Annotated in this window: 45 protein-coding genes and 1 pseudogene (2 of these 46 only partly in view); 21 read left to right on the top strand and 25 right to left on the bottom strand. The window is 65.6% G+C overall.

Annotated features, from left to right (window positions below; translation table 11 throughout):
* The 3 genes from ACFV2O_RS15530 to ACFV2O_RS15520 form a co-directional block, all read right to left on the bottom strand.
* Positions 1-644, bottom strand: partial view of a selenium-binding protein SBP56-related protein gene (locus tag ACFV2O_RS15530; RefSeq protein ID WP_379252320.1) — the start only. It extends 763 nt beyond the left edge of the window; 644 of the gene's 1,407 nt are visible here — the first part of the coding sequence; the start codon lies at positions 642-644; its stop codon lies off the left edge, out of view.
* 306 nt (positions 645-950) lie between these two features.
* Positions 951-1,214, bottom strand: a complete 264-nt coding sequence (locus ACFV2O_RS15525) for an FAD-dependent oxidoreductase (RefSeq protein WP_379252319.1) — start codon at positions 1,212-1,214, stop codon at positions 951-953.
* Positions 1,215-1,258: 44 nt separating this feature from the next.
* On the bottom strand, positions 1,259-1,444 hold the full coding sequence (locus ACFV2O_RS15520) for a hypothetical protein (RefSeq protein ID WP_379252318.1): 186 nt from the start codon (positions 1,442-1,444) through the stop codon (positions 1,259-1,261).
* 663 nt (positions 1,445-2,107) lie between these two features.
* On the opposite strand from ACFV2O_RS15520, the gene ACFV2O_RS15515 reads away from it, so the two are divergent.
* Positions 2,108-2,314: a hypothetical protein gene (locus ACFV2O_RS15515; protein ID WP_379252317.1), complete on the top strand. Its 207-nt coding sequence runs from the start codon at positions 2,108-2,110 to the stop codon at positions 2,312-2,314.
* A gap of 388 nt (positions 2,315-2,702) precedes the next feature.
* Here the strand turns inward: ACFV2O_RS15515 and ACFV2O_RS15510 are convergent, their stop codons facing one another.
* On the bottom strand, positions 2,703-3,011 hold the full coding sequence (locus ACFV2O_RS15510) for a DUF6802 family protein (RefSeq protein ID WP_379252315.1): 309 nt from the start codon (positions 3,009-3,011) through the stop codon (positions 2,703-2,705).
* A 169-nt stretch (positions 3,012-3,180) separates the two neighbouring features.
* On the opposite strand from ACFV2O_RS15510, the gene ACFV2O_RS15505 reads away from it, so the two are divergent.
* The 4 genes and pseudogenes from ACFV2O_RS15505 (at position 3,181) to ACFV2O_RS15490 (ending at position 8,492) form a co-directional block, all read left to right on the top strand.
* Positions 3,181-3,660 (top strand): transposase, encoded by a 480-nt coding sequence (locus ACFV2O_RS15505; protein ID WP_379252314.1) that lies wholly within the window; start codon positions 3,181-3,183, stop codon positions 3,658-3,660.
* Positions 3,660-3,989: pseudogene (locus ACFV2O_RS15500) on the top strand (toll/interleukin-1 receptor domain-containing protein); the annotation flags it as partial. The gene ACFV2O_RS15505 and the pseudogene ACFV2O_RS15500, both read left to right, overlap by 1 nt.
* A gap of 528 nt (positions 3,990-4,517) precedes the next feature.
* Positions 4,518-6,458, top strand: a complete 1,941-nt coding sequence (locus ACFV2O_RS15495) for a WD40 repeat domain-containing protein (RefSeq protein WP_379252535.1) — start codon at positions 4,518-4,520, stop codon at positions 6,456-6,458.
* Between the two features lie 441 nt (positions 6,459-6,899).
* Positions 6,900-8,492 carry an HD domain-containing phosphohydrolase gene (locus tag ACFV2O_RS15490; RefSeq protein ID WP_379252534.1) on the top strand — a complete coding sequence of 531 codons (1,593 nt, stop codon included), beginning with the start codon at positions 6,900-6,902 and terminating at the stop codon, positions 8,490-8,492.
* A gap of 210 nt (positions 8,493-8,702) precedes the next feature.
* Here the strand turns inward: ACFV2O_RS15490 and ACFV2O_RS15485 are convergent, their stop codons facing one another.
* Together ACFV2O_RS15485 and ACFV2O_RS15480 are read right to left on the bottom strand one after the other, a co-directional pair.
* The gene (locus tag ACFV2O_RS15485; protein WP_379252313.1) at positions 8,703-10,517 is read right to left on the bottom strand and encodes an ATP-binding cassette domain-containing protein; all 1,815 of its coding nucleotides are present in this window, start codon (positions 10,515-10,517) and stop codon (positions 8,703-8,705) included.
* A 255-nt stretch (positions 10,518-10,772) separates the two neighbouring features.
* On the bottom strand, positions 10,773-11,000 hold the full coding sequence (locus ACFV2O_RS15480; protein WP_379252312.1) for a hypothetical protein: 228 nt from the start codon (positions 10,998-11,000) through the stop codon (positions 10,773-10,775).
* 1,038 nt (positions 11,001-12,038) lie between these two features.
* Between ACFV2O_RS15480 and ACFV2O_RS15475 the strand changes: the two genes are divergently transcribed.
* Positions 12,039-12,464, top strand: coding sequence for a hypothetical protein (locus tag ACFV2O_RS15475; RefSeq protein ID WP_379252311.1), 426 nt, complete (start codon positions 12,039-12,041; stop codon positions 12,462-12,464).
* A gap of 221 nt (positions 12,465-12,685) precedes the next feature.
* Here the strand turns inward: ACFV2O_RS15475 and ACFV2O_RS15470 are convergent, their stop codons facing one another.
* Both ACFV2O_RS15470 and ACFV2O_RS15465 read right to left on the bottom strand, forming a co-directional pair.
* Entirely contained in the window at positions 12,686-13,156 is a 471-nt protein-coding gene (locus tag ACFV2O_RS15470) for an RDD family protein (protein WP_356964096.1), read from the bottom strand.
* Between the two features lie 136 nt (positions 13,157-13,292).
* Positions 13,293-13,601, bottom strand: a complete 309-nt coding sequence (locus ACFV2O_RS15465) for a hypothetical protein (RefSeq protein WP_379252544.1) — start codon at positions 13,599-13,601, stop codon at positions 13,293-13,295.
* 148 nt (positions 13,602-13,749) lie between these two features.
* Here ACFV2O_RS15465 and ACFV2O_RS15460 point away from each other — a divergent pair, with 148 nt between their 5' ends.
* The gene (locus ACFV2O_RS15460) at positions 13,750-14,331 is read left to right on the top strand and encodes an RDD family protein (protein ID WP_379252309.1); all 582 of its coding nucleotides are present in this window, start codon (positions 13,750-13,752) and stop codon (positions 14,329-14,331) included.
* 13 nt (positions 14,332-14,344) lie between these two features.
* On the opposite strand, the gene ACFV2O_RS15455 is transcribed toward ACFV2O_RS15460, so the two are convergent.
* The 5 genes from ACFV2O_RS15455 to ACFV2O_RS15435 form a co-directional block, all read right to left on the bottom strand.
* The gene (locus ACFV2O_RS15455) at positions 14,345-14,833 is read right to left on the bottom strand and encodes a hotdog fold domain-containing protein (protein WP_379252308.1); all 489 of its coding nucleotides are present in this window, start codon (positions 14,831-14,833) and stop codon (positions 14,345-14,347) included.
* Between the two features lie 27 nt (positions 14,834-14,860).
* Positions 14,861-15,508: an enoyl-CoA hydratase/isomerase family protein gene (locus ACFV2O_RS15450; protein ID WP_379252307.1), complete on the bottom strand. Its 648-nt coding sequence runs from the start codon at positions 15,506-15,508 to the stop codon at positions 14,861-14,863.
* Between the two features lie 11 nt (positions 15,509-15,519).
* Positions 15,520-16,137 carry a TetR/AcrR family transcriptional regulator gene (locus ACFV2O_RS15445; protein ID WP_379252306.1) on the bottom strand — a complete coding sequence of 206 codons (618 nt, stop codon included), beginning with the start codon at positions 16,135-16,137 and terminating at the stop codon, positions 15,520-15,522.
* 173 nt (positions 16,138-16,310) lie between these two features.
* A complete protein-coding gene (locus ACFV2O_RS15440) occupies positions 16,311-16,820 on the bottom strand; it encodes a putative immunity protein (RefSeq protein WP_355078110.1) in 510 nt (169 codons plus the stop codon).
* On the bottom strand, positions 16,817-17,353 hold the full coding sequence (locus ACFV2O_RS15435) for a putative immunity protein (RefSeq protein ID WP_379252533.1): 537 nt from the start codon (positions 17,351-17,353) through the stop codon (positions 16,817-16,819). The genes ACFV2O_RS15440 and ACFV2O_RS15435 overlap by 4 nt, the downstream gene beginning before the upstream one ends.
* Before the next feature lie 634 nt (positions 17,354-17,987).
* On the opposite strand from ACFV2O_RS15435, the gene ACFV2O_RS15430 reads away from it, so the two are divergent.
* From ACFV2O_RS15430 to ACFV2O_RS15420, 3 genes are all read left to right on the top strand, one after another.
* The gene (locus ACFV2O_RS15430; protein WP_379252305.1) at positions 17,988-18,887 is read left to right on the top strand and encodes an AraC family transcriptional regulator; all 900 of its coding nucleotides are present in this window, start codon (positions 17,988-17,990) and stop codon (positions 18,885-18,887) included.
* Between the two features lie 89 nt (positions 18,888-18,976).
* A complete protein-coding gene (locus ACFV2O_RS15425; RefSeq protein WP_379252303.1) occupies positions 18,977-19,414 on the top strand; it encodes a peptidase inhibitor family I36 protein in 438 nt (145 codons plus the stop codon).
* 242 nt (positions 19,415-19,656) lie between these two features.
* The gene (locus tag ACFV2O_RS15420; RefSeq protein ID WP_379252302.1) at positions 19,657-20,898 is read left to right on the top strand and encodes a hypothetical protein; all 1,242 of its coding nucleotides are present in this window, start codon (positions 19,657-19,659) and stop codon (positions 20,896-20,898) included.
* Between the two features lie 682 nt (positions 20,899-21,580).
* Here ACFV2O_RS15420 and ACFV2O_RS15415 read toward each other — a convergent pair.
* Complete coding sequence (locus ACFV2O_RS15415; protein ID WP_355078115.1) at positions 21,581-22,465, bottom strand: hypothetical protein; 885 nt, start codon at positions 22,463-22,465, stop codon at positions 21,581-21,583.
* 720 nt (positions 22,466-23,185) lie between these two features.
* On the opposite strand from ACFV2O_RS15415, the gene ACFV2O_RS15410 reads away from it, so the two are divergent.
* Positions 23,186-24,451, top strand: a complete 1,266-nt coding sequence (locus tag ACFV2O_RS15410; RefSeq protein ID WP_379252301.1) for an FAD-binding oxidoreductase — start codon at positions 23,186-23,188, stop codon at positions 24,449-24,451.
* Positions 24,452-24,541: 90 nt separating this feature from the next.
* Here ACFV2O_RS15410 and ACFV2O_RS15405 read toward each other — a convergent pair whose 3' ends face one another.
* Positions 24,542-33,037, bottom strand: a complete 8,496-nt coding sequence (locus ACFV2O_RS15405) for an amino acid adenylation domain-containing protein (RefSeq protein WP_379252300.1) — start codon at positions 33,035-33,037, stop codon at positions 24,542-24,544.
* Positions 33,038-33,094: 57 nt separating this feature from the next.
* The gene (locus ACFV2O_RS15400; protein ID WP_379252299.1) at positions 33,095-33,472 is read right to left on the bottom strand and encodes a hypothetical protein; all 378 of its coding nucleotides are present in this window, start codon (positions 33,470-33,472) and stop codon (positions 33,095-33,097) included.
* A gap of 677 nt (positions 33,473-34,149) precedes the next feature.
* On the opposite strand from ACFV2O_RS15400, the gene ACFV2O_RS15395 reads away from it, so the two are divergent.
* The gene (locus ACFV2O_RS15395; RefSeq protein ID WP_379252298.1) at positions 34,150-34,857 is read left to right on the top strand and encodes a hypothetical protein; all 708 of its coding nucleotides are present in this window, start codon (positions 34,150-34,152) and stop codon (positions 34,855-34,857) included.
* Positions 34,858-34,934: 77 nt separating this feature from the next.
* Here the strand turns inward: ACFV2O_RS15395 and ACFV2O_RS15390 are convergent, their stop codons facing one another.
* A complete protein-coding gene (locus ACFV2O_RS15390) occupies positions 34,935-35,246 on the bottom strand; it encodes a hypothetical protein (RefSeq protein WP_379252297.1) in 312 nt (103 codons plus the stop codon).
* Between the two features lie 146 nt (positions 35,247-35,392).
* Here ACFV2O_RS15390 and ACFV2O_RS15385 point away from each other — a divergent pair, with 146 nt between their 5' ends.
* Positions 35,393-36,142 (top strand): TetR/AcrR family transcriptional regulator, encoded by a 750-nt coding sequence (locus ACFV2O_RS15385; RefSeq protein WP_379252296.1) that lies wholly within the window; start codon positions 35,393-35,395, stop codon positions 36,140-36,142.
* Positions 36,143-36,247: 105 nt separating this feature from the next.
* On the opposite strand, the gene ACFV2O_RS15380 is transcribed toward ACFV2O_RS15385, so the two are convergent.
* Positions 36,248-37,390: a protein kinase family protein gene (locus ACFV2O_RS15380; protein WP_379252295.1), complete on the bottom strand. Its 1,143-nt coding sequence runs from the start codon at positions 37,388-37,390 to the stop codon at positions 36,248-36,250.
* 390 nt (positions 37,391-37,780) lie between these two features.
* Between ACFV2O_RS15380 and ACFV2O_RS15375 the strand changes: the two genes are divergently transcribed.
* From ACFV2O_RS15375 to ACFV2O_RS15365, 3 genes are all read left to right on the top strand, one after another.
* Positions 37,781-38,953 (top strand): hypothetical protein, encoded by a 1,173-nt coding sequence (locus ACFV2O_RS15375; protein ID WP_379252294.1) that lies wholly within the window; start codon positions 37,781-37,783, stop codon positions 38,951-38,953.
* Between the two features lie 240 nt (positions 38,954-39,193).
* A complete protein-coding gene (locus ACFV2O_RS15370; protein ID WP_379252293.1) occupies positions 39,194-39,577 on the top strand; it encodes a GFA family protein in 384 nt (127 codons plus the stop codon).
* 289 nt (positions 39,578-39,866) lie between these two features.
* The gene (locus tag ACFV2O_RS15365; RefSeq protein ID WP_379252292.1) at positions 39,867-41,195 is read left to right on the top strand and encodes a cytochrome P450; all 1,329 of its coding nucleotides are present in this window, start codon (positions 39,867-39,869) and stop codon (positions 41,193-41,195) included.
* A 131-nt stretch (positions 41,196-41,326) separates the two neighbouring features.
* Here the strand turns inward: ACFV2O_RS15365 and ACFV2O_RS15360 are convergent, their stop codons facing one another.
* Positions 41,327-41,467 (bottom strand): hypothetical protein, encoded by a 141-nt coding sequence (locus tag ACFV2O_RS15360; RefSeq protein WP_379252291.1) that lies wholly within the window; start codon positions 41,465-41,467, stop codon positions 41,327-41,329.
* A 169-nt stretch (positions 41,468-41,636) separates the two neighbouring features.
* Here ACFV2O_RS15360 and ACFV2O_RS15355 point away from each other — a divergent pair, with 169 nt between their 5' ends.
* The gene (locus tag ACFV2O_RS15355) at positions 41,637-43,646 is read left to right on the top strand and encodes a polyprenyl synthetase family protein (protein WP_379252290.1); all 2,010 of its coding nucleotides are present in this window, start codon (positions 41,637-41,639) and stop codon (positions 43,644-43,646) included.
* Between the two features lie 67 nt (positions 43,647-43,713).
* Here ACFV2O_RS15355 and ACFV2O_RS15350 read toward each other — a convergent pair whose 3' ends face one another.
* Positions 43,714-44,514 carry a hypothetical protein gene (locus tag ACFV2O_RS15350; RefSeq protein WP_379252289.1) on the bottom strand — a complete coding sequence of 267 codons (801 nt, stop codon included), beginning with the start codon at positions 44,512-44,514 and terminating at the stop codon, positions 43,714-43,716.
* A gap of 14 nt (positions 44,515-44,528) precedes the next feature.
* Positions 44,529-45,134, bottom strand: a complete 606-nt coding sequence (locus ACFV2O_RS15345; protein ID WP_379252532.1) for an ABC transporter ATP-binding protein — start codon at positions 45,132-45,134, stop codon at positions 44,529-44,531.
* 505 nt (positions 45,135-45,639) lie between these two features.
* Between ACFV2O_RS15345 and ACFV2O_RS15340 the strand changes: the two genes are divergently transcribed.
* Positions 45,640-46,086 carry a hypothetical protein gene (locus ACFV2O_RS15340; RefSeq protein WP_379252288.1) on the top strand — a complete coding sequence of 149 codons (447 nt, stop codon included), beginning with the start codon at positions 45,640-45,642 and terminating at the stop codon, positions 46,084-46,086.
* Between the two features lie 101 nt (positions 46,087-46,187).
* Positions 46,188-49,121: an FxSxx-COOH system tetratricopeptide repeat protein gene (gene fxsT / locus ACFV2O_RS15335; protein WP_379252287.1), complete on the top strand. Its 2,934-nt coding sequence runs from the start codon at positions 46,188-46,190 to the stop codon at positions 49,119-49,121.
* Positions 49,122-49,186: 65 nt separating this feature from the next.
* On the opposite strand, the gene ACFV2O_RS15330 is transcribed toward fxsT, so the two are convergent.
* Entirely contained in the window at positions 49,187-50,584 is a 1,398-nt protein-coding gene (locus ACFV2O_RS15330; RefSeq protein WP_379252286.1) for an amino acid permease, read from the bottom strand.
* Positions 50,585-51,016: 432 nt separating this feature from the next.
* Here ACFV2O_RS15330 and ACFV2O_RS15325 point away from each other — a divergent pair, with 432 nt between their 5' ends.
* Positions 51,017-53,014, top strand: a complete 1,998-nt coding sequence (locus ACFV2O_RS15325) for an APC family permease (RefSeq protein WP_364425396.1) — start codon at positions 51,017-51,019, stop codon at positions 53,012-53,014.
* A 98-nt stretch (positions 53,015-53,112) separates the two neighbouring features.
* Here ACFV2O_RS15325 and ACFV2O_RS15320 read toward each other — a convergent pair whose 3' ends face one another.
* Positions 53,113-54,027, bottom strand: coding sequence for an SDR family NAD(P)-dependent oxidoreductase (locus ACFV2O_RS15320; RefSeq protein WP_379252285.1), 915 nt, complete (start codon positions 54,025-54,027; stop codon positions 53,113-53,115).
* 315 nt (positions 54,028-54,342) lie between these two features.
* Between ACFV2O_RS15320 and ACFV2O_RS15315 the strand changes: the two genes are divergently transcribed.
* Positions 54,343-54,888, top strand: coding sequence for a hypothetical protein (locus ACFV2O_RS15315; protein WP_379252284.1), 546 nt, complete (start codon positions 54,343-54,345; stop codon positions 54,886-54,888).
* A 396-nt stretch (positions 54,889-55,284) separates the two neighbouring features.
* Here ACFV2O_RS15315 and ACFV2O_RS15310 read toward each other — a convergent pair whose 3' ends face one another.
* Both ACFV2O_RS15310 and ACFV2O_RS15305 read right to left on the bottom strand, forming a co-directional pair.
* Positions 55,285-57,366 (bottom strand): trypsin-like peptidase domain-containing protein, encoded by a 2,082-nt coding sequence (locus ACFV2O_RS15310; RefSeq protein ID WP_379252283.1) that lies wholly within the window; start codon positions 57,364-57,366, stop codon positions 55,285-55,287.
* A 173-nt stretch (positions 57,367-57,539) separates the two neighbouring features.
* On the bottom strand, positions 57,540-57,671 hold the 3' end of the coding sequence (locus ACFV2O_RS15305) for a BTAD domain-containing putative transcriptional regulator (protein WP_379252282.1). It continues 615 nt past the right edge of the window; the window shows 132 of its 747 coding nt (coding positions 616-747); the start codon falls outside the window, past its right edge; it ends in the stop codon at positions 57,540-57,542.

The following is a 57,671-nucleotide window of genomic DNA, read 5'->3' as shown; positions in this document are numbered from 1 at the left end:
CCGTCCTCGATCATGGCCGGGGTGCCCCACTCGCTGCTGATCAGCGTGTTCTGGTTGAGATGCCACCAGGCGTCGTACGCCAGGTATTGCGGCCCACGGTCGGTCTCCCATTGCCGCAGCACATCGAACGTGCCGTGATCGAGCAGCGCGATTCCGCCCGGGCCGTCCGATCCGTCTGCCCCGCCGAGGCAGGTCATGAACACACCGTCCGGCCCGCAGTGCAGCGTGTGTGGACGGGAGTAGCCGGCCTTGGCCGCGAGCTCGGAGCTGTCCACGATCTTCGACAGGGTGGGCTGGCGTGGGTCGGGCTGGGTGTCGAACACGTACAGGCGCGACGAGCGCAGACCCGGCACGATCAGGTACCGCCGAGCCAGCCCCTCCATATGGTGGCCCTCGTGCTTCAGCGCGCTGCTGCAGGCGTTCCAACCGAAATGGTGCAGCTCGTTGCCCAGGTGGGGTACCTCGGTCCAGCCCACCACCCGGCCGTAGGTAGCCGAGCCCGGATCCACATCGATTACCGACAGCGCATCTGGCTTCTGTGCCGCGCGGTCGAACGCAACAACGTATGCGAGCCGCTCCGGTGGCGCGGCTGCCGCCTCCGCTGCGCTCCGATAGAAGGTCGGGTCCAAGTCTGAGTGATTCATTTCCAGCCTCCTTCATGTCGATAGGCGGAGACCCACGCACCTCGCCCGATCTGGCGGTTCCGAGGCGAGCGCGACCCGTGTGGTCGCGTGCCGTATGGCGCGGGCAGGCAATAACAGTCTCGGCCTATCGACGCAGATTCACCAGCTACCGCCGGCGCGGCGGCAGAGTGCGCGGTAGAGCGCAGTTCCGTCGAAGAGCATTAGCCGGAGAATCTGGATGCATCGTCACCGTGCGGCCCACGGATTGCCTTACCCATGTCCGGAGGGGGCTTCGAGGTCAGCCAGAGTCAGCACCTTCGGTTTGTGTCAGGCTGGTTCTGTCTGCCGGGCGATGGCGGGCAGCGCCTCGAGGCTGAAGCGGACGGCCTCGGCGCCGTATTCGAACATCTGGCGCTCGTAGTCGCCGATCGCGCCGAGGAGGTCGCGGCCGCCGGTGCGGCAGCGGCGGAGCAGGTCGGCGTCGCGCAGGGCGGTGTTGGCGCCGTAACCGCCGGTCGGTGAGGTGGCGTGGATGGCATCGCCGAGCAGCGCGACCGGACCGGGCGCCCAGCGTTCGCCGGGGTCGACCACTCGGATGGAGAGCAGGCTGCTGTTGTCCGTATCGGCCTGTTCGATCAGCGCCCGCAGGTCGGGTGCCGGCCCGGCATCCTGGACAGCACGGCCTCCTGTGGGGTCGCGGTGCCGAGTGAGCCGTTCGGCGGCACGATCGTGGCCCAGCGCACGTAGTCGCGCATATCGGGCAGGGTCACCTCGGGTGCCAGCGCCTCGACTGCCTCCTTCGGCGGGGTACGGAAGCGCATCGCGCCGAGCAGGCTCACCCGTCCCCGTCAGCAGGCTCAGCGCAGAGATCGTAATTCCCGAACCGGACCCGGCCACGTGGCGCAGTCAGCTCCTCGACGTGTTCACCCAGATCCGCGACCAGTACCTGGAATACCCCGGCGTTTCGCGCGCCGCACTGGCCATGGTTCCCACCAACCTCGAGGCGCTGCGGGTCCGGGAGGGGATGTTCGCGAGCCTGCTCGCGGGCGGAATCGAACCCCTGATTGCCGCCTGGACGCACTGTCCCTCTACGTCAGCGCCTACGCCCTGGAACAGTCACTGGTCCAGCACCGGCGGAAACACCCGGAACAGGAGTGGGTAGTCAGCCGCGCGGAGCTGGTGCGCCGGTTCACCGCGCTGCCCGCCGACACGTTTCCGCAGACCCGGCGCTATGCCGCTGCCGCCGACCCCCACCAGGCGCCGTTCGGCCGCGCTGAGCCGACCCGTGATCACTCCGTGGAGTCCCTGTCGCGGCAGGTACTCCACGCCAGCCCTGCCATCAATGCCACAACTCCGAAAACAACCGTGCTGTCACGGTCAACACAGTCCTCTTCGCCCGCCCTGTCCTCGACACTGACGGAACCTGCACCTGGCCAACGTATTTCAGGCGCGGCGCAGTAGTGTCACGCTATAAGCTTCCCGTCATGGTGAAGTATCTGATCAGCGGGGCGATGATCGCGGCCTTCTCCTTCGGCGCGGCTGGTACGGCGGCGGCCGATGAAACCGTTGACTACTACCCCACTCACGGAGCCTGTGTCGCGAATGGGGTGGCTAAATTCGGTCGAGAAGAGCTGGGTAAGACCTGGTTCTGCCGTCGAACTGGCAGCCAGTTCGAACTGTTTCGCCGCTGAGGGGGGGGTGGCTATCCCGCCGAATCGACAACCATCCGAGTGGTGTCGTGCAACGAGTGTCGGCGCAGTTCCGACATAGCCCGACCCGGCGCTGCCGCACCCTCCCTCAACGGGATGGCTTGCCACCCGATCTCAAAACTCCTCGTCCGCGAACCCCCGCGTCGCCACGAAACCCGAACTCCAGCACACCGACCGACCTCATCGGCAGTCCCGCCGAGCGCCAACCAAGCCCATCCGCGGCCCGAGCCGCTGCAAGATGTCTTCGTGGTCAAGCCATCGTCGTTCTTTCAGTCACAGCTTTCGCATCCAACTACTGCAGCTGTGCTGACTCATGAGGTTGGTTCCGCGATGGTGATCTCGAACGTCAACTGTCCGAGGGCGGCACCGCTCACATGCCCAGCCGCCCCTGATCCGTCCGAATCCACTCCGAGGTTCCGTCCGGGTGTCGATGGAACTCCCAGGCGGTATAGTCGCCGTCCTTCTCCACCACCTTGACGTGATCGGCGAAGCCGTCGTGATCGACGTCGGTCCACACCTGCATGGCATCGTCGCCGGTGATGGTCACGCTGTCGAGCAGACCGTCTTGGTCGATGTCCTGGGTGGGATGGTGCAGCTCGACGGCGCCGAGGCCGCCTAATTCGGAGTGCGCGTCGATATGCGGTAGATCCAGTCCCGGCAAATCACCCGACGTGACCATGGCCCCTGCTTTCTGGCGCCATGCCTTCGAAGAACTCGGCCAGCATCGGCCCAGAGTATCGAGGTCTTTGCCGCCATTCAACACCTGGTACCACTGGTCGCCGGATTCGAAGCCAACCTAGGCCACCTGCGCACCGCAAAGGAGGCATGGCCAAGGCCCGCGCCAAGGGGTGGCCGAAGACGGAATCGAATGCCTCGATGTGCCAGCGAAACTCGCCCACCGTGTGCGAATGCTTTCCACCGGGCACGGCCGCAAGAACGACGGAGCCGACGCGCTGTCGGTCGGCATCGCCGCGCTCAACAGCACGGGACTCCGATCGGTGCACACCGACGAGACGGCACAGGTGCTGCGCACGCTCACCGAGTACCGGGACGATCTGATCCGTATCCGAACCCAGACCGCCAACCCCCGTCGGCGGCCGCGGCCGGGACGCAAGCCGTTAGAAGGTCAGCCCCAGCAGGCGACAGGTGTTTGCCGAGCGACCCCGACCGCAGCCTCGAAGATCACGGCTGCAGACCACGAACTCGGCTTCGATTCAACAAGTCGGTACCTCTCTACTCATCGAGACTTGACACAGAGAGGAGCCGTTAGCGAGATAGACCCCGTTGGGATTCGAGGCCAGCTGATCGGTTATGGAGGTGACTGGTGATGTTTGCCTGGCGGTTGGGCCGGTTACTTGGGGGCGGATCCTGGTCGAGTTCGTTCCCCGCACGTGGGCCGGAGAAGTTCGATGTGTTCATGTCCTACAGCCACGACGCGGACGAGAAGCTGGCATCTGACTTGCAGCGGGCGTTGTCGCGGTTGGCCAAGCCGTGGAATCAGCCGAGGGCGATACGGGTGTTCCGTGACCGTACCGACCTGTCGGCAGCGCATGACCTGCCAGCCGAAATCGAATCCGCACTGTCGCATTCGCGGTACTTTCTGCTGCTGGCTTCGCCGACCGCTGCCAGTTCGGCATGGGTCGGGAAGGAGGTCGATTTCTGGCGGCGCAACGGAACCCCGGACACGTTTCTGATCGCGATGACGGATGGTGTCATCGCATGGGGAGACGGTGATTTCGACTGGACGGTCACGACCGCGCTGCCGCGCTCGCTGCGCGGATACTTCGACGCTGAACCGCATTGGGTATCACTGGCATTCGCGCACGACGAAGACATTCGGTCATTGCGCGACAGTAGTTTCCGTAGGGCGGTCGCGTCGCTGGCGTCCCGGCCGAGGGGCGTGCCGATGGAGCAGCTCGACAGCGCCGACGTCAGTGCGCATCGGCGGTCCATGCGATGGCGGCGGACGGTGGTGGCTGGACTTGTCGTCCTGCTGGTCCTGTCGATCGTTGCGGGTGTTGGGTTTCTACTGCAGCGCAACGAGGCTCGCAAACAGCGTGACATAGCGATAGCTCGCGGACTGATCGACTCGAGCGAAGATTTGGCCGAGTCCGACCCATACGGAGCCAGATTCGACAGCCTGGCCGCGTGGCGGATAGATCCCCGCCCGGGAGCCCGCCATGCCATGCTGGTCGCCGCACGCAATCCCGGAACGGGGGTGTTGACGAGCCCAAACATGACCGGAGTGATCTCGATGGCGTTCAGCCCTGACGGAAGGACTCTCGCCACAGGGAGCCGCGAGGGCACTATCCGGTTTTGGGATACGAGTACGCAGTCCCCGATCGGCGAACCTCTCACCGGCCACGCTGATCAGGTGCCCTCCCTGGCGTTCAGTCCGGACGGAAGGACCCTTGCCACCGGCAGCGGGGACTACACCGTGCGGCTCTGGGATATCGCGACCCGTCGGCCGATCGGAGAGCCACTGACCGGCCACACCAATACCGTAGCCTCGGTGACGTTCAGCCCGGACGGGAAAACCCTTGCCACCAGCGGTGGCGACCGCACTATCCGGCTATGGGACATGGCCACTCACCGACTCATCGGCGCCCCATTCACCCTCTACACAGAGCACGGAACCATCCAGATGGTCTCGACTGTCGCGTGGAGCCCGGATGGGAAGACCCTCGCTGCGAGCGGTCCTGACGGCACGGTCCGGCTGTGGGACATGGACCAGCATCGGCAGATCGGTGCCCCGCTCACCGGCCACAGCATGACGGTCGTCTCACTGAAGTTCAGCCCGGACGGGAAAACACTCGCCACCGGCAGCCAGGACAACACCGCGCGGCTCTGGGATGCCACCACCCACAAGCAACTCGGCACGGCCTTGGAAGGTCACACCAACGATGTGTGGTCCGTAGCGTTCAGCCCGGACGGGAAAACACTCGCCACCGGCAGTGCCGACCGCACGGCTCGGCTGTGGGATACCACCACCCACCAGCAGATCGGTGCGCCCCTCACCGGCCATACCGACGCGATATGGTCGCTGGCGTTCAGCCCGGACGGCAAGTTCCTCGCCACCGGCAGCTGGGACCACACGATACGAACTTGGCAGGTAACGGGTGACCAGCCGACCAGCACTCTGCTCACCGCCCAGACCGATCGGGTCGAGTCAGTGGCGTTGAGCCTCGACGGCAAAACTCTCGCCACCGGCAGCGGGGACACCGTGCGCCTGTGGGACGTGACGACACACCAACCTATCGGCGACACCCTCACCGGGCACACCAGTGCGATCTGGTCAGTGACGTTCAGCCCGGACGGGAAATCTCTCGCCGCTGGCAGCGGCGACGGCACGGTACGGCTATGGGACGTGGCCACCCATCGGTCCATCGGCGACCCCCTCGTCAGCCAAGACGGCGCAATGTACGAGGTGGCGTTCAGCTCGGACGGAAAGACCCTCGCCACCGGCAGCAGTCACGGCACGGTACGGCTATGGGACGTGGCCACCCATCGGTCCATCGGCGACCCCCTCGTCAGCCAAGACGGCGTGGTCCGCTCTGTGGTCTTCAGCCCGGATGGCAAAACTCTCGCCATCAGCACCAACCCCGGAACGACTCAACTCTGGAACGTGACCCACGACCAGCTCACTCTGGACATCGACACACAACTCGGTGGCGACTCGGTAGCGTTCAGCCCGGACGGCAAGACTCTCGCCGTCAGTATCGGCGGCGGAACCATCCGGTTGTGGGACATCGCCGAGCACCGTGAAACCGGTAATTCGCTCATCGGGCATACCGCTGTGGTGTACTCGATGGCATTCAGCCCGGACGGGAAAACCCTCGCCACCGGCAGCGCCGACCGCACGACCCGGCTGTGGGATATCACCACCCACCAACCGATCGGCGGCCCCCTCACTCGCCACGCAGACCAAGTCCGCTCCGTGGCTTTCAGCCCGGACGGTAGAAACCTAGCCACGGGGGGCGACGATCACACAGTCCGGTTGTGGGATATCGGCTTCACGATCGACCCCGTATCCGCACTCTGTGAATGGGCCAACGGCACCTTCGCACAGGATCGATGGATGCAGTACGTGCCAAAGGGCCCGAAGTACAGGAGACTTTGCCCATAGCCTCCCCGGTCCTGCGGCACGGCACTATCGACGCCTCCCCCACCCTCTCACGCCGACAACTGCTGATACCGCGCAGCGGAATCAGCGTCGGCGACCTGCTGACTCCAGTAGCGGCACCGTCTACCGCCCGGATACGACGCGGTCGCTCCTATGTCTGTCGCCCGAATCCTGCATCCGGCTCCCGGAAGTGGCGATGCGGCCGAATCGTCGAAACGCTGCGCCAGTGGGCGCCCGCTCCCCGATCGTGGACGTGCAGCCGTAAAGGGCCTGGTAGAGGTCTGTCTTGTCGGATCGGGCAGCTGCTTCACGACGTCGGCATGTTCAAGGTACGTCCCTGAATCGGCATCGGATGGCTTGATCTTGCCGTGGGGCCCGCGGGCTGATCAGGCCGGTGTCTTGTCTTCCGCCGAGATGGCCGTTGTTCGGGTGGACAATGAGAAGATGCACCCGCACGGGACGCTGCCCGGCTCGCGGAAGGGTCTGAGTAGAGCTGAACTGCTGGCCGCGATATCGCTTGCGATCGACCTCGGTCTGGGTCAGCCGATGGAACACATGCTTCGGTCGTCCTTGATCGCGACACGGATCGCCGAGCGGATGGGGCTCGACCTCCAACAGCGAGCGACCGTGTACTACGCCAATCTGGTCGGGTGGATCGGTTGTCACGCCGATTCCCACGAACTCTCCGCGCTCTTCGGCGACGACATCGCCTTCCGGGCCGACACCTACACGGTGGACATGACCGGCCTGCCGTTTCTGCGGCTGATGATGAGTCATGTTGGACGCGGATTGCCAGGCTGGGAGCGCGGCCTCCGTGCCACCACCTTTCTGGTCGCGGCTCGCGGCCAGGTCGCCACACTGATCCAGTCGCATTGCAGTTCCGCCCGCATTCTCTCCGATCGGATGGGCTTGGACGGGCAGGTCGGAAAGGCGCTGGCCTATGTCTTCGAACGCTGGGACGGCCGGGGATTGCCCAACGGTTCTCGCGGCGAGGATATCCCCGTCGAGATCCACATCGCTCACGTCGCAGACGTCATCGAGGTACACCTGCGGACGGCTGGGCTCGAGCACGCGAAGGATGTGCTCCGTTCTCGGCGCGGCAGTCAGTTCAGCCCAGCCGTGGCGGCGGTGTTCGATCGTGACGCGGCGGCGATCGTGGACGGGTTACTCCAAATCGACGTATGGACCCACGCGTTGGCCCAAGCACCGGATCGTGACCGAACCCTGACGGCCGAGGAGAGCGACCAGTTACTCGAGGCTATGGCTGATTTCGTCGATCTCAAATCTCCGTTCACACTAGGGCATTCGCGTGGCGTCGCGAATCTGGTAGCCGCGGCAGCCCGACACCTGGGCATGTCGCCGTCGGACATCACGCTTCTCTATCGCGCCGGCCTAGTGCACGGCCTCGGCAAAATGGGAGTGTCCAATCAGATCTGGGAGAAGAAGGGGCCGCTCACTACGGCTGAATGGGAGCGGGTACGGATGTATCCAGATCTGACCGGCCGGATACTGAGCCGAGTTAACGGCTTGGAGTCGGTGGTGCCCGTCGCGATGAAGCACCGGGAACGGATCGACGGGTCCGGCTTCCCCCGGGGGATCGCCGGCGCGGAGTTGACCGCCCAGGACCGGCTGCTTGCCACGGCGGAGGCATATCAGGGACTGCTAGAGGCGCGGCCCGACCGGCCGCCGCTCGATCCTCGCGACGCTGCCGATCATTTACACAAGGAGGCACGTGCCGGACGCTTCGACGCCGAATCGGCTGCGGCCGTGCTTGCGGTGGCCGGTCCGCGGATATCGCGGCGGACGCCCTGGCCGGCCGGGCTGACCGACCGCGAGGTGCAGATTCTGCGACTCGTCGCGCAGGGCCGGTCGAACCGAGAAATCGCCGCCGAACTGTTCATCGCCGAGAAAACGGCACGGAACCACGTCGAACGCGTCTATACCAAGCTGGGTGTCAACAACCGCACGCAGGCCAGTCTCGCCGCGATCGATCGGGGTCTGGCTGGCTTCCCGGTCAATGCGGCTGTGGGAGATTGAAGCAGTCGGGACCGATCACCGATTGGCCGAGCCGACAGCGCGCGTCCGGTTCGTGGCCCAGGCAGCGACTCGGTGCCGTTTCGGCCCTGCACTCGTATCGACGGGCCGGTCTGCACGTCAGACTGTGCACTCGGAAGCGCGGAACTGCCGCACGCCCCGGTCCCGCCGACATCTGTTCAGACATATGGCGGGACCGACTGCGCTGGGCCTTCATCGCCGAGACGCGCCGGGCCGGGATCGCCGGTCCAAGACCCATACCGTGGCCAGCATGAGGCCACCGGCAAACGAGGCGAGCGCGATGAGACTGGCCCCGGTGCCTCCGTGGAAGGTGTCACCGTAGGCGGACATGGCCGGCAGCGTGGCGGTGTACCGGTCGAGGTCCAGGTCGCGACCCAGCGCTTCGAATGCGTGGCGGTTGGATAGGCCGAGACTCATCAGGCGTCCAGGGAAGGCCATCTCGTCAACGGGGACTATCGCGCCACCGAACAGAACCTGAGGGAAGCAGAGCATCGGCAGGGCGAGGGCGGCCTGCGCGGCGTTGGAGACTGCGGCCGAGGCGAGCAATCCGAGAGCCAGCGCCGAGGTCGCCTCGATCACAATCGTCAGAAACAGGAAGGCGGACACGTCCCACCCAACGGCGGGGAGCCGACCGAGCGCCCGCAGCACACCGAGGAGCACCGCGCTCACTCCTGCCAGCACCGGAAGCAGCGCTGTCACCTTGGATGTCACGTAAGCGCCCACGTTGAGTCCGGCCAGGCGCTCCCGCCGGAAGACGGCCATTTCCCCGACGATCTGGAGCAGGCCGTACGTAAGGCCGAAGAAGAAGCCTGCAAATGCGATCCAGAACACGATCTGGGCCGGGCCGAGGTCGGCTTGGCTACGCGGATCGAACGCGCCGCGCTTGAACAGCGTCGCCATCATCGCAGTGACCAGCACCGGTGACCCGAGCAGGACCGCCAGGGTCAGCCGGTTGCGAACGAGAACATCGACATTGCGTTGGGTAAGTAGCCACCATTGCCGGACCGGGCCCGTGCGCTTCACGTCTGAACTGGTGGCAGGGGCGGGCATTAGAGCCGAGCCGGGCTGGGCTTTCGACTGCCCACCGCTGTCCGCGAATCGCTTCGCCCAGATCCTGGGTGTGTGCTCACGAGCCAGCCGGTCGTACACCTCGGCTAGATCCTCCACGCCGAAGTAGCGCCGAGCCTCGGCCGGGCTGCCGGTGAAAGCCAGGTGGCCGTCGCGCGCCAGAAATACCACCCGGTCACACCGGTCGATGCCGGCCGGCTCATGCGTGGTGAGGACGACTGTGACTCCGCGCTGGCTGAGTCGGCGCAGCAGGCGCATCACGTCGGCTGCGGTCGATGGATCGAGTCCGGAGGTGGGTTCGTCGAGGAAGAAAAGGTGCGGCCGGGTCAGTAGCTCCACGGCGATACTGGCCCGCTTGCGCTGGCCGCCGGAGAGCGCACGGACCGGCACCTCGGCCCGATCAGCCAGGTCGAGATCATGCATAGTCTCTTCGACCACCCGGTCCGCCTCGGCCGCCGATGTGCCTGCGGGCAGCCGCAGCCGCGCCGCGTAGCGCAGCGTGCGGCGCAGGGGCATCTCGAGGTGGATGATGTCCTCTTGGGGCACGTAGCCGATACGGGAATCGGCGCTGCCTCGGGCCCCGCGCACGACGCCGTCATGCCGAACCTCCCCGGCAGACGGTGGTCGCAGTCCCGCGAGGATCTCCAGCAATGTGCTCTTTCCTGCGCCACTGCCGCCGGCAATGGCGACCAATTCGCCTGGTTCGATCGACAACGACAGCTCCTGGAGAATTTGCCGCGTCCCGACCTTCCTGCTTACGTTGACCGCATCGACCCGCCCGCCGCCCGGCACGCCGAGTGCGTGATCCGAAGTGCGCTTACCGCCCCGCTCGACGGTCGGTGGTTCGAATGTCGATTCGGTCGTGACCGGTGATCTCCGTGATTCCTGAACTCGCTTTGTCATGCCCTGATCATCGGTCCGCCGCCTACGTGGTCGCATGAGGCGTTTGCCTCAAATACGGCCACCAGGAATCGATCACCCCACCGGGCAGCGGGGCCACGCGCTAACCCGAGCGAAGGGTGTGCGGGGTGACCGGGTCGGGCTGAGCATGGTCAGCTGCCACAGCAGCAGTCTGGACTACCTCACGTGGCTGATACCCGAGCTGACCGCCTGTACACGCTCCCAGCTCATCATCCGTCTCCAGCGTCCGGCCGGGGTGAACGTCTGCTCGGGCGACGCTATCGGCGCGGATATCTAGGCACGCTGTTCGACGTCCAGGACGTACTCGAGGTCGCGGATGCGGTCGGCGGCTTCCGGCGAACAGCGGATGACGACGCGATCGGCGCCGCAGAGCTCGACGGGCTCGGCATCGACGGTCTGCAGCCAGTCGAAGAACACCCCTCGAATGCCCCCATGTGGCGCACTCTCGTCGCGCAGGTATGGGTCGAGGCGAACGAGGTAGGTCCGGTCGCGCGCCGCCATGACGCTCTCCTCCGATCGTCCGACAACAATCGACATGCAGCGTCCGGTTGTCCCTTCAGGTGACTCTCACGTCCGCTGTTCGCAGTTTTCGGTGTTCGAGGGTGATACCCAGTTCATGCGGCCGCACGCGATCGGCAACAGAATGCCCGGGGGCGGCCCAGTGCCAAGAGAACGGATCGGTGGTTCAGTCTGGCTTGACGGCGTCCCAGGGCACCCACTGCCGGACACCTCAGTCAAACCTGCCTGCACCGGTGGAGTGCATGTATTCGATTACTGCACTGTTCGTCGACGGCGCGATCGAGGTCGGCAGCGACGCCGAGTTCGGCTCGACCGGGTAGCGACCTCTGCGGGTGCGTGACAGGCCGTTCTCACCCGGATCAGGCCCCGGGCAGCGTCCTTTGGATGCCGAGCGTGTCGGCGGCGACTTTGGCGGCGGAGGCAAGCGCCAAGCGCAACTCTCCGCCGCAGGTGATCGCTGACGCGATCGGCAAAGCAACGGCGCGTTGTCGAGGATCGCCCACTCGGCCGGGTCTTGCTCGATGTTGTGGCAGCTTGTCTGGTTCACCGATCGCGCGGCAGGACACGTTGTGGAGCTTGCTCGGTGTCGGTTGTTGCCAGAGGTGGGCAGTGCAACCCGCTGGCGGACCGCGGTGAATGTTTACGCTGCAGCCAGCGGTCCGCGAACGAGGCGCCGAAGCGCTCGAAACCTTCCCGGGCCAGCCTATGAGAGCCCTGGCGGTGACCAGGAGAAAGAGGGTCTGAAGTGAATTTCTTGTCGATTCTGTCGCTGCTGCTCAGCGCCGGAAGCAGCGTACTGTCCCTCGGCAGCAGCGGGCTCTGACCGCAAGGATCGGACCTCGCTGAGGTACCCGCAGTGGGCGAAGCGATCCCGACCGGTATCCATGCCAGACGTTACAGTGACTCTACTGACGCGACGACTGTTGTAACACCGGCTGCCGGTGATCCGACAAACCGGACATGTCTCTCAATCGCAAACAGCCGCAACGGTTTTTGGCTCGCGCAGGTGTCACCGCAGCGTTGACCGCCGCCGGGATGGTCGGGTTCGCCGCGCCATCTCCCGCGGTACCGCATGACCCGGGCTTTCCGTTCTCGCCGACGCTGACGCGCCTGGTTCCGACCAGCTGCTCGGCGATCATCGACGCGGTCACCGTGCGACATGAGAAGGCCGGCACATTCGGCGTGCGGCTGAACGTCACCCAGACCGGGGAAAACTGCTCGGACTGGAAGGTCGCTGTGCGCTTCAAAAACCTCGATACCGGGTACGCGGACGGGCAGCAGCACCGCGTCGTGAACGGTGTCGTTCAAGACACGGTGGACGGCGTCATCGTCGGTTTCGGCACCGCTCCGGGCGTCGGCCGGGTGGAGGCTCGAATCGTCGCGCTGGACTCGAACAACAGAGAGATGGAGCAGATCTCGGGTACGGCGACGTTCACACTGAACTGAGCGCAAGTGCCGTCTCCACCGGTACCCGTAGGGTGGCTGGCCGCCGAGATAGCGGCCCTCGACTTGCGCTTGCGCGGCCATAGCGGCGCGGACGCGGATCTCGATGCGGTTGCGTTCGCCTTAGGGACGGCTGCACCGATGTCCGGGTCGTCGGCGGATCCGGCCGATCCGGGCGCCGACGTGATCGCACCGTCCGGGCGAAGGCAACCAGCGCGCTCGCGTCAGCGCTTGACCACCTGCGTGCCACCCGCGAAGTTGTCGTGCCAGCCTTGCTTCGTCGAACTCGCGGTCACTGTGACAGCGATCGCGATGGCCGCGAAGAACCAGAAGATACCGCCGACCCACGGAATCAAGTTGAACAGCATGTACGCGTTGCGTTTCGCCGATTCCACGACATTCGGCTTCGCCGCGCCACCGGCCCCGGTGACATGCAGTCCGAGGACCTTCTTGCCCGGCGTCGACCCGGTCACCACCTCGAAGAATACGAAGTACAGGAACCCGAATCCGGCGCCAGGAAGAATCGAAACCCATCCCGGCAGGTCGGATACCCGCTCGAGCACCCAGAACAGTAATCCACCGATGATGCCGGCAATGATCCAGTCGATGAATCTGGCCGCGGCACGGCCTCCGATCCCGGCCGCAGCGACACCGACCACCTGCCCCGGATTCTGGCCGTACCCACCCGCAGTCATCATTCCTCCTCATATCGATCCCATGTCCGACCGCGCACTCACCCGCCGGACTGGCGCGTCGCCCGAAAACCTGTCACTCAGGACATTGCACAGATCGCAACGACCACTGTAGACCGAGAGTACCGACTCCAGTGCACTATCGCCCGTTCGCCGGACGTGAATTCATCTGCCACGCACCACTTCTGAAATTGGATACTGAGCCCGCCCAAGTCTCCTCGCCTCGGTGGCGGCGTTCAGGTTGCTCTTGTGACCTGCCGCCACGGCGATCCGGCTTCGGGCGATCCACGGCTACTGCTGTTTCGGAGCGGCTGCGCAGTCTCCGCCGCGCCTCGCGACCGAACGCGTCACCACCGGACAAACCCAGCTGGATCAGCCTATAGGCCTCGCCGACGGACAGCACGCGGTCCATGGTCGGATCGATCAGCGCATTGGATTCGATCGTCACTCGCGGCTGCCTTGACCGACCTTTCGGCTCACGCTCCCTTTGTCAGTTGAGTAACGAAGCGCGGGGGCGCGGCGATTGCGACGCAGTACCCAGAGCCGCTCTCGCCGAAGGCAACTCGCCATCGAAGAAAAGTCACAGATGAGGTCAGATGCCCTACGAATCCGCTCCGTTCTTCCGGCGTCTCGCCGCAAGGCTCCTCGACCTTGCTTTCTGCCTGCTACTCACATTCGTCGTCGCCGTACCCGTCGGAATTCTGTTGGTCCCGGTCGCCTTGCTGACGACCGAAGCCCATGAAGCGGTGGTCTACGGATCAGCGGCGTGGTTGTGCTACTTCATCGCCTACGTTGGATTGGAGGTCTTTCTGTTGATCCGCCGCGACGGACAGACTCTCGGCAAAGGGCTTCTCGGACTTCGGGTAGTACCTTGTGGAGAGTGGGCTCGGCCAAGGCTGGAATTGCTGCCGGTAGCCTCGCGCATGCTGATCATCTTCCTGCCGTTCGTATTCATGTCCCTGTCGGGATCGAATCCGGAATCAGCCATGCTCAATGGGATCGCCGTTGTCGGCTTCCTCGCGCTCATTGTGAGCTTCTTCCTCGCGGCGAATCCCGCGGGAAAACGCCTGGCCCTGCACGATCTGGCAACTGGCAGCCGGGTGGTACGCGCGGCCAAGCGAAAGATCGAGTCGTTTCTGGTCACCTGGTTCGCGCAGCGTGGTGCCAGGGGCTTGTGAGCCGGTGTGGGCGTCAGCGTTTCTTGGAAACGTGCATGGTGATCCGGGCGGTGACGAAGGCTTTGCCGTCGGCGTCGAGGATATCGACCGGGACGACGAGTTCGGTGGGTTCGTCGCCGAAGTCGGGAATGGGGTCGAGGGAGGCGACGGCGGTCACTGCGGTGGTTGCCTTGGACTTGTATTCCACGGTCATGCCGACCGGGATCCACCGGTGGGTGGCGGGGATGGTGGCGTCGGTCATCATGCCGCCGGCGAGCTCGGCCATGTTGCACGAGGCGATGGCGTGGTAGGTGCCGAGGTGGTTGTGGACGCTGCGCCGGTTGGGGGCGCTGACCCGGCACAGTCCGGGCCGCAGCTCTTGGAGAAGGGGGTGCACGCTGCGGAAATAGGGGGCTTTGAAGCAAAGCGCCTGGGTGAAGAACCAGTTGCCGAATGGCAAGCGCTGCAGTGTGTTCCAGAGCGCGAGATTGTTGCCGGCCGGCTTGTCCGTGGTGGTTGTCATCGACGGTCTTCCTCGGTTCGAGCGGTGTCAGCGCAGTGCGGTGGTGACCGCGCTGTACATGGTGGTCTTGATGGCGGCGAGGGTGGCGGGGTCCTTGCCGAGAATGGGGGTGAGCCGGGTTATGGAGGTGGTGAGGACCTCGGTATCGGCGGCGGTGGCGTCGACGAGCCCGGCAGCCAGGGCGTCCGGACCGTTGAAACGGTAACCGGTGGTCATCGCTGTCACGGCGGCCTGGGGGCCGAGCTTGGCCTGGATGAGCGCGGCCATGCCTGGGGTGAAGGGGATGTTGATGTCGACCTCGGGAAAGCAGTAGTAGCCGCGGTCTTCACGCATGACGCGGTAGTCGTGGGCGGTGGCCAGCATGGCGCCGGCGCCGAAGGCGTGGCCGTTCACCGCGGCGATGGTGGGCAGCGGGAAGGTGAGGATGCGGGCGAACAGTTCCTGGACGCGGCCGACGTACCATTCGGCGCGGTCGCCGTTGGCCATCAGCCAGTCCAGGTCGAGACCGTTGGAGTAGAACTTGCCGCTGCCGGTGGTGACCAGCCCTTGCGCGTCGCGCTCGATAGTGTCGAGGTGGGTGTTGACGGTGTCGAGCCAGTCCGGGGAGAAACGGTTTTCGTCGTCGCCGAGGTTCAGTACGGCGATCTTGTCCTGGTAGTGCAGGTTCGCGGTCATGGTGTTTCCTTTCACTTCGTTGTGGTGGGGTGCAGGGGTACGGCCAGTACCGCGCGGACCGCCGCGGCGAGGCGTTGGCGCACTGCGGTATCGGGGCTCCGGCTGCCGCGCAGCAGCAGCGCGGTGGGCAGTTCCACCACGCAATCACGGATGACGGCGACGGCCTCACGGTCGGCGCGGTCGAACACGCCACGCGACAGATTTACGAACAGCTCGGTCAGGGTCTGATCGAGTCGGCGTAGTTGCTCGGCGATGTCGTCGGGGATCTCGCTGGAACCGAGGAGTTCCCGGCGGGGCACGGTCAGCAGAAAACGCCCCGAAACCGGCTGCTGCACCAGGAATTCGGCAGGGGCGTCGGCGGCCGCGACGACCGCCTCGACGGCACCCCCGTGCGCCAGTGCACGATCCGCGGCCTCACGCTGCAAAGTCAGAAACCGCTGCGCGGCGCGCAGCCAGACACGTCCCATCAGCCCGGCGCGGGAGCCGAAGGCGTGATAGATCGCGCCATTGGACACCGACGCGGACTCCGAGAGCGCGCGGACGGTGACCGCGGCGGGTCCGGAGTCGACTGCCAACCGTTCTGCGGCATCCATGAGCTGATCCAGGGCGTGTACACGAGGGCGGGGCATGGCTGGAGCATAACAGAGCATTCGCTCCGTAACTACGGACAGTCTGTCGATGTTGAATTTCCCAGCTGAGGTGGAAGCCCGCACGCACCGCGTTCGCGGTCCCTTCGAAGACCGGATCACCCCGACCGGAGACTGCCAGGACAGCGATCGATACGGCGGAGATGCTGTGCGGCTCAGTCGGAGAAGACCGACCAGCAGATGCTGTTGCGCCGGGCCTGGTCTTCGAGGACCAGGGCGCGGATGGGGTCGGTGAGCTGGTCTCGCTGCCAGTCACGCTCGATCCGGCCCGCCTGGGGATTGCCGGGGTGCGCGCTTCGAACGGCTTTGATCGCGTAGGCGGCGGCACCGAGGTCGTGTTCGGCGACGTGTCCAACGCATGCGGCTTGTCCGGCGGCGTAGGCGGCGAACCGGGCCGCGCCGGTCAGCGGGCGGGCGGCGCCCATCGCGTGTCCGCCTGCTGCCCGGGCTTGCATCATCGGCATGTCGCCTCGCGCCCACGCTCTGGCGGCGGCGATGGCGTCTCGTGGGCGTGGATCGTCGGGCTGTTCGTGCTCGAAATGGCCGAGAACGTGCTCGGCGCATGCCGCCGCCCACAGCGCGAGCAACTGATGGTCGGCATCGGTCAGGCGGCCACCCCGACGGATCGTCACCATTCGGGGGTCTCTGACCTTGGGCAGGATCATCGCCGCTCCGCCCCTCGCTCGTGCCGCGGTGACGGGGTGCGCTCATCTCGCAGGCGGTGGTCGAGTTGGTGCACGAGCTGGCTGACCCGGTTCGCGCCGGCGCCGATCCTCGGATAACGACGGAGGACGTCGATCACCAGTGGCGTCGCGAGGTCGACGATGCGCTCGACCGAGTCGCCGTATTCGTCGCTGGGGCGCAGCTCGAATACTCGGATGGTGTGCGCAGACGCGCGCAGGATGTGGTTGACCTGAGCGGCATCCGCCAGCGGATGCAGATACGCCGACGCGGCGGCATCGCCCGCGGCCATCGCGGCGTGAAACGGCACGGGCGCCGCCGCTTCTCGCCCAGCACGGTGGGCGGCAGGTGCCGTCACCCGCTGGGCGCGAGAGCGGTCGTCTCCGTGGACGAACGCGGCTGCGGCGGCGAGCGCGTCGCGGGGTCTGCTGTCATCGGGGTGACATGCCTCGAACAGCGGAAGTACCTGCTCTGCCGAGGTCATGGCAAAAGCCGTCACTGCCCGGATCTCGTCCATGGTCAACGCGAAGTCTGGGGTGCGTTGCTTGCGCCGGAGGGGAGGCTCTGATCGGAGGTTCACACCCTCCGATCGTAACCTTGAACGTCCAATTGAATGTTATGGCCACATAACGAGGGGATTCGACCGTAAACCCTCAAAGTGATGCCACGGCAGCCGCGAATGACCGGACAGCCGAAACGAGCATCCCCACACCTGAGACGGGCCCACCCGTCCAGCGCGCTTCCACGCCATCGGACCACCGACCCCTGGTCGGAGGTGTCTACGGTCAGCTTCACGTTCGGGTTGAGGAGGCGCAGGAGCGCTTCGAAGTCGCCGCCCAGGGAAGGCTCGGACGATTTCTCGATGATCACGACCGAGGCCCGTCGGCTGATCTGCGGCTTTGACGTTGCGACGAGCCCGGCTGGCGATCATCTTGGTGGCATCGGTCGATCTACCCAGGACCTCGCCGATTTCCTGGAATGTGAAACCGACTGCGTGCCCGCAGGTGTCGGCGGACAATACCGTCGATATCCGCTGATCCAGGCCCGTTCGCGCGGTGCCTGCTGCTTGGAGGGCAGTCGGGATGTTCGTAGAGCCGCTGTCGAGGCATCGCTATTTTCGGACCGCCGACCCCGAGGTGGCCCGGGCGGGGATGAGCGGCATTCTGCGTGAGCACCGGCTCGATCCGAGCGCCTCCACCATGGAGGCCAGCTGCAATGTCGTCCGGTACGGCGATGTCGGCCTGGTCTACAAGCATTACGGGGTCCAGGTTCGGATCCGGACCGAGCCCATCGAAACCTTCCGCCTGGTTCAAATACCGCTGGCCGGGTGGGCCCGGGTGCTCAACGGGACCGCGGATATCGCCTCCGACCCTGCGGTGGCCTCGGTTCCGGACCCGGACGCGCCCCTGGACATGAACTGGCACGAGAGCAGCAGGCAACTGCTCGTCCGATTCGACCGTGCCGCGTTGGACGACCATTTGCGGCGGATGCTGGGCCGGCCGCCGGATCGTCCGCTGCGGATGGCCGTCGCCATGCAATTGCGGTCACCGGCCGCCCGGACCTGGTTCGAATCGCTGCGCATGCTGCAGGCCGACGCCGAAGGCCCCGGCCTGTTCCTGGATTCGCGGCTGCGGCCGCAGATCGAGCAGCTGATGATGTCCCAACTCCTGCTGGCCCAGCCGAACAGCTACACCGAGCTCCTGCTCGACGACGCACCCGGAAAGTCGACGCCGCGTCCCATCCGCCTGGCCGAACAACTCATCACCGACCATGCGCACGAAATGCTCACCATCACCGACATCGCTGAGGCAGTGGGACTTTCGGTGCGGAGCCTGCAAGAGGGCTTCCGGCGATACCTCGACACCACACCGACGGCGCGATTGCGTGAAGCCCGGCTGGTGGGCGTGCACATCGCGCTGGCCGCCGCGGACCCCACCATGACCACGGTCGCGGCGGTGGCCGCGGACTGGGGGTTCTGGCATCTGGGCCGTTTTTCAGCCCTGTACCGACGGCGATGGGGTGTGCCGCCGTCGGTGACGCTGCGCGCCTGAAACGCCGCGCCGCGCCGAACCCGCCGCGCAGCCCGGATAGAACTCGCGCGAGGTGGATAGTCGCGGGCGGTCCGGTCCACCCATCATGAGTGCGGCGCATTTCCGCCGCACCGATACTCGATCCCATCGGCTTCGAAGGGTCAATCATGTTCTCACTCACATTGTTTCGCCGGCTCAGCGTCGCGGCGGCGGCTACCCTCGCGGTCGCTGGATACGGCGCAGCCCTCGCGCCGGCACCGGCGTCGGCGGCTTACGACTGCCCGGGCGGACTGTTCTGCGGCTACGACCACCGCAACGGCACCGGCATGTTCGTGCAGGTCGACAGCAACTGCCTGCTGCACGACATCGGCAACGAAGGAAATGGAGATCGTCTGAGCTCGTACTGGAACCGCACCGGGAAGACGGTCGGCGTCTACAACTGGACCGGTCAGGAGTGGCAACTGCTCGTCTCGGTCCCCGACAACAGCAAGGGCAATGTGCCCGCCGACGGTGACAACAAGGCCGATGCCCTGTGGGTCTGCGGCTGAGTTGAAATTTGCAATACTCGGTAAACCCTCTCGGCGCGCAGCCGGGAGGTGTACCGACCGTCCGCGGGCGACGACGCCAGGTCGCGGACAGGCAGATTATTCGCCCGCAGGTGTGGTGGATCGTCTAGACTCCTATACACAGCTACCGGTTCGGGATGTTCTGCCCCGACTCGGCGTGTGAATTCGCGTCACCGCTTTCTCCTCTCTGTTTCGGATGAAACTCATACGGTAAGGAGCGGTACATGACTGCACAATCCACGACGATCAATGAGCCGTCTCTGCAAGACAAAATCACATACCAGCTGTGCGAGTACGCGAATCTGGTCAACAGCATCAGCAAAGAAGACGGCAACCTGGAGGACACCCTCGCTCAGAAGATCCAGCAGTATCTCGACACCAACCGGGACGTCATCGGAGGGTGGGAAATCGTCTGGGGTCCGGGAGTCGCGCTGTTCGACACCGACTTGTACGCGGTCAACGCCCTGTACATGGTGCGAAGCACAGAGGATCGCTCCCGGTACGTGATCGCGATGGCCGGCAGCACCGATGCACTGGTGTTCGACTGGCTCGTCGAGGACTCCTTCATTCTCCAGACGCCGTGGTTCGCGAATGATGGCGCCTGGCACACGATCGGCACCGCTATCGGGGTGAAAACCCTCCTCGATATCAAGCCCTCAGGTCAGCGTCCCGGCGCCGGTCACACGTTGCCCGAGTTCCTGAGTTCGCTCGGCGACAAGGCGATCGACCTGACCGTCACCGGCCACAGCCTCGGCGGCGCCCTGTCACTCACGCTGGCGCTGTTCCTGCGCGACACCCAGTGGCTTTGGGACAATTCCGAAAAAGCCAGGATCAGCGTGCTCTCGACCGCCGGACCGAGTTTCTGCAATCAGGAATTCGTCAACTACACCACCCAACGCCTGCAACGAGTTCGGCGCTACGCCAACGACCTCGACATCGTCCCGCACATGTGGAACCCGCCCGATATCGATGGCGCCAAGGCTCTCTACTCCAAGAACAACCAGCCTGCTCCCGGTGGTATGCAGGTTCTGTTCGAGGTGCTCGAGATACAGGCATCCGTATCAGGCCAATACGCACACTTCGACCCCGCAAGCGGCGTGTTCCACGGCACGTTCAACGATAAGATCAATCAAACGCAAGGCTCGACGCCGGATGATTTGTACTTTGCGCAGGTCGGGTACCAGCACATAGGCGGCTACCATGAGTTCTTCGAAATCGGAGGCGTGCAGTGGCCGCAGGGCGTCGTAGCCCTCCCGCCGGTCGGCACCGACGCCGTGATGCACCGGGTCTCGGCCTTGGCCGGTCTACCGCTCGGCGACGGTGCCGGAAAGGTACTGGCGAACCATCGGCCGGCGACCGTCCCGCTCAACGGACAGCCCGTGGAGCTGCCCACCGACCACGAGAGCCCCGAAGCCAAGAACTTCGTGGACCGCGTCACCGCCGAGTTCAACCCCACCTCCGCATGAACTGATGTCCCGTGCCCCGCCTCGGTGGCACGCGAACTTCGATCCGGTACAGCGCGAAAGGGCTTCAGCGGGACAGGACGTGGCGGTCGATTCCGGCAGGCAGTCTCGGCGACTACAGGTAAGTCGACGAGGTCCGGCGCCGGCAGTCGGCCGCCACGACTAGCCTGTGTCTCCCAATGATTCGAGCCATTCGACGATGAGGGCCAGGACGAATCCGTATGCGATTGGCGACCTGGTCGCGGCATTGGGGAATCACAGTTCGAATGTGTTCGCGGTACAAGAGAGTTCGATCCGACGCTGCGGCATCGCATATGCGGCCGAGGTCGGGAATCCTGCCCGTCCCAGCAAGAGCACTCGCAGCCTGGGATCGCAGACCGGGCCTACTCCCTGGGACTGCCCGCGAGAAATCGGCGTCGAAAGCTGTGAACTCTTTTGAACCCGCAAACTCCTGCAAATTCTCCGCGTCTGAGAACGGATGTTCTCCAGACTGGAGGTGTTGGGCCTGGCGGCTGGCCGGCCGACACCACCCGCCAGGCCCAACGCCGCGACACCACGACACGTCTGAACGGCCGTTTAGGAACATACGAGTAGGTCGGATCTACCATGCCTGCCGTCTCCAGACCTTTTCGTGAGATCGTCGTGCACCTCGGCTGCACGCCCTGGTCGAGCTCTCGCCGACATCTCAGTCCTTCGGCGCGGAGTTGATTGTGTCGCCGTACCAGCTCAGATCCGAATTCTCGGCGACCTCGAAGGCCTCGAAACGATCGTCGGCCACAACCGCGTCGATCAGAGCCCGTGAGCCGGCGACGATCGTGGAGTCGAAGTCGATCTCGCTGGCCACGACCCATGCGTGGTCGGCGGGCCAGAGCAGCTGGGGCGTCACTCCGGGGAAGTCGGTCGTCCATCCCAGACCCGCCGCATGCACCCAGCTGGGGTCGGCGAGTTCGGAGAGGCTGGTGTCGAACAGCATGAAGTCGCGTCCCGGCCACCGCAGGAAAGGCCCGGTCCGGACCGCTCGTCTGACCTGTGGCGCGACAGAGGCTGCCAGCTCGGCGTCGATTCGAGCTCGCTCGCGCTCGAGGTTCTGCGGATCGCCATCGGTGGACGCGACGAACACCGTACCCGAGGATGTGTTCAGCTCGCCGAATCCATTCCACACTCCAGCCGTCACCTCTTCCGGTGCCTCGGTGGCTGCGCGAAGGTGGACTGTGAGCGCGGCCAGCAGGCTCGGGTCGAACCACCCCTCGACGGTCTGGCCGACTCTCCAGCCGTCATCGAACGACATCGCCGCTTCGTCCTCATCGTCGGTGAGGTTGCGCCACTGCACCAGCGGATGCATCACTCTGCCGTTGCGCACGGCGACCTCGGCCCAAGGCCACTTCACCTCCTCCACGATCTCGGGATTACCCCATTCGTCGGTGACCGTGACATCGCGGCGAGTCGCCTCGACCGGGTGCAGGATCCGCGCATAAGCCTCGAAACCGGTACCAGCGACGCCGCCGACCCCGTGTTCGCCGACGCGCGCCAGCAGCCACCCACCACGCTCGAAATCCGTTGTGAACTCCACCCAGCCAGCCTAATGAGCCACGCCTGTCGGGCAGCTCTGTCTCTGGACGCTGAGTAACACGCCAAAGGGACGCGCGTAACCGACACGGCCGTAGTCCGAATCTTAAGATCACTGAGATATCCATTGGGGCACCGTGAGCGGAGGAACGATGGGTGCCGGAACACAGCCACAGTCAGGGGAACAACCGCAGCCTGATCCACCGTCGGAACCGGACACGTCATCGATGGCGCCTGCTGGCCACGGGCCCGAGCCAGAGGCGGGCGCCGGAGGTTGCGACCCGTGGCGGACGGTACGCGCTGATCACAGCACTGATAACGGCGATGATCTCGAGCTTTGCGTCTGCGGGTGCGGCAGTCTATGTGAGCATCAACGAGTCGAATCGAAGTAGCCAGCTGGCCGCATCCGAGGCGGCAAGGGAGAGCCGTTGGCGGGTAAGAGTTCCATGGGGAGCCCGGTATTGGCGTAGCCGATCGAGAGGACTTGGCCTTGAGTGATCTTTCTCGCCGTGACCTGCTCAGGACGTCGACGGCCGTCGGCGTAGGAGCAGTCGTTGTTTCGGGCCTCACAGCCGCAGACACGCCGAATATCGCGGACGCAAGCGTCCCGGAAAAAAGCCCGGGATGCCCGCCCGCGACGCTGACCGGCCACATCGTCCGACCCGGTGACGTGTCGTACACGGAGGCCCGACTCGGCTGGGACCAGCTCTTTTCGCACTATCCGTTGGTCATCGTCTTCGCGCAGGACACCCAGGACGTGGTGAACGCCCTGACGTGGGCGCGGCAGCACAACGTCGCGTTGCGGGTACGCAGCGGCCGCCACGCCCTCGAGGGCTGGTCGAACGTCGACAACGGCATCGTGATCGACGTCAGCCGGCTGAAGTCCGTCCGGATCGACCCTGGCGCTCGTATCGCGACGGTCGGCGCCGGGCTGAACCAGCTGGAAGCGGTGACGACGCTCGCGAAGCAGAATTTCGCGATCACGACCGGAAGCGAGGGCAGCGTAAGCGTGTGCGGTGCGACGCTCGGCGGTGGCCTCGGGCCGCTCAACCGCTGGCTCGGCATGGCCTGCGACAGCCTGATGGCGGCCGAGGTCGTCGTCGCGTCGGGTGACGACTGCGCCGAGGTGATCAACGCGGACTCGCAGCACCACTCGGACCTGCTCTGGGCGCTTCGCGGCGCGGGCAACGGCAACTTCGGGATCGTCACCCAACTCACCTACAAGGTGTATCCGCTCGAGCATCTCGCCTATGTGCAGGCGACGTGGGATGGACTCGGGGACCTGTACGGGGTCTTCGAAGCGTGGCAGCGTACGATACCGTCCGCCGACAGCCGTCTGGGATCCGAGCTCGAGGTCCACAAGTCCCAGATCCTGCTGTCCGCGTGGCTCGTGGAGGGGGCGGCGGCACAGGCCACAGAGATGCTGGCTGCGATCCTGTCGGTCGGTAGCCCCGATGTCACGGTGCAGGTCGGTAACTGGGGCGATATTTTCGCGGGAGCCCAGGTCCCGCTCCCGCAAGAGCCCGCGAACTGGAAGTTCTTCTCGCAGTTCGTCAAAGAGCCGTTCCCGAAGGAGGCGATCGACATCATCGGCGACTTCATGCGGAACGCTCCCACAGAGGACAGCAACTACTTCGTCGATGCCTTCGGTGGGGCGATCAAGACGGAACCCCCTGGCGGCACGGCGTTCGCGCATCGCGACGCGCTTTTCTACGGTGAGATCGGCGCAGCTTGGGGGACTCGTTCCACACAACCAGGCGTCGGCGACCCGCTGACCTCGCAGGCCCAGGCCTGGACCGCCGAGTTCAGCCAGGCGCTGCGGCCCTACGCGAACGGCGCCTACGTCAACGTACCGAACGTCGGAATGCAAGAGTGGGGAACCGCCTACTGGGGCGGACAGCACTTCGAGCGGCTGCGCACGATCAAAGCGAAGTACGACCCCCACAACATTTTCCAGTACGAGCAGAGCATCCCGCCCGCATCACACTGATCGACACTCAGTAATGACAGTTCCGCAGACCCGGACCGACCCGACCCCATCTCCGCGAGCTGCCGTGACATGCCGGCCTGTCCTGAAGGTTCATCTTCGACCGGCCAAATGCTCGTCGAGTACGCGCGCGATGATCGGCAACACGTGTCGTGCGGTCAGTTCGTCGTGGGTGACTCGGATATCGTGATCGACGATCTCGCCGGTCACGTAGGGCCGCCATCCACCGGGGCCCGAGTTGCCGGAAGCGTCGACGGTCGCACTGAAATACACTGCTTCCCCGTTGAATACGGGACGATGATATCCGGTTCTGATCTGTGCCACTATGTTGTACCACCGCGTCAGACGCTCGATTGTGCCCGCGTCGATCGGCGAAACACCGCCCAGTCGGGCACGAATCAGATCGGCGGCATCTTCCGCGGACGCATCGGCGGGCACACCACGAATACCCAACATCGGGCCGAAAGTACTGACGAAGCCGCCAGCGGAAAGCTGCTCGATGCCGTCACCATCGATGTCCGCGGAGTCCGTGTCGAGTAGCGCGAGAAGTCCTACATGCTCACCGGCGTTCCTCAACTTCGTGGCGATCGCGTGCGCGACGAGCCCGCCGAACGACCACCCGAGCAGGTGGTATGGACCCGTCGGCTGCAGAATCCGGATCTCGTGGATGTACCGATCGACCAACTCTTCGATCGATCGCGCCAGTGCTTCGCCGCCGCCCAGGCCCGGCGCCTGTAGCCCATAGATCGGCCTGCCCGGCGACAGCACATCCGCGAATCCCGAGTAGGGCCAGGCGACTCCGGAGGACGGGGACACGCAGAACAGCGCGGGTTCGGTGCCGTCGAGCCGGATCGGCCACACGACGTCGAGCATAGGTCCGGCGTCGACTGGAGGCAGCTCATCGGCCATGCGCCCGGCGGCCGCGGCCAATGCGGCGATGGTGCGGTGCTGGAACACCTGAAACGGCGTGCGGTGGACGCCCCGCCGCTCGGCTCTGGATACCAGCTGGAGAGCGAGGATACTGTCGCCGCCGAGAACGAAGAAGGAATCGTCGGCGCCGACTTTGTCGACACCGAGCAGCTCCGCGCAGATGTCGGCGAGAATTGCTTCGGCAGGTGTCGAGGGTGGTCGGTACTCGGCCTGCCCGTCGACGAATTCAGGTGTGGGCAAGGCGGTCCGATCGAGCTTGCCGACCGCGTTGAGCGGAATCGTATCGAGCACGACGAACACGGAAGGGACCATGTACGCGGGCAGGGCAGCGGTCGCGACCATACGCAGGTGCGCGGCGTCGACCGTGACATTCTCGGCAGGCAGCACATACGACACCAGTACGGTTGCCCCTGTCGGCCCGGCGCTGCCTATCGTCACCGCATACTCGACCTGTTCATCGCGGCACAGCACGGAATCGATCTCGCCGAGTTCGATCCGCAGGCCATGGATCTTGACCTGGAAGTCGTTGCGGCCCAGAAACTCCAGTTCGTATGTATGGTCGGTCCCGATGACCCATCGCACCATGTCTCCGGTGCGGTACATCCGCTCCCCCGGCTGGCCGTAGGGATCGGCGACGAAGTGTGTCGCGGTCGCCTCGAAACGGCCGAAATAGCCGCGGGCGAGCGCGGGACCGGCCAGGTACAGTTCACCGGCGACGCCGACCGGCACCGGACGCAACCAGGTGTCGAGCACCATGGTCGCGGCGCCACGGATCGGCCCGCCGATGGTGATCGGCGCTGCCGCGGCGAGATCGCGGTGACAGGTCGCCCAAGTGCTGAACTCTGTCGGACCGTACAGGTTCACCATCCGACGCTCATTCGACCACCGCTCGATCAGTTCAGCCCTCGCGGGCTCGCCCCCCACAGCAAGCACCCGCAGCTGATCGAGTCCGCCAGGATCCATCGTGGCCAGTACCGACGGCGTGATCGACGCATGGGTGACCCGTTCGGCGCGCAGCAGTCGATCCAACTCTCCGCCCGCACATACGTCAGGCGGCGCGATCACGAGTTCGCCGCCCGCGCCATGTGCTGTCAGCAGTTCGAAGATCGACGCGTCGAAGCTCGGTGACGCCACATGCAGGACGCCGACCGCCGGATCCAAGTCCAGTGACTCGGTCAAGTCGGCCACCAGATTCGCGAGCCCGCGATGGCTGACCAGCACAGCCTTGGGTTCGCCGGTGGAGCCCGAGGTGTAGATCAGGTACGCCGCGTGGTCGATGCGGATGGGACTCCCACGCTCCGCGTCGGTGATCGGTGCTGCGGAGACCTTCTCGACCCGGCGGCGCGTATCGAGGTCGTCGAGCAGCAGCCAGTCGATGGTTCCCGGTAGCGTCTCGCGGGTCACCGTCACGCCGATCTCCGCCTTCGAGTCGGCCAGGATGTGCTCGATCCGCTCGATCGGATAGCAAGGATCGAGCGACACGAACGCCGCGCCGGCCTTGGCGACTGCCCATACCGCCACCACCGATTCCAGCGATCGACCGAGAGCAAGCACGACGCACATTTCCGGCCGCGCGCCTCGGCGCAGTAGGACGCGGGCAAGACGATTCGACCAGGCGTCGAGCTCGCCATAGGACATCGTTGTCTCGCCCGCGCGAACAGCGATGGCACTGCGGTCGATCCGTGCTCCGGCACAGAGAATTTCGGGCAGTGTTCGCGGCGGCATCGACGCCGGTCCACGCACCGACAGCAGCGTGGCGCGCTCCGCGTCGTCGCAGCACTGTAGCTCGGACACCAGCGCCTGTGGGTTGCCTACGAGTTGAGTCAGGAACCGGACCAAGCGATCCAACAGTAGGCGCGCTGTCTCCGGCACGAACTGGTCGGCGTGGTACTTCACGCTGATCCGCAGCATGGCCTGCCCGTCACTGCCGGGCAGCGGAATTACCATGAGATTCAACGGATACGGCGTGGCATCGGTGCCCTCGATGTCGACTACCCGCATGCCCGCGATGTCCGGCAGCACCGACAACGCGCCTCGGTCGAGCGGATACGACTCGAAAACGGTGAGAGTATCGAACAATTCGGCCAAGCCCACCGTCTTGTGAATCGCGGCGAGCCCGACTTGCTGATGATCCATCAGCCGTGCCTGTTCACTCTGCATGCGAGCCAGTAGGTCGGCGACCCGCTCCGCGGGATCGAATCGTACGCGCACCGGCAACGTATTGATGAAAAGACCAACCGATTCTTCGACACCGGCCAGCTCGGGTGGCCTGCCCGACACCGTCGCGCCGAATACCACGTCGGATCGGCCCGTCAGCACGGCCAGCAGCATCGCCCAACCCGCCTGCACTATCGTGTTCGCCGTGGTGCCCGAATCGCGCGCGGCCATTTGCAGACGTGCGACGATGTCCGGGGACAGGTCGGCGGACACCGTCCCGGTCCCTGTCGCCTCCGTGCCGGTCGATGTCGAGACCGCCCGTGTCGGGATGTCGATACCTGCCAAGTACTGTGCCCACGCGGCGGTCGACGCAGCATGATCCTGCTGGCGCAGCCAGGAGAGGAATTCGCGGTAAGAATGCGCGGGCGGCAGCGCGGAGGTGTCGCCCGCAGTGGCATAGAGCGTGAGTAATTCCCGCACCAGCAGCGCAGTCGACCAGCCGTCCAGCACAAGGTGATGGTTGGTCAGCACGAACCGGTACTGCGCGGGAGCGGTGCGCACGAGCGTGCAGCGCACGAGCGGCGGGCGGGTCAATTCGAACCGGCTGCCCGCGTCCAGGGCGATCACCCGGTCGAGTTCTCGCTGTCGTTGCTCGGCTTCCGCGATTCCGGTCAGGTCGATCTCCCGCCAGCAGATGTCGGCGTCGGTGACGACGAGTTGGCGGGGCCCTTCATCGGTCTCCACGAACGCGACCCGCAGGATGTCGTGCCGTGCCACCAGCATCTGCGCGGCGGAGCGTAGTCGCGCGGTGTCGACGGTACCCGTCAACGTGAGTAGCGACTGCACCGTATAGACGTCGGCGCCTTCGGGATCGTACAGCGCATGGAAGAGCAAGCCATGCTGCAATGGTGACAGCGGCCAGACATCGGTGAGAGTCGGATAGGTGTGTTCCCAGGCGTCGATCTGCGCCTGCGTCACCGCGACGAGGTCGAAGTCGCAAGGAGTGTGTCCTCCGGCTCCTTGGCTGCCGCTGTGATCGGCCAGTGCCCGCAGCGCGGCTGCCCAGAGACCGGCGAACTCTTCGACGTCTACGGCCTCGAGCAGCCGAGCTGCGTATGCCCACGTCACTTCCAGCCCGGCGTCGGTCAGGGCGGCATTGATATCGACGACCGCGGCCAGCGGCGCTCGCTCGTCCCGTGTTGCCGCGAAGTGTTGCGGCAACCAGGCCCCGGCCTCGCTGTCGGTCGGCACCCGGCCCAGATAGTTGAAGCTGATCTGCGGGGTCGGCGCGTCCACGAGCGCATTCTTGGTGTCGGCGTTCAGATACCGGAGCATGCCGAAGCCGACACCCTTGTCGGGCACCGCGCGTAACTGTTGCTTCGTGGTCTTGATCGCGGCGCCCGCCGCGGGGCCACCGGTGAAAGCGTCTGCGAGGTCGATGCCCGTCAGATCGATGGCGATCGGATGGACCGTGGTGAACCAGCCCACGGTGCGCGCGACATCGGCGCCGGGCAGGACGGCCTCCGTGCGTCCGTGGCCCTCCGTGCTGAGAAGCAATGACCTTCGATCACGCCAGCGGCATGCCGCCATCGCGAGCGCGGTCAGCAGCACATCGTCGGCACCGCAGTGGAAAAGGTCCGGCACCGTAGTGAGTACCGAGTTCGCGACATCCGGAACGATGATGGTCCGGAAAGTCCTCGCGGTGGCGGCGATGTCGAGGGCCGGGTCCCAAGCGCCCGTGCCGATCGGCGGATCGGGCGTCGCCAAAATGTTCTGCCAGACCGGCAGTTCGGCGCTGCGGCCTGCCGCATGCTCGACTTGTCCGTGCGCCCAACGCCGAAACGAGGTGCCGACCGGAGCCAGGGCGAAGCCCATGGCCGCGGTCGCCAGATCCGGCAGCAGGATGCGCCACGACACCGCGTCGATCACCAGGTGATGCAGCACGATCCAGCACAAGGAAGGAGCATCCGCTCGTTCGATCAGCACGAAGCGTGCGACGACTCCGGCCTCCGGATCGAGCAGGTCCGCGGCAGCTTCCAATTCGTCATCGAACGTCGGATCGCCATCGCGATCGGCGCTCACGATGTCCACCAAGGTGCCTGCCTCGACCGCACCGGCTGGTGCGACAACCCATTCCCAGCCGTGGTCGGTGTTTCGCATCGAGGAGCGCAGTAGGTCGTGATGGTCGAGAAGCACTTGCACGGCCTCGACCAATCGTGTGTGGTCCACGTCGGCCGGTAGACCGACCAAGACCGCCTGGCCGAGCCTGCGCCAGGTCTGTCCTTGGTCCAGCATCGCGTGCACGATCGGTGTGAGTTCGACGGCGCCGACGCCACCGCCGGGCAGCTCGCGTGCCACCGGAGTGCGCGCCTCGGTGGCCACCGCTGCGAGAGCGGCAACGGTTTTGCGCTCGAATACATCTCGTGCGCCGAAGCCGATCCCGGCGGACTTCGCCTTCGAGACCAGTTGAATGGCCGAGATGCTGTCGCCACCGAGTGCGAAGAAGCTCGCGTCGACGCCCACCGAATCCAGCCCGAGAACCTCGGCGAACAGCGCGGCCAGCGCCTGCTCCCGTGGGGTCGAAGGTGGTCTGCCCACAGGCGCGTGCGGGCCGAACTCTGGTTCTGGCAGTGCCGTGCGATCTACCTTGCCCAGCGGTGTCAGCGGAATACTGTCCAGTATTACCACCGCGGCGGGCACCATGTAGGCCGGAAGCGCCTTGTCCGCAGCCGCTTTCAACGCGTCCACAGAGACCTTGGCACCTGGTTCGGGCAGCACGTACGACACCAGCGCGGTGGAACCCGAGTCGGTCTCCTTGCCGAGGGTGACCACGAAGTCGACGCCGGGGTGCTGTCGCAGAACGGCATCGATTTCGCCGAGCTCGATACGGAAGCCGCGCACCTTCACCTGGAAGTCGCTGCGACCCTGATGATCCAGTTCCAGTCTCCCGGAACTCTCGGTCCAGCGAGCCAAGTCTCCGGTGCGGTACATCCGCTCGCCGCACGCGTAAGGGTTCGCTACGAATCGGCAGGCAGTGAGGCCTCTACGCTGATGATAGCCGCGCGCCACACCCGCCCCGGCGAGATAGAGCTCCCCGATCGTCCCGGGAGCCACCGGCCGCAACCAGGAATCGAGCACGACCGCTGAGAACCCGCGACCCGGACTTCCGATCGTGACCGGCCCAGCGGGTCTCAACGCGTCGCTCAAGGTCGCCGTGACCGTGGTCTCGGTGGGCCCGTACCCATTGAGTACAGAACGACCGGACCACCTGGCCACCAACTCGCCTGGGCAGCTCTCACCACCGACAACGACAGTGCGCAGGCTGGGTAGTGTCGCCGGGTCGAGAGATCCCACGACCGCCGGTGTGGCGTCCAGGTGGGACACACCTTCCGCGCGCAGAACCGCCGCCATCTCTTCACCGCCGTACGCCGATGGCGGAACAACGACGAGCGTCGCACCGGCGGCGAAGCTGACCAGGATCTCTTCGACCGAAATATCGAAGCTCGGCGAAACAACGTGTGCCATCACGGAATCCGCGGCGACGCCGAAACTCTGCGCGGAGTTGGCGACCAGATTCGCCAAGCCACGGTGTGTGACCAGCACGCCTTTGGGCAATCCGGTCGACCCTGACGTGTAGATCATGTAGGCGACCTGATCCAAGAGCACCGCAGCGTGCCGCACCGTATCGTCGACCGCGGCCGCACTCTGCTCCGCGATGTCCCGGCCGGTCTCGTCCTCGTCGAGGATCAGCCAGTTCACCCGATTCGGAAGCAGACTTCGCGCGGTCGTTACGGTAAGGCCGATGCCGACGCCGCTGTCGTCGACCATGTGCTCGATCCGGTCCGAAGGGTAGGTCGGGTCGATCGGCACGAATGCGGCGCCTGTCTTGGCCACGGCGAGCATCGCGAGCACGGAATCGATCGAGCGCGGAATCGAGATCGCCACACCGCGTTCCGGCCCGACACCGGCGGCGATCAGGATGCGTGCCAGCCGGTTGGTGTGTTCGTCCACTTGGCGGTATGTCAGCCGAGCTGACCCGCTATGGACAGCGATCGCTTCGGGGGCGATTCCCGCACCCGCGGCGAGAATTTCGGGGAGCGTGCGCGGCGCGACGCCCGTCGGTCCGCGTGCCGGTGCGAGTTCGGCGAGCTCGTTATCAGGTACGACGGGAATCGTGGACAGTGCCGCGTCCGGTCCAGCGGTGAGGAACCTGCGCAGGAACCGCAGAAATCGGCTGTGGTGAGTGATCAATTCGGTATCGCTGTACAGGTTCGCGTTGCCCTGGAAGTCGATGTGGGTGCTCTCGCCTCCAACGCCCGGATACAGATTGACGTAGAGGTCGTCGATCAGCCCGGAGGTCAGCACATGCGCTCGTCCGGTGACCGCACCGAGTTGAACCCTGGTGTCCACCATCATCAAATTCACCGACGGACCGAAGGTCGCTACCTCGTCCATCGGCCAACCGAGGTCGCGGAAGATGTCCTCTTGGCGGTAGCGCTGCCGCCGCAGCGCGCCGGTCAGCTCAGCCTGTGCTGCCCGGATCAGTTCACCGACGGTCGTGGTCGGCCGCAAGCTCAGTCGCACCGGGACGACGTTGGCGATCATGCCGCCGGAGCGCCGCATCGTCGCCGTCGTGCGCGCAGAGACCGGCAGGCTCAAGACCACCTCTGGAGCACCGGTGATCGCAGCCAGATAGGCGCCGAAGGTTGCGACCACCGTAGGCGCCACACCGGATGACGCCGCCTTCGCCACCATCTCCAGCAACGCAGCCGTTTCCTGCGTCAGCGCCGCCGCCACACGTCTGGGATGCGCGTCCACTTCGGCGGTACGGCCCGCCAGACTCACCGGGTCGGCGATCCCGTCCAGGTGCCGAAGCCAATACTCCCGGTCGGCCGCGAAACGGTCGGAGCTGCGGTACGCCTGATCGGCATCGACGATCTTCCTCAGGTCCTCGGCCTGTGCGGCAGGGGGCGGCCTCCCCTCGATCGCCGCGGTGTAGAGCTCGCCGGTGCGTCGCGCCATGGCCGAGACCCCCATGCCGTCCAGCGCGATGTGGTGCATCCGCCAGTAGCAGAACCAGCGGTCGTCGGCGATCCGCAGCATGACGACACAGGCCAACCGGTCATTCATCAGATCGAGGGGCGCCGAGTATTCGTGGCGCATCCAGGCATGAGCCGCGCCCGCGGGATCGCGCTCACCTCGGAAGTCGACAACGCGTGCACGATCGTCGAGCGTGGTGTCGACGCACTGGAACGGATAACCGTCGCTTTCTATCAGGCGCAGATACCCGGTGCCGAACTCGCGCCCGGCTTGGCGCGCTGCCGGGGCGAGCAGGTCGAGGTCGATCGATCCCGCCAGGTCGACGTACTGGGCAATAGAGATCGGGACATCGCCTGCGACGTGCTGGGCGAACCAAATTCCGCGTTGGGCCGCCGAGAGCGGGAAAACTCCGTCGGACAGCCTATTGCCGGTAGCGATCGGTCTAGCGGAAGACTGTTGCATGACAAGACCTTTATTCTGACCGGTGTAGCCACTCGGGCCATTCCTCACGATCAAGCACTACAGATGTCGTATTCCTTTTCTCTCAGTCTGAGCCAGGCTCAGGACGGCGGCCGCGCCGACAGAGGTTCCGTCGACGCATCGGCCGCAGTCCGGGATGTAAGACGGCAGACGTCGACCGCTCGTTTCGGAAAGCCGTATACGCCGCGACTTGCTGGGTACCGCCGGATCGGCGGCAATTGTGAACAGCCCGCCGACATCACGGTGCACTGGCGGACCACTGATGATCGACTCGTTACCCACGATGAAGCTCAACTCGAGCGAGTTGGCATCTGCCCCTGCTAGCCGGACCAGCGCGGTGGCATCGACCGCCGCGACTGGCTTCGCGAGCGGCGGCATGCAGAGGTTGTCGGCGAGCGACGCGGTCGGTGCGTGCATGTCGTATCCCAAGGCCACAGCCAGGAGGTCTGTTGTGCACCCCGACCATGGCCTCCAGCAGGGACTTCAACGATAACTCCGAAGCGAGCGCCGGTGCAGGCTTTCGGTCGGCGGAACTCACCACTTTCTCGACCTGCCTCGACGCCTGCACGGCGGTTCCGCGCCATCACGTGCTCAGCTGCCGATGACCGACGACCAAGTCCACGCGGTCAACCTGGACCGCCGTGACCACCTTGCGGGGCGTCGGCGCGAGCTTCAACCGGCACAGAAATCATCGGCGCGGACCTGCGCCACGCCGACCTGACCGCCGCCGACCCCAGCGACGCAGTCCTGATCGGTGTGGTGTACGACGACGCCGCGCGCTGGCCGGACGGATACACGCCCCCGCTCCGGTGATGAAAATCCCGCCCAGGCCAGCCACCATTCTTCAGGCCCCGGTTCCCCCCGGGACCATGCATGCCGGCGCACCAACGATCAAATCGCATTGGGTCTCTACCGTCGCCGCCTCGGCGGTAGCTGACGCGTCTTACGCGACCGGCGCGACAAGGTGGCAGCTACGGCCTATTGGCAGGGAGATGTCGTTAGCTGGAAAGTTGCCATGTGATTACGTTGGCGGTCGAGCACTGTCCCGTAGTGAACAATCGCAACGTGGGTATGCGCGCGCCTAGGAGCAGGTGATGAACGCCGATACCGGACCGATGCCCGAGTCGGAGGATGCTGCACACCCGCCGCGTGAAGGAGATTTGGGCTCGGCGGCATCGGATCGACAGCCCGACGCCGAGCCGACGCGCCAGGGCGCACTCGAGGTCGCTGGCCGGAGTGGCCGATACACGCTGTTCGCGGCACTTGTTGCGGCTGTCATCTCGAGTGTTGTCGCTGCGGGTTCGGCGGTCTACGTCAACATCGCTCAGTCTGATAGGACCGTCCGTATCGAGACGGATAAAGCTGTGCGCTCCGATCGCCAGAAGGTCTATGTCGACTGTGCTACAACGTTATTCGCGCTTTTCGAACAGCTTGGCAGGATACAGGGAAAATTGATTGCGCACACAAGTCGGGAAGAGGTCAAACCTGAGTTACCCGAATACTCTCGCGTGGGCATTCGTGTTCTGGGTCAGCTGGAATTGGCGATGATGGTAGGGAGCCCTGCGATGGCGGACGTCGCGGGTCGACTCGCCGAGCGTTATATCCGATTCAATCAGGACGAATGGGTCACTTTTGCGCGGAAATATTTGAGTTTTGGCGTGCCGAACGAGTCGGATATTGCGGAGTGGGAGCATGATTCGGCTGCAATGGTCAAATCTATCAACGATTTCGTCGATGACTTGGATCACATAAATGTGGAATTCATCAAGGCCGGGCGCGATGACCTATCCGCAAACCGCTGAACATCAAGTGACGCGCTCACGGAGATGTGCCAACTGGCTTTCGGCCGAACTCGTAGCCAAGCGCGAGGTCCTTGTAGTTAGAGGCTCTGGTAGTCCTCACCGGCGGCCTGTTGCCGTGGTTGACCCATTTGGGCGATGTCACCGAAGATCCGGCTCTTTCCGTCGAAGGACGCAGCCCGCCTCAGGGCACCCCCGGGGTACGGGCGTGCGTCACCCACTGGCTCGGGATGGGGCGGGAAGTGGCTCAAGCCTCGTCGGAGGCCGCGGTCGAGCAGCTGCGGGTCGTGGGCGTTGACCAGCAGAGCGGTTTCGGCGGCGGCCCACAGCTCGCGCAGGCGCGCGTGGTTGACCTCGACCTTCTGCCAGTCGTAGGCGATCACGCATTCCATCGCGGTGATCGCGCGCGGCGTCGATCCGTTGCCGTCGAGCTGCCCGTATCGAACGCCACGGCTGCATGCTCGCGGCGGTGGCCGGGCAGGTTGATCGGCACGATCCAGTAAACCCACAACGTGGGAAATATGCCAGAGTGGAAGCCATGAACCCCGCACCCGCGACGCCACCCACCTCGACCCGCCAGGCCTCGGCCCGTCGCGGGCGTCCACCGAAGGCGCAGGGCCGGCTCTCCCGTGCGGCGATCCGAGAGGCAGCTCTGGCGGTGATCGACGCCGAAGGTGTCGGTGCGGTGAGCATGCGGTCGGTCAGCCGCTCGCTGGGTGTAGACGCCAAGAGCCTCTACCACTACGTGCGGGACAAGGACGACCTGCTCGACGCGGTCGCCGAATACCTGCTCGAGCAACTGCGTCCACCGGAGGAGACCGGCTCGCTGGAAGATGACCTCCGAGCATGGGCGCATGAGTTCCGCAGGATCACCCTCGCCCACCCCCAAGCCGCCACTCTGGTCCTGACCCGCCAGCTCTCATCGACCGCCGGCCTGGCTCCGGTCGAGGCCGCTCTCGCGGTACTGCGCCGCACCGGCTGCAGCCCCGAGGACGCCGTTCACTTGATGCGCGCCTTGCTGGCCACCTTGATCGGAACCTTGCTGCGCGAAGCCTCCGCCGGGCCCACCTACGGCACCGCGGACCCCGGCGAAATCGCCGAACGGCAGAGCACCCTCGAGTCATCCGGACTGCCCCAGGTCCGCCTTGCCGCTGCCCACCTCGCCCGCTTCGACCGCGACCGCGAGTTCGACTTCACGGTGGACCTGATCGTGAGTCTGGTCAGCGCACGCGTCGGTGGCGTCGGCGCGTCGGCAAACAGCCAGAACAACTCCGAATGGTCCGCATAGTTGGGCAAGAGTCCACGCCTTGTCGATGAACGGGGCCGGAACACTCCCTGTCCGTCATGTCGATCGGTGTTCGCCAACTACATGTTCGCTCCGAGGACACGGTGGTCACCTAACGTCAGGGCTCCGAAAGGCCTGGCCGCCCAGCAGGCGGCGGATCTCCTGGTCCGGGTACGGGGTGCTCCGGCTCTCCTGCTGGAACGCGCGCATGAATGCGGACATCGCCGCGGCGATCGGCGCGTGCCGGGTGATGACCGTGGCGGCCTGCCCAGGGATGCCCTCCGGCGGCTCGCCCACGGCGAAGGCGCGCACCATCGCGGCGCGCGCCTCCCGGTCCTCCCGCCGGAGCCCGTACAGGGCGGTGAGCAGCCAGTTCACCAGATAGGTTGCGGTGTAGCCGCGGTCGTAGCTCTGGTGCTGGTCGAAGAACGCGGCCTCCTCGGGCGAGAGGTCGAACGCCGAGGAGAGCGAGAGGCCGTAGTCGCCGAGGTAGAGGCATCGACCGTCGGTCAGGATGTTCCAGAAGTGCGCGTCGAGGTGCAGCAGCCCGCGGCTGTTCATGAACGCGGTGCCGGCGGCCAGTTCCCGCTCGACCATGGCGCAGGCCCGGTCGGTGGCCTCGTCGCCCGCCTCGATCTGGGCGTTGAGCCACTCGTGCAGGTTCTGCGGGATGTATTCCAGGAACAGCGCGATGCTCGCCGAAGCGTTCTGGAGGGCCTCGATCCGGTGGCGTACCTGCGGTCGGCCGTCCCAGTAGGCGACGGCACGGTCGATGTCGGCGAGCTCCTCCGGCAGCGGGGTCGTGTCCGGCAGCACCCGCCAGTGGTACATCAGCGGGAAGCCCTCGTGTTCGGCGGCGAGCACCCAGTTCGTCGTCATGGTGTGCACGGCGAGTTCGCGCCAGGCTCCGAAGCCCGGCCCGCCGATGAGGCCGACGCCGTACTGGCAGAAGAGCGGCATGTCGAACAGGTTCGCCGTTGACCGGACGTGCTCCGGCTGCCGTTCCAGGTCGGTGAGGGGCACTCGCTTCACGAAGACCGGGGTTCCGGCGACCTCCAGCAGCGCCGACTTCCCGCCGATACCGGCGCCGATCGGCGTGGCCGTGTCCACGAGCTCACGCAACGCGGGATCGCTGTGCAGCGCCAGGGCCGTGGAGACGGCGCTGTGGGCGTGCAGACGCGCCGGGCGCGCCATGTCGCGGGTCGTCGCCGCGCCGCGGGATATGGCTGCGCCCGGTGAGGAGGACGTCACTGCGTCAAGGGAGTTCGCTGCGGTCTCCACGTGGGCGCCGACCTCGATTCAGCCATGGCCACGCGGTCGTGCCTGCGGCCTCCGGAGCGGGCAGGAGGCCGGTCCGGAGGAGCACCCGACGGCGGTCCCGGCTTGTCCCCCCGAAACCGCACTCTACGTCACGACCTCCATGTAGGCGTCAAGCAACGGTCCGAGGCTACGGGGCCGCTGCTTTCGACATGTCGCCGATCCGCAGCACGGCCACGGACCATACGGTTGTCCGACTGCACTCGGAGATACGCACAGCGCCCGTCGCGCCGCATACCGCCGCGCTGGTCCGGCATGCAGACTCCCCCTGACCGGGAACGTCGCCCTCGGGCCGAGACGTGCCTCGCGTGCCAGGATGACGCGATGAGCACCGTGTTCAGGCGGCCGGTCAGCGAGGAAACCGTGATTCTGTTCATGGATTACGGGCAGTTCCGCATCGACGGTGGCGTCGAGAGCCCGGTCGAGGAACTCGAACTGCTCGACCGGGCGCTGGCGGCGCATCCGTTCGCCTCCGATGGGCTGGCGGCGGTGGTGTTGAGCCCGCACCAGAACAACTTCCATATGCCGGTAACGGTTCAGGTATGGGACGAGCGGCCGCCCGGCGATCGCGCCGAGTGGCAGCAAGTGTGTGAGACGCGGTTGCGAGTCGGACCGGAGGGCACACTGTGCCTGTCTTCGCCGACCGACGGCGCGGTCGACTGCCCGGTTCCGGAGGGCCAGTACCTGATCGAGATCAGCGGCCGTGGATTCGTCAACTACGGCTGGCCCGGGTCGACCGAACCCGGCGATGTGTGGCGTATCCGGCTCTGGCCGGACGACGGCAGCGAACCGCTCCCGGCTATGCAGTGGAACATGCCCGGATACGGTGTGCCCGAGAATGTCCCGCTACCCGAGGTCACCGCGTCGGTCGACGCGGAGGAATGGGTCGTCGTAGTCGACGACAAAGGCTCTCGCCGCCTGCACATCGACGAACTACCGGCGCAAGCGGCCGCTTTCCAGCGGCAGCGTTGGGGCGGGGAGCCGATACCCCCGCTGGAAGATCACCCGGGCGCGGAAGACCTGGCACGCCATGACCGCGCGATCGCCGAGGCGATCGCCACCATGGGTGATCCCGAGTTGCGGCGCCTGGCGCGCTGGTCGGCGGCCCAAGCCTGCGCGAAAGCAGGCCTCAGCGACCGGCCATGGGTGCGGCCCGCCTTGGCGGCGCTGCGGGACGGCCGACCGCTACCGCCCCCGTTCGATGACGTAGACGCGGCCATGACCCGACTGCACGACGAGGACTTCGGCCCGCCGGATGACGAACACGTCGGCGCAGTAGAAGCAACGATGGTGCTCGGTTCGGCCGGCACGACGGCGAGCTCTTTCGATCTGGGTCCGATCCACCGTCCGTCCTTCGCACTGCCCACCATCATCGACGCGAACCGACCCGACGCCCTCGATGCCGCGATGACGACCCTGTACGCCACGGGATTGGTCTTCGGCCCCGAGGTGGACACGCTGTTCGCCGCGCTCAGAGCGGAATTCGGGATCGGGTGAGCCGAACGCCGAGGACGGATCCGTATGGTGGGATCCGCAGCAGTGACTGCTGTCGGATACACCGCTGGCCTACATTTCCGCGGTAGTCTGCAGTGTTCTGACACCTGGCTCATGGCACAGCCGCAAGTCCCCGCTCGGCCCGCCGTGTTCCATTACGCTGACCGGGCGGACGTCATGGCTGTCACGCGATGCGTGAATTAGCTGTATTCACAACAATTTTCGGTAGAGAGGGGAAAGCCGATGCATGAGGGTGGCTGTCTGTGCGGGCAGATCCGGTTCCGCGCCTATGCCGAGGCCGGATGGCCGCACCTGTGCTCGTGCCCGCACTGCCAGAAGCTGGCCGGCGGGCCGGTCACAGCCTGGGTCGATTTCCCGCTCGAGAAGTTCGAATGGACCGGTGCGGGCGGTGAGCCGACCTGGTTCGCAACCTTCCCGACCACCAAACGCGGCTTCTGCCCCAATTGTGGCTCGCTCGTCGCCGCGATCGACGACGGCGGCACCGCCATGGGGATCACGATGATGGCCCTCGACGACCACAGCGCGCTCACCCCGGTACACCAGTCCTTCAAACCCCACGCGGTGCCGTGGCTGCCGGTGATCGAAACCGTCGACGGTGGTTCGTAGTCCTGGGCGCTCACCGCGCCGAGCAGGTTTTGGCCGGTCGTGGCGGCCGACGATGACGGCGACGGGGCCGGGGATCCAATCGGCGCCCCACCGAGGACCGACGCCCGTGTCCACGTCAGCGGGGCGCCGGGTGGCCTTCGCGCGGTGATGCACTGAACACTCGAGTACAAGATCCTTACCGGCACGTCGACGACTTCGCCTGTGCGAAGCGCTGATAGGCCCTGTATCTATTGCCACTGCGGGGATTTCATGTTTGCGAGTCGCCGAGCGACGGGTTGAGGATGGCTACATGTCGCATGCCACGCTGTCTCTGCGTGAACTCCCTAGGCTACGCACCCGCCACATCGCGCAGATCGGTGGACTGATGCGCCCCGGCACGCACCGTTCCCCTTTGCTGGAATTCGGCGAACGGTTCGTCGTCTCGCCGCCAGGATTTCCGACCATGCTGGTCACTTACGACATGGACGATGTGCGAGGACTGTTCGCCAACCATGACGACTTCTCGGTCGGGCAGGTTCTGAGCCGCTTCTCCAGCCACGACATGATGTTCGGCAAGCAGACGTTGATCTTCCTCGACGGTGACGAACATCGCCGCGAACGTAAGCTGTTCGCACCGCCGTTCCAGAGCAAGGCACTCCGGTCCTACGAGGATCTCATGGTGGAGGTGGTCCAGCGCGAACTGCCGAGTTGGCCTGTCGGTGAACCGTTCGAGTTTCTGAAGGTCGGCTACGACCTGGCCATCGGCGTGCTGCTCGGCGTCGTCTTCGGCGACGTGGCCGCGCCCCGCAAGGACCGGCTGAAACAGGCGGTGAGCCGGTGGTTCGGGGAAATAGAAAGTCGCGGTTTTCTCGCCGTCACCTTGCTCACCCCGCTGGTCGGTGGCTACACGTTGCCCTACCCGCCGCTCATGCGCCGCCAGGCCGAGGTCGACGCCCTCATCATCGAGGAAATCGCCGCGCGCCGGTCCACGCCCGGTGACAGAAACGGCCGGAAGGATGTGCTGTCGCGGTATGTCGGCACAGAACTGGATCAGCACGACGACGCCGCATTGGCCCGCAATATGCGTGGCATCCTGCTCGGCGCCTACGAGACCACCGCGATCACGCTCGGCTGGATCGCCGCCATGCTGGCCGTCCACCCGGCAGCCATGGCCGAACTCGATGCAGCGGTCGACGCAGGCGACTCCGCCCGGCTCGACGCATACCTCGACGCCGTGGTCGCCGAAACAATGCGAATCCGCCCGGTGTCACCGTTCACCGGGCGGCGCGCACTGCGCGACACCGTGGTCAACGGAGTCCACGTCCCCAAGGGGGCCATCGTCATAGTCCCGATTCTCCTCATTCACGAATCACCACGGCATTACCCGGACCCGATGACCTTCCGCCCCGAACGCTTCCTCGACGAGGCGCCGAACGGCCGCACCTGGCTGACCTTCGGCGCCGGCGCGCATCGCTGTCTGGGTGCCCAATTCGCCTTGGCGGAAGCGCGCATCCTCTTCCGCACCATTCTCGAGCATCGTCGCATCGGTGCGGCCACCGGCCCCGTCGAGCCCCCACGTCGCTATCACACCGGCCTCAGCCCCGCCTACAACGCCAGGATAACCCTGCATCCCCGCTGATCAGACCTACACCGCGGCAGACTGATTCGCCGTCGCCGGAGTCTTCGAGCAACTGGAGTCGTGCAGGTGCCAGCGCGGCCGCGCCATCACCAGAGCACGCTCAGCGGAGAGGCCCTGCTTGTGGTCGACGATCACGAACGATCTGCGCGCCGAAAGACAGCGTAGAAGGTGAACGTCGCCTGCCAGCGCGCCGAGTGAACGTCGATCCAGGTACCGGCGGCGGTCTCGCGCAGCATGACCTCCTGGACCAACTCCCGCTGTAAATCGGTCATCTCTCGATGCGTGGCGCACCCTCCGGATCTCCGGTCGAGCTGCACAGCACCTGCGGATCAGGCCTCAATTTCGGCTGATACCAACATGTTCCGCAGCGACATGGTGTCTCATTGCCATTGATCGGCGGTGTTCTGGATGACCGATGCAACCAGTCAGGAGAGTGCCCGCGTGCCACGTGAAATCGATTCGGCTGTCTTCCCCCATCTGGATGCGGACCTGGACCGGGTCCGTGACGTTCTCGGACCCGTTCGGCTGGAAGGTAGGCCTGAACTGGCGGCGCTCACAGAGGAAGGCCCGGACACCTCGCGCCGCTTGGTCCGTCCCACATTGACCCTATTGTCGTACTACCTGCTCACCGATCCCGCGGCCCCGGCCGACGACCGGGCGGTGCGCGCCGCCGCTGCCGTCGAGTTGCTGCATCTGGGCTCGCTCTACCACGACGACGTCATCGATCACGCATACGAGCGTCGAGGCCGTCCCAGTGCCAATGTGGTGTGGGGTTCGCATATGGCCGTGTTGGGTGGGGACTCCGTGATGCTCACAAGTGTGCGCATGCTGGCCGAACTCGGGGGGCGGGAAGTCCTGGCGGGGGCAATCGCCGGTGAGCGGATGTGCGCGGGCATGGTGATCGAGGCCGCCGACCTCTACGTGGCCTCCCGCAGCGAGCAGTCCTACCTGGACGCGATCGACGGCAAGACGGCGGCGGTGCTCTCGCTGGCATGCCGGGTGGGCGCGATGCAGGCCGGCAGGCCCGACGATCAACACGAGGCGTCGGCCCAGTTCGGCCGGTACTTCGGACTGGCCTACCAGCTGTATGACGACATCCTCGATTTGACCTCCACCGCCGAAGAACTGGGTAAGCCCGTCAACGCGGATCTGTCCGCGGGCATTTACACACTGCCCGTGATCCGCGCGGCCGCCCGCGACAGAAGCCTTGCTCGCCTGTTGCAGAGCAGAATGACACTCGAGCAAGCCGCGCGCGCCCGCGAGATCGTCATCTCCTGCGGCGCCGTGGACGAAGCACAAACGGTGGCTGATGAGTTCATGGACCGGGCCGCCGGTCAGCTCGCCAGTCTGCCCGTCGATCCGGGCGTTCGCCACGCGATCACCGCCTACGCCCGGTCCATACTCGACCGGCGAACTCCTGGTCGCGCGGTCCCCCGGCGGTCGACGCAGCCGCCTCGAACCCGCGGCGATGGGCTTCCGCCGCAGCTCGGGCGATGGTTGCGGAACTGGCTGGTGGACACCGGCCTTGCCGTCTCCTCTACCGAGGCGGACTACCACCGGTGGACGGGGGCGATCCAGATCCCGGCGCAAACATTGGCCCCAGCAGCGAATGCGGCCCGTGAACAGACCGCCTACGGCATGGCCGTGCTGGTCCTCGCCTGGGATGACCTTTTCGAGGATCCGCAGCTGAAGGACCCGGAAGCCGTGACCGCGTTGCGACGTGGCATGGTGGCGACGTTGCGCCAGGACCCGGCGAAACCGTGGCGGCCCGGCGCGATTCCGGCGGCTTGGGCGAGCATATGGCCGCGCCTGCGCGATGGCCGGACCATCCGCTGGCAGAAGCGGTTCCTCGACGGCATCGAGGAGTGGTTCGAAGCCGCCGAACGCGAAGCCCATCATCGCATCAGTGGCTACGTCCCTTCCACGGCCGACTATTTGCCGATGCGGATGTCGACCAGTGGGATCGAAACCGCCATCGCCTGCATGGAGGTGTACCACGACCGGGAACTGCCATCGACGCTGCGCGAACACCCCGTGATCCGCCGTCTCGAGGAACTCGCCTTTTGGGTCACCTTCGTGGAGAACGACCTGGTGGGACTGGATCAGGACGAGGCAGACCGAGTTCCCTACAACCTGGTGCGGGCGGTCCGTCACGAAACCGGCTGCACTCGCGACGAAGCCGTGGACCAAGTGCGGCGCCAGGTGGCGGATCAGCGCGCCCAGCTCGAGGCGGTAATCCACTACGTCCCCGCGCTCCTGCGTGTTCTTCCCGGCTTGGCGGGGCAGGGGAAGGACTACGCGGAGATGTATGTGAACATTACGAGCGTGGGGCTCTGGGGGCGTGAGAGCAACCGGTACACGCAAACTTCCGCTGTCGCAGCGCCGGATCTCGAACGCTTGCGCCGTGAGGTCTACCTCCCGGCCGACGAACCGGCTCCTACGCCGACGTAAGCTCCACGGCCGGGCAAAGCAGAGTCGTGTCCCGTACCTCCACCGTGTGGTCGCGCGGGATGCCTCCTCAGTGCTTCACCGACTGTCCGGACCCCTTCGGGCTCCAGATGCGCATCCATATCGTAGGTCGAAGAGAGGAACGGGTGTGCCGATGGAAAGCGATCAGACCGACGAGGGCGCTCGCGATGAACCAGGCTAGTTGTACGGCGAATCCCGTCAATGGCGTGGCGTCGGAGAAACCGGCTGTGGTCGAAGCCTGCATGGCCCCATAGGAGGGCAGCCAGCGCACGAAATCGCTGTCCGCCCCAGCACTGGCGATGGGGTTCTGTACGGCCATGTCGAAGCAGCTGGTCATCGCGATGGCGAACATCCCCTCCACCTCTCGGCGAAGCAGCGCGCCGAAAGCCACACCCAGCGCACCGTATGTCATCGCCGCGCCGAAAAGCGCCGCGGCGAGCAGGAGAGGCTGCCGCGGCGACCAGTAGCAGCAGATGACCGCCGTGGCGTACACGCAAACCACCACCGAGGCCACCACCAGGCAGGCGATCTTCGCCAAACCCGAAGCGACCCGGGGGTACCCCGCCATCGAGAGGCGCCGGTCGAATGCGCCGCTGCTGAAAGTGGCAGCGAACATCATGAACCCTGTGATCAGCGAGACCGCCATCAGGGCGCCGCTGACCTGAGCGAGCTCGTTACCGTTGGCGCGCAGAACCAGACCGGTGTCTCGAAGCCGGAACGGCACCTCGAGGTCCGTGACGGCCACGCGGACCACGGTGATCAATATGGGAAGGAAGAAGGCCACCAACAGCATGGCGAAACGGTTACGCGCGTGCTCGATGAGACCGTAGCGCGTGGCGATCACGAACAACCGCACACGATCACTCATCCGGCATTCTCCTGTCCGCCTCGTAAGACGCCGTCGCGCAACCGCCACACCTGGTCCAGCTTGTCGGTGTCGTGAGCCAGATGCGAGACCACCAAGACCGACCGGTCGGTGTCACGGAATTCCGCGACCAGATCCCAGAAACGCAGATACGTCTCCCAATCGAAACCCTGATACGGCTCATCCAGCAGCAAGACCTGTGGATCATGCATCACCGCCAGCGTCAGGTTGAGCTTTTGCCGTGTACCGCCGCTGAGCGTCCCGACCCGCTCACCGGCGTACTCCGCGAAACACAAGATCTCCATGGTCTCCTCCGCGCGGCGCAGGTCCGGGATCGCATAGGCCTCGGCGAAGAAGTCCAGGTGCTGACGCACTGTGAAAGCGTCGTTCAGGATCACCCGCTGAGGGCAGTAACCGAACCGCCCACGGTGGCGGACCCTCCCCCGGTCCGGTCGCAGCTCTCCGGACAAAACCTTCAGCAGCGTCGACTTACCCGCCCCGTTCTCACCGACGATGCCCACCAGCATCCCCGGAGGCAACACTATGTTGATGCCACGCAGCACCGACCGTCTGCCGTACGCGTGGTGGACGTCCTCCACCTCCATCAACGCCCCCGATCCAGTGGCCCGACAGCGGCTCGAATGCTATCAATCGACCACGAAACCCGGTGCCGGAAAGCCAATTTCGCGACACGAAACCGTCGCGCGGAAGGTGACCTTCTCCGGGCTGTGGTATCCGAGTCCGCATATCCGATCGGCCGCCGGGATGAGTTGCCGCGCAGCCCGACAAACCGGACATTCTCCCAATCGCAAACAGCCGCAACGGTTTTTGGTTCATGCCGGTGTCACCGCAGCGTTGTTTCCGCCGTGATGGTCGGGTTCGCAGCGCCATCTCCCGCGGTGCGCGACTCGAACAACAGCGAGATGGACCAGATCTCGGGTAGCGCGACGTTCACACTGAACTGAGCGCAAGTGCCGTCTCCAGTGATCGCTGGGAACGGCATGCTCGGCGGCCGGTCACGGGCAGCACGCAGAATCAGTCACGGAAAAGGTTGGCTTTGCCGCGATCGTGCACACTTGAGCTACTCGTCGCCACAGAGGGGGAATTCGAATGGACCCGGCCACCATAGTCGCCACCGCGGTCGCGGTCGGCGCCGCCGCCGGTCTCACGGATACTGCCAAGCAATCCGTGACCGACGCGTACGCGGCGTTGAAGGGTCTACTCACCCGCCGCTATCGCGATGTGGATCTAGCACAGGTGGAGGCGGACCCGGACGCCGCCGCCGAACGGGAAGCCCTCGCGGGCGCGCTGGAGGCGTACGGCGCCGCCGATGATCAGGAATTACTCACCACAGCAACAGAACTCATTTCCGCAGCAGCGCGAGCGGACGTGGGAGCCGTCGGCGTCGACCTGGAGATGGTAGAGGCCGCCGCGTTGCGGATCAGCCGCGTCACGGCAACCGGCACCGGTGTGCGGGTGCACGGCGGACGATTCAGCGGTGATATCCACATCGAGGACATCGATGCGGGGGCCGGTGACTCGTCACACCCCGGCTGAGCGCGGCGGCCTCGACCGACGCCCCCGCGCTGACCACCCATATCGTCACTCGGCTCTCCGACGTTCACGCCCGCGACATCTATCTCGCAGCAGGCATTCGCGTGTCGTCTCCGGCTACGAGCGTGGTAGTCGTCGGCCGGATCCCCCGGGAGCCACCACGATTCGTCGTCCGCGACGAGCTGGCACGTCTGCGTCGAGCACTGGAGCGCCCCGCGGCGGCCGTCGTCGTCACCGGACTTCGCGGCGCGGGCAAGACCCACCTGGCGGCCGCTCACGCACGCTCACTGTTCGATTCCGGACAGGGTCTGGTGGGGTGGGTCAATGCCGAAACGCCGGACAGCACACTGTCCGGACTCGCCGATATCGCCCAGCGGCTGGGCGTCGCCGACCCCGACGGCGACTCCGCGGTGTCGGCCCGGCGGTTACGCGATCACCTCTCCGGAGACACCGTCGCGGCGCTATTGGTGTTCGACAACGCCACTGACGCCGACCACCTCCGGGAGCTGTTGCCGACCGGTGGCCGCACGCGCATCGTGATCACCAGCGTCGACCGGTCCTTCGCGGCCTTCGGCGAGGCGGTCGACGTCACCTGTTTCACTCGCCCTGAATCAGTGCGCTACCTCGCCGACTCGACCGGACTCGGCGACGACGGTGCCGATCAGGTCGCCGAGGACCTGGGTGACCTGCCGCTGGCACTGTCCGCCGCCGCGGCGACGATGGTCGGTCGCCGCCTCGGCTACGCGCAGTACCGGCAGCTGCTGCACGACAGCCCATTGCCGACCGTATTGCGGCGCACCGCCGGTCACGACTATCCCCGGTCGGTCGTCCAAGCGATCTCGTTGTGCATCGAAACCACCGAGGGCGTCACCGGCGATTACCAGCTCGCGGCCGACGTCGCCTGGCTTCTGGGTGCGATGGCCATGCTCTCGCCCGGTGGCGTGCACCGATCCCTGCTCGCCACCAGCCCCAGGCGAGTCGACGAGGCACTGGAACGATGTGTGGCCGGTTCCCTGCTGTCCTGGTCGACTTCCGGCGAGGCGCTGATCATGCACCGGCTCGTGGGCCGCGTGCTGCGCGAACGCGGTTCGAATACGCAGTCGATCAGCTTCTTCCGGCGAGCGGCCGCGGCAGTTCGTAATCGGGCTCCTGCCGCGCGGTCCACGGTCGAACTCGTCCGGTCCGCGCTCGCCATCATCATGCGCAATACGTTTCCGCCCTCGCAGGCGTGGGCGCGCCGGAGGGACGGCGCGCATCTCGTCGATCAGATCGACGCGCTGTGGGACACCGAAATGGTGCACGGCAGCACCAGAAAACATGTCGCGGCAATGATCGCCGTTCGCAGATGGGCCGTCGAGCAGCTGACCGAGGCCGCCGACACCGCCAGAGCGCTGACCCTCGCGCAGGATGTCGTCATCTCCAGCGAGCAGATCCTCGGCGGCGAGCATCCCGATACGTTCACTGCCCGATATCTACTGGCCCGGGCCCACGCCGCCTGCGGCAGGCTCGATGAAGCAGCCGCCCGGCTCGAGGCGTACCTGACCGACGCCGGGCAGGTTCTCGGACCCGCCCATCCCGTCACGCTGGCCATGCGCTTTCAACTGGCGGACACGTACCTCCAGGCCGGGTTCCTGGACAAGTCCAGGGCCCTGCACACCGAGAACATCGCGCACAGCCGGCAGGTATTCGGTGCGGACGCGCACCAGACCCTCAACTTTCGCGGCGGGCTCGCTCAGGTCCACGTGTCGGCGGGTCACCTCGCGGACGCGATCGCCATCTTCGAGGATCTCTTGCCCGTCTACCTACGAGTACTCGGTGCCGATCACGTCGATTCGTTCTTCTGCCTGCACAAACTCGCTCGCGCTTACGGGGCGGCAGGACGCACCGACGAAGCCGTCCCGCTCCTGCGGAAGAACCTCGACGACGCCGTGCGGATCTTCGGAGGTGATCATCCCGTCACGCTGGCCTGCCGCAACAACCTCGCCGAGATCTACGACGCCATCGGCCGGGCCGACGACGCCGTCCGTCTCGGCGAAGCAAACCTCGTCGAGCGGCTGCGGGTCCTCGGGCCGGAACACCCGGACACTCTCATAACCCGCCACAACCTCGCCTGTGCCTTGCAGACGGCCGGGCGGCTCGCGGACGCCGTCGCACTTTTCGAAGCGAATATCGCCGATTTTCCCCGGATACTCGGTTCCGACCACCCGATCACCCTGCTCACTCAGGGCGGGCTCGCCATCGCCTACAGCGCGTCCGGACGCTGGGACGAGTCGATCGCCATACAGGAAGCCTCCCTGCGGGATCGCCTCCGGATTCTCGGTCCCGACCATCCCGACACTCTGAAGGCGCGCAACAACCTCGCCGACGCCCTGGGAGTGCGGCAACCAGGACGCGCCATTCCATTGCTGGAGGCCAACGTCTCCGCCAGCGCGCGAGAACTCGGTCTCGACCACCCCGACACCTTGACCTACCGGCACAACCTCGCCGCCGCCTATCACGCGGCAGGCCGCATCGATGACGCCCTCACCAACCACCGAACCACCTTGACCGACCGACTGCGCGTCCTCGGGCCGGACCACCACGCCACCCTCGCCTCTCGCGACAGCCTCGCGGCCGCGTACCGCTCAGCCGGTCATCTCGACACCGCGATCGACTTGTTCAAGACGAATCTCGCCGAGTACCACCGCGCTCTTCCCGGCCATCCACGGCTCCGGAGCACCCGCAACGCGCTTGCCGACACCCTCCGAGCCGCAGGCCGATTCGAGGAAGCCATTCCCTTGTACGAGGCGAACATCGACCAGCAGGAGTTCGGCCCCGACGACTCCCTCACCAGGCGTTCGGTCAACGGACTCGCGCTCGCCTATCACGCGGCAGGCCGATTCGAGGAGGCCGTGCAACTCTTCGAGACAATGTTCGACCAGACGAAGCGAGCCCTCGGCAGCGACCATCCACTGGCTGACGTGGTGCGCGACCATCTTGCCGCGGCCGAGCAGGTAGCCGAGACCCACAGGCGGCACCCTCCGAACCCGCCGGCCTGAGACTCGATTCAGCCCATCCCCTGCGGGGCAGCAAGTCACTAACCAGGAAACGATATGGGAGTGGGTCAGGTGCCGCCCTCGGCGAGCGCTTCGACGTCGCCAACCCCACGCGGCCGTCCGGCCTTGACCCACATCAGATGCAAGCCTGCGGCGAGGAGCAGGGCCACGAGCAGACTGAACACCGGCTCGCCGCGGGCCAGGTTCACCAGCAAGGTGAATCCGACGACGACAACGCCCACGATGTTGAGCATCAGGGAACGGAACCGGCCCTCGCGGTGGGAGAACACTGCCATGGCCACCAGCCCGGCCAGGAAGCTCAGAAACACCGCCACCGCGTAGAACAGGACCAGCCGCTGGTCGTAGCCGCCTGCCGCCACGGTTACAGCCGCGGCGATTCCGGTGAACCACGCCACGCCCCAATACGGTGTGTGGCGGGTGTTCGTGCGGGCGAGCATCCGGGGCAGGATTCCGGTGCTGCGTCCAGCAGCATCGGTGTGCCGAGCCAGAGCTTTCAGCAGGCCCGGACCGGCCTGGAAAGACGAACTCGCCGCGGACAGCAACAACAAGGCCGTCACGAGTTGGAACGCGGCGAACAACGGAGCGGGTGCCGCGATCCGAGCCAGCTCGGCGATCTGCGTGGTGCCCTCGGGCGGGACCCCGACGCGAAGGTGATGGGCTTCCAGGGTCAGTCCCAAAGTTATGGCGCCGACGATGGCGAGTGTCAGCCATAGCGTGACCTTCCCGAAGTACCTGCGGCCCCGATCATCGAGTTGACCGAGCTGGGCGATGGCCGAAGACGGAGCCTCCACACCCGTCGCCAGTGCCATGGCGACAGGGAAGGCCAACACAACCGCCAGCACGGACCGGTGTCCGGCAGTGGTGGTGATGGTGCCGATCGGTTGAGGGTGCGCACCGAGCCCAAACGCCAGGACCGCCATGGAAACGGCGATGAAGGCGATGGTCATCGCACCGAACACCATCCGTCCCGAATGGCCGAACCACGTTGCCGCCCCCACGAGGACAACCAGCGCCAGGGCCAAGACGCTGCGCTCGGGCGCTAGCGCAGGGATGTAGGCGATCATCGCCGAGGCGCCGGCGGAGACGCTGATCGCAATCGTGAGGACGAAATCCACGATCAAGGCCGCGATCGGCACGAACGCCCAACCCTCACCGAAGGCCTCCCCTGTGGCAGCCGATGCCCCACCGCCCTGCGGATACCGCGCGATGAGCTGCTGATAGTTCACGATCACCAACGCGATGACCGCTACCACCAGCGTCATCGCCGGTAGCAACAGACCCAGATCACCATCGAGAGCGCGCAACGCGGCCTCGATCGCATAGGCCACCGACGACACCGGATCGGCCATCACCGCGAAGGCGAATGCGAGTAGCAGGGCCAGGCGCGCGTTGAGCGCCACGGCCACGCGGCCTCGGGCAACGCCGGGCTGGGATGTCTCGGGCACGAGATCACTTCCGTCGATCGACGAATACGTATGCCGACCAGACTTCCCGGCGCTCCTGCATCAAGATTCCGTCAAGTCAGCCTGCGAAGCAAGTCACGCCGACGACCACCGCCGCGAACGTATCGGTCCGATAGTCCTGTGGCGCTGGACCGACAAGGCGCGCAACGGCCGCAACACTGCGCTCGGTGTGCCGCACGACGGTATCGGCTGCCTGCGGCTCGTCCGAACTGCCCATGTTCGCGACCCGTGGATGCCGACCACTCGCAAGGCGCCCGCCAGCGCACGCGCGCTTCAGCAAACCGCGCTGATCGCCGCAAAGGCGCAGATAACACGGACTTGAAGAATACTCGCGGAGGGCTGGGCAATTTTTTACGGAATACATACGGTTTGTGCGATGCGGGATCGAGGTCAGTCGCCTTAGGCTCGCTCATCGTGGTTTCACCGATCGACATCGCCAAGCGAGTTGTGCTCGGACGCCCGTTTCGCAGCGATCGGCTCGGTGAGACGTTGCTGCCGAAGCGACTGGCGCTACCGATTTTCGCCAGCGACCCGCTGTCCTCGGTCGCGTATGCGACGCAGGAGATCCTGCTCATCCTCACCCTCGGTGGGCTCAGCTACCTCTATCTCACACCGTGGGTCGCGGGTGGCGTCGTCGTCCTGCTCGCGGTCGTCACCCTGTCCTACCGCCAAGTGGTGCAGGCCTATCCCTCCGGTGGCGGCTCCTACGAGGTGGTCGCCGAGAACCTGGGGCCGCTTCCCGGGCTGGTCGTGGCGGCGGCACTGCTGGTCGACTACGTGATGACCGTGGCAGTGTCGGTCGCCGCCGGCGTCGACAACGTCATCTCCGCGATCCCCGACCTGAACGCGCATCGCGTACTGATCAATATCGGGTTCATCGCGTTCCTGACCGCGATGAACCTGCGCGGCGTGCGCGAATCGGGCCGCGCGTTCGCCATCCCCACCTATGGATTCGTCGTCGGTGTACTGGTGATGATCGTGGTAGGGCTGGGTCAGGCGCTGCTCGGACATGCACCGGTCGCCGAGAGTGCACACTACGAAATCCGCGCCGAGCACGTCGGTCTCAGCGCCGCGGCGATCGCTTTCCTGGCTCTGCGAGCGTTCTCGTCCGGCTGTACGGCGTTGACGGGTGCCGAGGCGATCTCCAACGGTGTGCCCGCGTTCCGGAAACCGAAAGCGCTCAACGCGGCCCGCACCATGTCCGCCATGGGCCTGATCGCCATCACCATGTTCTCGGGCGTGACCGTCCTCGCCATGATCTCCCACACCCGCGTCACCGAGAACACCTGCGATCTGATCGGGTTCCAGGGCAACTGCGAGACCGACGCCCAGAAGACCGTGATCGCACAAATCGCGGCCGCGGTGTTCGGTGGCCACAGCCTCCCGTTCTACTACCTGATGGTGACGACGGCGCTCATCCTCATTCTGGCCGCGAACACCGCCTACAATGGCTTCCCGCTCCTGAATTCGATTCTGGCCCAGCACCGATACATGCCGCGGCAGTTGCACACGCGCGGTGATCGGCTGGCATTCTCCAACGGCATCATCCTGCTCGCGGTGGTCGCGGGCGGCCTCGTCTACGCCTTCGATGCCGAGACGACCCGCCTGATCCAGCTCTACATCGTCGGTGTCTTCACCTCGTTCACACTCTGTCAGGCAGGCATGGTGCGGCATTGGAATCGCGAACTCGCGACTGCGACGACAACTGCCGACAAGCGCCGCATCCACCAGGGCCGGCTGATCAACGCGTTCGGCGCGGTCTTCACCGGGGTCGTCTTGGTGGTCGTCATGGTCACCAAGTTCGCCCACGGCGCCTATCTCGTGGTTTTCGCCATGCCGGTGCTGGTACTGATCATGTGGCTGATCAACCGCCACTACAACACCGTTCGCACCGAACTGGCTGTCGACGAGGACAGCATCGAGACCCTGCCCAGCCGGGTGCACGCCCTGGTGTTGGTCTCCGGCTGGCACAAGCCGACCCAGCGCGCCGTCCAATTCGCACGGGCCACCCGCCCGGACACGCTCACCGCCATCACCGTCAACGTCGATGACACCGATACCCGCCTGTTGCATCAAGACTGGGACAAACACAACGTCAGCATCCCGCTCAAGGTGATCGAGTCGCCGTATCGGGAGATCACCCGCCCCGTCCTCGACTACATCAAACGACTACGCAAGGACCATCCCCGCGACGTCGTCGCTGTCTATATCCCCGAATACGTGGTCGGTCACTGGTGGGAGAATTTCCTGCACAACCAGAGCTCGCTTCGCCTGAAGGCACGCTTGCTCTTCGAACCGGGGGTGATGGTCACCAGCGTCCCGTGGCAGCTACGCTCCTCACGCTCGCGTGACCTGTCGAAAATCGAACACTCCCCCGGCGAAATCCGCCGAGGCATCACGCACGTCCCATGACGAGGCGGCGCGGTGCAGCAGTGCAGGTACTGCTAGAGGTGCGTGGACAGGGCTGGGGAGGTTCTTCGTCGAACGCCCTTCCGGCCGTGCGGTGGCGATCAGACGGGGAAGGTGACTCCGGTCAGTTCCTCCGAGACCGTCCACAAGCGTTGCTGAATCGCCAAGTCATGGGATCGGGCGCTCGATTCGACGATCTTCGGGTAGCCGCGGGTCTCCAGGAATCCGCCCGGCCCGTAGTACTCACCGCCCAGCACGCCGGGATCGGTGGCCGCGCGCAGGACCGGCAAGGCCCCCATCGCCGGGGTCTGCGTGACGATGGGAGCGACCACGGGCACGAGCGCACGCAGCGCAGCGGGCATGTTGCGCATCAGGTCGGTATTCGCCGCACCGGGGTGAGCCGCGACCGCGATCGTCTTGCCGTTGCCGGACAGACGACGTTGCAGTTCGTAGGTGAACATCAGATTCGCCAGCTTGGACCGGCCGTAGGCCGCCACCCGGTTGTAGGACCGTTCGCCTTGCAGATCGTCGAAGTCGATTCGCGCCCGGATTCGATGTCCGACACTGCTGACCGTGACCACCCGCGAGCCCGGCACCGGCAGCATTCTGTCCAGCAGCAGCCCGGTGAGCGCGAAGTGTCCCAGATGATTGGTCCCGAATTGCAGCTCGAACCCGTCGCTGGTGGTCTGTCTCGGCGGGTACATCACCCCGGCGTTGTTGATCAAGAGGTCGATCGTGGCGTGAGCGGATTTCAGCTGTTCGGCAGCAGTCCGTACAGATGCCAGCGAGGTCAGATCCAGCTGCTGGATGGTGGTGTCCGCGCCGGGAACCGCACCGGCGATACGGTCTGCGGCGTGTTTGCCCTTGTCGACATCCCGAACCGCCAACACCACCGACGCACCGTGCGCCGCGAGCGCTCGGGCCGTCTCGAACCCCAGCCCGCTGTTGGCGCCGGTGACGACCGCTAGTCGTCCCTTCTGGGCTGGTATGTCTTGCTCGGTCCACCTGTTCGCCATTTTTCCTCCCAACGATCGGTCGGTCCGTCGCATTGTCCGACGAGCCCGGCGGGGTGGGACTCACACTCACACCGTCGCGCTCCCGTCGCAGTTGCGCAAGAGGGCGGCGAGACATCGATCGGGAGGTCCTTGCGTGGCCGACGACGGTCATGGCGTCGCAGGTGTGCGGTGGCCTGAAAGATCCGCCGGATGCGATCACCACCGTGTGGCAGCACACCTGCGTGCGCAACACATTCCGGTATACCCGCCAGTCTCGCGGCGGCCCGGGCCTGGCTCCGGTGCCCAGCGGTTTACCTATTGAGGGAGAATACGGACGTGAGCGACGCACCGGAATCCTTGCCAGGGCCCAGCCGGAAGGGGTTCGACGAGCTGGACCGGTCGCGCGGAAAACAGGACGAAGGGATGAAGGCTGTGGAGACTCCCGGAGCGGGAGACGGCACGTCGAAAGTCACCCGACTACCACGTCGCCCGCGGCGCGTGGCAGAAGAGGCCGGCGAACGTTTCCATAAGACTCGGCGCTCGGACGGTGGCTCCGTCTATGATCCTGCACCGACCAAGCCCGTACTGCGATCGGAACTGCAGCGGGAGACAGGGTGGTGGCCGGTCGACCCCGGCGCGGCGCGGCACCCCGCTCCGAAGGATGATCCGGGCAGTGCCGAGCCTGATGCCAGTGTCATCGATCTCGACGCGTTGCGGCGGAAACGAGCTGGTGAAGATGCTCCGGCCGCCGGTATTCGGCGCATGGTCAAACCGCGCCGAGTGGGAAAAAGTGCAAGCGAGAGAGCAGGCACCGAAGGCCAGCCCGACAGTGGTCGCAACGGCGACCCCGACCAGGTCGACGGACCTGCTGGCCCACGCTGAACTCTTCCTTCGCTAGGCTGTCGCCGCACCCAGCGCCCACACATATCCGTCGGCAACCCACATTGCGTGAACCGGTGCGGGAAGCTCATACCGTTGGGGACGACTCTGGCGGCACCGACAGCAATCCGCCACCGGTCCGCCGACATCGAACACGACTACGAGCAGCCGGTAGAAATCGTGCCGGAATAAAGTTCCAGCAACTCCGCAAAGTATCCGCGCAGTCCTCAGGCACAAACTCGGTCATTGCCGACGACTGCGAACTCGCTCGCCACCGTTCCGCACCTGACGGCCAGACTGAGCAAGTGACCGGAACCGGCCCTGGGCAGCGCCGCTCTCACCGGCCGCGTCCGACGCGTCACGACGAGTCCCGGACCATCACGAACCACGGACTCCCCGTCATGGTCCCGTCGTCGGCGCGACACCGTTGTGGATGGCTTGCGCGACAGCTGGATGGGCAAGGTACTCAGCGATGCTGTGGGCCCGTTCCTTGGGATTGTCGACGGGAATCTCCCGCAGTTGTCCCTTCCAGATATGGCGCAGCGGGCATCCGATGGTGATCGGATCCACCACGGACCAGGCATTCAGCCAGTCGCCGACACGCTCCGGCCGGTGCGGTCCTCGGACCAGGAGTTTGTTGTAAACCGCGTCCAGCCCCAGGGGACTGCCGAGAGTGAGCAGCACGGCGACGTCGAGCTGGGGCTGGAGCCGGGTGAGCAGATCCATCACGACCACGGTGCCGAGGCTGTGGCTGACGAGGGTGAGCCGTCCCGATGCGGGAACGGTCTCGAGGACACAGTCGAGTACCGCTTGCCGGATCTGCTCGTCGGCGAGGTACGAAGCGACGTCCCGGAAGACTTGGGCGATGATGAGCTCGTCCAGGTCGGTACGGGCGGCGAGCCAGCTGAGCTGCCGCTGCAGCCTGCTCACGATCGCGCTGCCGATCGAACCGAGTCCTTCCGCTTCGACCCGGTCGGTCGGTTGCCCGTCCTGGGCGGGCATGCCCGCGTCCGCGGCCGCGTTCTGCAGGATCTGTTCGTACAGCCGGCGAGCCTGCGGCGTGGTCGGCGCCATTGCCAGCGCATGATCGACGGCCATGGTCTCGGGCGCGAGTGCCGTTTCCTCCGTGGGCTGCAGCAGGGCTGCCAAACGGTCGCCGTAGAACGGGAAGAAGGCATCCGCTGGATCGAACGTGCTGAGACCGGCGAGGGTGAGGCCCTTGTTGAGGCCGGCGGTCCACTCGCGGCGCAGAAGTTCGGGATCGCGACCATGCTGGCTGCGGCCATGCAGGAACAGCAGGTGACGTGTGCCGCCGAAGGCGCCTGCTCGGGCGGTGACGCCGTGGCGGAGTTCCGTGCTTTCACGCGGCGCCGAAGCCGGACCTATCAGTTCGGTGCGGTCCTCGGCAGGTGCGAGGCGGGGGCGGATTGCCGATGGTCCGCCGACCGGCCCGGCGTTGGGACCGAGTTCGGCGAGAAACTCGTGGTCGCGCGCCGAGCGCTGCAGTCCGGCCAGGTGGGTGAGGATCGCACTGATGCGCACTCCCTCGTTGGCCCTCCAGGCAATCGCGTCGTCACCGTCGCCTTCGTGCCAGACTGTGCCGTCGCGGCGCAGAATCCGCCCTTGCTCGTCGGTGCGCGGAACGCCGGAGTGGTGCAACGCGACGACCTCCCATTGGTCGTTGAAGACCGGCGAGCCGGAGTTCCCCGGTTCGGTGTCGGTCGAGTAGTGCAGGAAGTCATCGAGCTGCAAGTCGAGCTGGTTGCGGCGGATGCCGATCTCCTTGAGCCTGCCCATCGGGTGCCCGATGACGTTCATCGCCTCACCGATGACGATCTTTCCCTGGTCCATGATCAGCCGGTTCCACCAGCCGACGGCGTCGCCGGGCGGCTTGCCGTCGGCGCCGGAACGAACCGGTACCAAAGTGAAATCCAGGTGCTCATCGGTGACGAAGAAGTCGGGGTCGAGACGGAACCGCACAGGAAGGCGAGGGTCGTTGTCGATCGTCGTCTCGGCGCCGAACTCGATCACGACCTGCCGGGCGGTGTCCTGATCGGGAAGTACGTGATTGTTGGTCAGGAGCAGCCGGGGCGACACCAGGAACCCGGTGCCCAGCGGTACTTCTCGGCCGTTGCGGCTCAGCGATATCCGCGCGACCGACGCCGCCGTGCGAGCACCGCGGGAAAGGAAGTTGGCCGGTTGGAGTTCGTTGCTGGCGCCGATGATCCGCTCGAGCGTCGTGATCCGGTCGGAGGGCTCGATCCGGCCGGCTTCGATCATGGCCTCGACCGGCATCTCGCCGCTGGTAGCCAGCCGCTGCGCCCTAGCGCTGATCTGTTCCGGAGAGTCGACAACCGGACTGTCCTTCATTTTGCGACGTTGCTCGATGTCTTCGCGCTTGGTCTCGCTCGCGACGTAACGCTCTGCGGCGGCCCCGATCTGCTTCAACCACGCCGCTTGGACTTGTTCACGAGAATTCATGGTGCAACCGCCTGGAAACAGAGGTTGATGTGGTCATGTCCGCTACTGGCGGAGTGTTCCTCAGGCGCGTCACACCACCGTCACCTCAGCGTTTCGCCCAGCGCGGCAGTGCACGACAGTGTTCGTCGTCTATCGTCATCGCGCCCGTGCGACTCGTGTCAGCGATTCCGGAGCTACTCGACCGCCGGGGCGTCGCACTTCTGGACGCGGAGGAGGAGTTCGTCGAATTCCGGCGACGGCTCGGTGTCGAACTCGGCCCACAGCAGGTCTCGGTATCGCCGGTATTCCCGAAGGGCGTCGATCTT

This window comes from Nocardia sp. NPDC059691, from assembly GCF_042733915.1.
Classification (GTDB): domain Bacteria; phylum Actinomycetota; class Actinomycetes; order Mycobacteriales; family Mycobacteriaceae; genus Nocardia; species Nocardia sichangensis.
This window is presented reverse-complemented; position numbering and strand designations above follow the sequence as displayed.

Coding starts and splice junctions, on each gene's coding strand:
- ACFV2O_RS15520 (WP_379252318.1), bottom strand. CDS start 1,444: ATGCGCTTCCGTACCCCGCCGAAGGAGGCAGTCGAGGCGCTGGCACCC.
- ACFV2O_RS15515 (WP_379252317.1), top strand. CDS start 2,108: ATGGTGAAGTATCTGATCAGCGGGGCGATGATCGCGGCCTTCTCCTTC.
- ACFV2O_RS15510 (WP_379252315.1), bottom strand. CDS start 3,011: ATGGTCACGTCGGGTGATTTGCCGGGACTGGATCTACCGCATATCGAC.
- ACFV2O_RS15495 (WP_379252535.1), top strand. CDS start 4,518: ATGCTGGTCGCCGCACGCAATCCCGGAACGGGGGTGTTGACGAGCCCA.
- ACFV2O_RS15490 (WP_379252534.1), top strand. CDS start 6,900: ATGCACCCGCACGGGACGCTGCCCGGCTCGCGGAAGGGTCTGAGTAGA.
- ACFV2O_RS15485 (WP_379252313.1), bottom strand. CDS start 10,517: ATGCGACCACGTAGGCGGCGGACCGATGATCAGGGCATGACAAAGCGA.
- ACFV2O_RS15480 (WP_379252312.1), bottom strand. CDS start 11,000: ATGGCGGCGCGCGACCGGACCTACCTCGTTCGCCTCGACCCATACCTG.
- ACFV2O_RS15470 (WP_356964096.1), bottom strand. CDS start 13,156: ATGACTGCGGGTGGGTACGGCCAGAATCCGGGGCAGGTGGTCGGTGTC.
- ACFV2O_RS15460 (WP_379252309.1), top strand. CDS start 13,750: ATGCCCTACGAATCCGCTCCGTTCTTCCGGCGTCTCGCCGCAAGGCTC.
- ACFV2O_RS15455 (WP_379252308.1), bottom strand. CDS start 14,833: ATGACAACCACCACGGACAAGCCGGCCGGCAACAATCTCGCGCTCTGG.
- ACFV2O_RS15450 (WP_379252307.1), bottom strand. CDS start 15,508: ATGACCGCGAACCTGCACTACCAGGACAAGATCGCCGTACTGAACCTC.
- ACFV2O_RS15445 (WP_379252306.1), bottom strand. CDS start 16,137: ATGCCCCGCCCTCGTGTACACGCCCTGGATCAGCTCATGGATGCCGCA.
- ACFV2O_RS15440 (WP_355078110.1), bottom strand. CDS start 16,820: ATGATCCTGCCCAAGGTCAGAGACCCCCGAATGGTGACGATCCGTCGG.
- ACFV2O_RS15435 (WP_379252533.1), bottom strand. CDS start 17,353: ATGGACGAGATCCGGGCAGTGACGGCTTTTGCCATGACCTCGGCAGAG.
- ACFV2O_RS15430 (WP_379252305.1), top strand. CDS start 17,988: ATGAGCGGCATTCTGCGTGAGCACCGGCTCGATCCGAGCGCCTCCACC.
- ACFV2O_RS15420 (WP_379252302.1), top strand. CDS start 19,657: ATGACTGCACAATCCACGACGATCAATGAGCCGTCTCTGCAAGACAAA.
- ACFV2O_RS15405 (WP_379252300.1), bottom strand. CDS start 33,037: ATGCAACAGTCTTCCGCTAGACCGATCGCTACCGGCAATAGGCTGTCC.
- ACFV2O_RS15400 (WP_379252299.1), bottom strand. CDS start 33,472: ATGCACGCACCGACCGCGTCGCTCGCCGACAACCTCTGCATGCCGCCG.
- ACFV2O_RS15395 (WP_379252298.1), top strand. CDS start 34,150: ATGAACGCCGATACCGGACCGATGCCCGAGTCGGAGGATGCTGCACAC.
- ACFV2O_RS15390 (WP_379252297.1), bottom strand. CDS start 35,246: ATGGAATGCGTGATCGCCTACGACTGGCAGAAGGTCGAGGTCAACCAC.
- ACFV2O_RS15385 (WP_379252296.1), top strand. CDS start 35,393: ATGAACCCCGCACCCGCGACGCCACCCACCTCGACCCGCCAGGCCTCG.
- ACFV2O_RS15375 (WP_379252294.1), top strand. CDS start 37,781: ATGAGCACCGTGTTCAGGCGGCCGGTCAGCGAGGAAACCGTGATTCTG.
- ACFV2O_RS15370 (WP_379252293.1), top strand. CDS start 39,194: ATGCATGAGGGTGGCTGTCTGTGCGGGCAGATCCGGTTCCGCGCCTAT.
- ACFV2O_RS15365 (WP_379252292.1), top strand. CDS start 39,867: ATGTCGCATGCCACGCTGTCTCTGCGTGAACTCCCTAGGCTACGCACC.
- ACFV2O_RS15360 (WP_379252291.1), bottom strand. CDS start 41,467: ATGACCGATTTACAGCGGGAGTTGGTCCAGGAGGTCATGCTGCGCGAG.
- ACFV2O_RS15345 (WP_379252532.1), bottom strand. CDS start 45,134: ATGGAGGTGGAGGACGTCCACCACGCGTACGGCAGACGGTCGGTGCTG.
- ACFV2O_RS15340 (WP_379252288.1), top strand. CDS start 45,640: ATGGACCCGGCCACCATAGTCGCCACCGCGGTCGCGGTCGGCGCCGCC.
- ACFV2O_RS15320 (WP_379252285.1), bottom strand. CDS start 54,027: ATGGCGAACAGGTGGACCGAGCAAGACATACCAGCCCAGAAGGGACGA.
- ACFV2O_RS15310 (WP_379252283.1), bottom strand. CDS start 57,366: ATGAATTCTCGTGAACAAGTCCAAGCGGCGTGGTTGAAGCAGATCGGG.